This is a genomic window from Brachybacterium sp. J144 (assembly GCF_036321705.1).
In the GTDB taxonomy this organism is placed as follows: Bacteria; Actinomycetota; Actinomycetes; order Actinomycetales; family Dermabacteraceae; genus Brachybacterium.
In genome coordinates this window covers 1-56,909 of record NZ_JAZDCG010000006.1, presented here as the reverse complement: position 1 = coordinate 56,909, position 56,909 = coordinate 1, and the positions used below count along the sequence as shown (strand labels likewise).

Genomic DNA, 56,909 nt, shown 5'->3' with positions numbered 1-56,909 from the left:
TCGACCTCGTGGACTGCCGCGATCTGGACGACGGCGGCGATCTCGACACCCGAGCGGATCTCTCGCGCCTGGGCCTCCACACCACCCGTTGAGCGGCGCCTGCGCCTGCGTCTGCGCCCTGCACCGGTTCCGGACTCGGCCTCAGACCCGGCACCGCCGGTGCCCGACGAGCGCGGTGACGGCGCAGATCAGCCCGGCGAGCAGCAGCCCCGCCCCGACGTGCACCTGCAGCAGCAGCGCCCCGACGGCGGCGCCTGCGAGCATCAGCACCACCGCCAGCAGCCGTCGGGCCCACAGGTCACCGGCTCCCCCGGCCAGGCGCGAGTCCATCGCAAGCCCCGTGATGGTGGAGGTGATGACCACCGTGGTCACGTCCTTCACGGCGAGCGCGCGGGCGGCCGCGGCCTGCGCCCCCATCGCGAGGCCCAGCGCGCCGGTCACCCCCAGCAGCACCGGATGCGGGGCATCGTCCCAGAGCATCAGCAGGGCGCCGGTGGCGATCACCAGCGCGCCGACGCCGCAGAGCACCCCCGTGGTCGCCGTCGACCATGCCCCGCTGCGACCCCGCACGGCGCGACCGGCCAGGACGGCGCCCAGCACGAACCCTGCCAGGGCAAGCACCGGACCGGTCAGCGGGAGGTCATCCGCGCCGGTCAGCGCCATGCCGAGGATGACCACGTTGCCGGTCATGTTCGCGGTGAACACGCGGTCCAGCCCCAGATAGCCGACGGCGTCGACGATGCCGGTGGCGGCGGTGAGGGTGAGCATCAGGTGGAGCGTGGTGGGCCGCGGAGCCCGGGCCGGAGCGGCGGTGGGCTCGGGGGCGATGGGCTCGGCGACGGCGGGATCATCGGGGGCGGTCATGCGCCGGACGCTACGCACCGGGCGAAACCCGGACGGCACAGCCGTGTAACAGGCGCGTAAAACCCCGCCGCTAGCGTGACGAGCGACCTGAGGAGGAGCATGAGCACCGACATCCTGCGACCGGGCGGAGACCCGACGACCGGAGTGGCCCACCTCCCCGTGGAGGAGTCGACGAGCCTGTGGGGCCGGCTGCCCTGCGCCGCCGATGCGCCGGTGCTGCGTCTCGACCCCGGCGACGAGGTGGTCGTGGACACCCTCAGCCACGAGGGCATCCTCGAGGACCAGGGGCGCGATCCCGTCGCCTTCTTCGCCGCCCACGGCGTCGACCCCGAGCAGGTGCTGCCCGACGCCATCGCGCTCGCCGCCGGGCACCCGGGTCGTGATCCCCGCCGCGACGGACCCCACGTGGTCACCGGCCCGATCCACGTGGCCGGCGCCCGCCCCGGGGACCTGCTGCGGATCACGATCCTCGAGCACACGCCGCGCGTCCCCTACGGGGTGGTCTCCAACCGGCACGGCCGCGGCGCCCTGCCGGGGGAGTACCCGCGCGGCGAGGGCTCGGTGAGCATCTTCGCCGGCGTCGAGGAGACCGGGGACGGGCTGGTCGGCACCATGGCTCCGCGCGCCGGGGCCGAGCGCACCATCCGCTTCCCGCTGCGACCGTTCCTCGGGATCATGGGCGTGGCCGTGCCCGGTGCGGAGCGACCCCACTCGGTGCCTCCCGGTCCCCACGGCGGCAACATCGACCTGAACCTGCTCACGGCCGGATCGTCCCTCTACCTGCCGGTGCAGGTCGAGGGGGCGCTCGCCTATGTCGGCGACCCGCACTTCGCGCAGGGGGACGGGGAGGTGGCGCTGACCGCGATGGAGGCGAGCCTCCGCAGCCGGCTGCGGCTCGACGTGATCCCCCGCGAGGAGGCGGTCGAGCAGTTCGGCGAGGTCGTCGGCCCTCTTGCCGAGACCGCCGAGCATCTCGTCCCCACCGGCATGGACGAGGATCTCGACCGTGCCGTGCAGGACTGCGTGCGCCAGGCGATCGCCCTGCTCCAGGCGCGATGGGGGCTGGACCCGGAGCATGCCTACGCCTATCTCAGCGCCGCCACCGACTTCGACATCTCGCAGGTCGTCGACGTCGTCAAGGGCGTGCACGCCCGCATCCGCACGGCCGACCTCGCGGAGGTCCGCCGATGAGCACCCCGCTCGACGAGTCGCGGCCCGTTGCGCAGGGGCCGGAGATCCCGGGCCTGCTCGAGGCGTTCTGGGCCTACGAGACCGCGCTCATGGCCGACGACCTGGCGACGCTCGACGACCTGTTCGCGCCCGGACCCGACACCCTGCGCGGGGACGCCGGCGGGCTGCTGCGGGGCCACGAGGCGATCAGCACCTTCCGCGGCGCCCGGGGCGGGGCCCCGAGGCGGCGCATCGTCGCCCTCGACGTGCGCGCGCTCGGCGAGGAGCACGCCGCGGTCGTGGCGACCACGGAGCTGTTGCGCGGCGGCCGCGGCCTGCAGACCCAGGTGTGGCGCCGCGGCGAGGACGGCTGGAAGGTCGCCGTCGCCCACGTCGCCGTCGCCGCGCCCGCCCTGGACCGCCGCATCTGGCGGGTCGTCGGGGACCCCCTCGTGCCGTCCACCCGCCCGGCCGGCGCCGGACCGGGTCCGCTCGCCGGGGAGCGCGTCGCCGTCAAGGACGTCCTCGCCGTCCAGGGCCAGCGCGTCGGCGGCGGCAGCCCCTCCCTGCTCGCCGGCTCCCGCCCCGAGCCCCGTCACGCCGCCGCGGTGCAGGCCCTGCTCGACGCCGGCGCGGAGGTCACCGGCATCGCCGCCACCGATGAGCTCGCCTACAGCCTCGCCGGCACCAGCACCCACTACGGCACGCCGCCGAACCCGCGGGCGCCGCACCGCATCAGCGGCGGATCGACCTCGGGCCCGGCCACCGCCGTCTCTCTCGGGCACGCGAGCATCGGCCTCGGCACCGACACCGGCGGCTCGATCCGTGTCCCCGCCGCCTACCAGGGGCTGTGGGGGCTGCGGCCCACCCACGGCGCCGTCTCCCGCGAGGGTGTGCTCCCGCTCGCCCCGAGCTTCGACGCCGTCGGCCTCCTCACCCGCACGCCGAGCCTGCTCGCCCGGGCCGCAGCGACCCTCCTGCCCGATCACGGGCAGGTGCTCACGGACCCCGTGCTGCGCACCGTCCCCGGTCTCGAGCAGCAGCTGGACGCCGAGATCGCCCGCGCCCTCGAGGCGTCGCTCCGCCGCTGGTCGGAGATGACCCCCGTCGAGCCGGTCGCTCCGCTCGGGACGGAGGAGCTCGAGCGCTGGGCCGAGGCGTTCTCCGTCCTCCAGGCCCGTGAGGCCTGGGTGGCCCACGGTCCGTGGGTGCGCGCCCACCGCGAGGCGCTCGCCCCCGACGTCGGCGCCCGCCTCGACCGCGCCGCCGCCCTCACCGCCGCCGACGAGGACTCCGCCCGTGTCGAGCGCGCCCGCGCCGTGGAGGCGATCCACGCCCGGCTCGCCGACGGGGTGCTGGTGGTGCCCGCGACCTCGTCGGTCGCGCCGCTGCTGCACGAGGCCGCCGCCGGAGGCCCGGTCCTCGAGGCGCAGCGCGCCCGCACCCTGCGCCTGACCTGCCTCGCGGGACTCGCAGGGCTGCCCGCCGTCGCCGTCCCCCTGAGCGCCGACCCGCAGGGCGTGGGGGAGCGCCTGCCCACCGCCCTCACCCTCGTCGGCCCGCCGGGCAGCGACCTCGACCTGATCCGCCTCGCCGCACACCTCGAGGGAGAGCCCGCATGAGCCCCTGCACCGCCCTGGACCACCTCAACGGCGCCCCGACCGTCGAGCTCGCCGAACAGCTGCGCGGCTGCGCCCCGATCGAGAGCTGGGTGCGGCATCTCATCGCCTCCCGCCCCTATCCGAGCCGGGAGTCGCTGCTCGCCGAGGCCTCCGCCCGCGCCCGCACCTGGTCCACCGCCGAGGTGCTCGGGGCCCTCGCCCACCACCCGCGGATCGGCGAGCGGGCCGGTGATCGGGCCGTCGCGCTGAGCGCCGTCGAGGCGGAGCACTCCGCCGCCGAGCAGGCCGGGGTCGACGACCCGGACGCGTGGGTCCTCGCCAACTCTCGCTACGAGCGGCGCTTCGGCACCGTGTTCCTGATCCGCGCCGCGGGCCGCAGCCAGGCCGAGATGCTCGCCGAGCTCGAGCGCCGCCTCCTCCTGGACGACGAGGAGGAGCGGGCGGAGCGCGCCGAGCAGCTCCGCCAGATCGCCCTGCTCCGTCTCGACGCCCTGGTCGCGGACTGACCCGCATCGGTAACACCCCTGAAACGTTCGTTGCATTGACTGGGGTCATTCACCGGAACGGCCCCAGGACGGAACTCCCCATGAGCACAGCCCCGATCGACCCGCCGCAGCGGCTCCTGATGGGTCCGGGCCCCATCAGCGCCGATCCGCGCGTCCTGCGCGCGATGTCCGCCGCGCTCGTGGGCCAGTTCGACCCCGCGATGACCGCCTGGATGTCCGAGACCCAGACCCTCTACCGCGAGGTGTTCCGCACCGCGAACGAGGCGACGCTGCTGGTGGACGGCACCTCCCGCGCCGGCATCGAGGCGGTGATGGTCTCCCTGCTCGAGCCCGGCGACCGGGTGCTCGTGCCGATCTTCGGCCGCTTCGGCCACCTGCTCGTCGAGATCGCCGAGCGCTGCGGAGCGGAGGTTCACGTCCTGGAGGTCGAGTGGGGCCAGGTGGTCCCCGTCTCCCGGATCCGCGAGGCCGTGGCCCGAGTGCGCCCCAGGCTGCTCGCGGTGGTGCAGGGGGACACCTCCACCACCATGAACCAGCCCCTCGAGGAGCTCGGCGCGATCGCGGCGCACCATGGCGCCCTGCTGTACACCGATGCGACCGCCTCCCTGGGCGGCAACGAGCTGGCCGTGGACGCGTGGGCGATCGACGCCGCCACCGCCGGGCTGCAGAAGTGCCTGGCCGGACCCTCGGGCAGCTCCCCGCTGACTCTCTCGGAGCGGGCGCGCGAGATCATCTCCGCCCGGCGCCATGTCGAGGCCGGGATCGCCGACGGCAGCACGGGCCGCGGGCGGCGCATCGCCTCGAACTACTTCGACCTCTCGATGATCCTGGACTACTGGGGCGAGCAGCGGCTGAACCACCACACCGAGGCGACCAGCATGCTGTACGCCGCGCATGAATGCGCTCGGCTGCTAGTGGAGGAGGGGATCGACGAGGCCGTCGCCCGGCACCGACTGCACGGGGGAGCGATGGCCGCGGGGGTGCAGGGGCTCGGGCTCGAGCTGTTCGGCGATCAGGCCCACCGCATGCACAACGTGCTGGCCGTGCGGATCCCCGACGGGATCGACGGGGACGCCGCGCGCGCCGCGATGCTCGAGGACTACGGCATCGAGATCGGCACGAGCTTCGGGCCGCTCCACGGGACGGTGTGGCGCATCGGCACGATGGGCTACAACGCCCGTCGGGACGCGGTGCTGCTCACCCTCGCCGCGCTCGAGCAGGTGCTCCGCCGCGGCGGCGTGAGCGTGCGGGGCGGCGGAGGCGTCGGCGCGGCCCTCGAGCACTACGACGGAGCGACCCCTGAGAGCGCGGGAGGCGGGCGATGAGCGCCGACGCCCTCGAGGCCGCCCGCCGCATCATGGCCGACTGCGACCGGATCGCCGCCATCTCCGCGCGCGAGGACGGCATCGAGCGCACCTACCTCACTCCCGAGCACGCCCGGCACAACACCGTCGCCGCGGAGCTCATGACTGCGGCGGGCCTGCACACCTGGCAGGACGCCGCCGGGAACCAACGGGGTCGGCTCGAGGGCTCCCGGCCCGGGCTGCCCGCCCTCGTCCTCGCCTCCCATCTGGACACCGTGCCCGACGCCGGACGGTACGACGGGATCCTCGGGGTGCTGCTCGCGATCGAGACCGTCGCCCGGCTGCGGGAGCGGGCCGCGGAGCTGCCCTTCGCCCTCGAGGTCGTCGCCTTCGCCGACGAGGAGGGCACCCGCTTCGGCGTCACCCTGCTGGGCAGCCGAGCGCTGGCCGGCACCTGGGAGCCCGAGTGGTTCGACCTGCCCGACGCGGACGGCGTCACCATGGCCGAGGCCTTCGCCTCCTTCGGCCTGGACCCCGCCCGGATCGACGAGGCGGCGCTGCGCCGCGAGGACCTCGCCGGCTACCTCGAGGTGCACATCGAACAGGGCCCCTACCTCGAGGCCGCGGACCGGCCCCTCGGCGTGGTCACCTCCATCGCCGGTGCCCGCCGCTTCACCCTCACCGTCCACGGGGAGGCCCGGCATGCCGGCGGCACCCCCTACGAGCGGCGTCGCGACGCGCTGATCGGCGCGAGCCGTGCGGTGCTCGACATCGAGCGGATCGCCCGGGAGCACGGAGCGATCGCGACCGTCGGCCGCCTCGAGGCGTTCCCCGGCGGGGTCAACGTGGTGCCCGGACGGGTGGAGATGTCGCTGGACCTGCGCGCCGAGACGGACCGGCTGCGCGACGAGGTGCTCGAGCGGATCCTGGAGCGCGTACGCGGCGCCTGCGCTGAGCGGCGGCTCACGCTGGACGTGGAGCAGATCCACGCGGCCCCGGCCGTGCGCTGCGCGCCCCGTCTGATGGACGCGGTGCGTGCGGGGATCCGTGCGACGGGCGATGATGAGCCGATGGAGCTGTTCTCCCGAGCCGGTCACGATGCGATGGCGATGGCCGCCATCACCGACATCGGCATGCTGTTCGTCCGCTGCGCCGACGGCATCAGCCACCACCCCGACGAGTCCGTCACCGTCGAGGACGTGGCCGTCTCCCTGCAGGCCTTCGAGGAGGCCGTCCTGCACACCGCGGGCGCGGCATGAACGGTGCCCGCATCGACGCGCGGATCGACGGCAGGTATGCCGAGCTCACGCCCCAGGAGCGGCGAGTCTGCGACTTCCTGCTCGACCACCTCGGCGACCTGGCCGTGTTCAGCGCCGCGGACATCAGCCGCGAGACCGGAGTGTCCAAGGCGACGGTGAGCCGGCTGTTCCGCAAGCTGGACTTCGCGGACTACCGCGAGGTCAAGGAGCACACCCGGGCCATGCGCAGCGCCGGCACGCCGCTCGCGGCGCCCATCCGGACCGGCGTGCCGGGACTGGGGCCCGGTCTGGAAGCGCATCTGCGCGCGGAGCGAGAGAATCACGACCGTCTGCTCAGCGTGCTCACCGCCGGGGGGCTCGAGCAGGCCACCGCCCTGCTGAGCGGGGCGCGGCGGATCCTCGTCATCGGCCTGCGCAACAGCTATCCGGTCGCCCTGCATCTGCACCAGCAGCTGATCCAGGCCCGGGAGGACGTGCGGGTGGCGCCGCGGCCGGGCCAGGCGCTGGGGGAGGAGCTGGTCGGCATCGGCGCCGACGACCTGGTGGTGCTGGTCGGCTTCCGCCGACGTCCCGCCACCTTCCCCGCCCTCGCCGCGGCGATCTCCGACGGACCGGCCTCGTGCCTGCTGATCGGCGACGGCACCGCCCGCCCCTACGCCGCCGGGGCCGACTGCTGGCTCGAGTGCCCGATCGACTCCGACGGCGCCTTCGACTCCTACTCGACCGCGATGGCGCTGGTATCGGTGCTGTCCAACGGCGTGCTGAACCGGCTGGGGCCGAAGGGGTCCCGCCGCATCAGCCGCATCACCGCCGCCTACGACCTCCTCGGCGAGCTCGAGGACAGCTGAGCCGGAGCGGCAGACGGCCGCTCCCCGCGCGCACGGGAACGGGGGCGGACCCTGCGGTCCGCCCCCGTCGGCTCCCCCACGTCAGATCAGGTCAGGGTTCTCCGCGTAGACCTCCTCGAGCAGGCTGGTGTCGAAGTAGTCCTCCACGGTGAGGTCGTAGCCGGCCGCGACCAGCGCGTCCACGTTCTGCTGCATGAGCTCGTCGGACATGGTCAGCAGACCGTTCGCGTCGGTCTCGTCGGTGCTGACCAGCGCCACCTGCTCCTCGGCCTGCCGGGTCTCCTTCTCCATGTCCAGGCCGAGATCCTGGCCGAAGTCCTCGACCGCGAGGCGCGCGCTCTCCTCGGGCTCGGCGATCGCGTCCTTCCAGCCGCGGATGAGCGCCACCAACGCCGCCTTCAGCAGGTCGCGCTGGGTCTCGATGGACTCCTGTGTGACCACGATGCTCTCGGCCATGAACGGCAGGCCGTTGTCCGCCAGCGGCAGGTTCACCACGTCCTCGCCGGCGAGCTCCAGGGTCAGCGCCTCGTTGGTGAGGTAGCCGAAGAACCCGTCGACCTCGCCGTTCACGAGCGGCTGCGGGTCGTACTGCACCGGCACCTTCTCGAGCTGGGCCGCGTCGATCCCGTTGGCGGCGAGGAACCCGTCGAACAGGGTCTCGTTCACGCCGGTCTGCACGCCGATCTTCTTGCCGACGAGGTCCGCCGGGGTGGCGATCGGGGCGGCGTCGCCGAGGGAGATGATCGTGAAGGGGTTCTTCTGGTAGGTGGTGCCGATGATCTTCAGCGGCGCCTCCTCGTCCTGGATCAGCGGCGCCACGCCGAGCGGCGAGGTGGTGCCCATGATCGCCGAGCCCGAGAGGACCATCGTCTCGCTCGAGGTGCCGGACGGTCCGCCGGCGATGAGGTTCACCTCGGAGAACCCGGCCTCCTCGAAGTAGCCGCGGTCGATGGCCATGTACTCGCCGGCGAACTCCGCGTTCTTGATCCACGAGAGGTTGATGTCGAGCGTGCCGTAGTCGGCCGCGCCCTCCCCGCTGTCAGAGGAGCCGGCGGAGGCGGACTCGGCGTCGGCCCCGCCGCAGGCGGCCAGCGACAGGGCGCCGAGCGCGGCGAGGGACGTGCCGATCACGACGCGTCGGGTCGGGGTGGAGGCAGGGGTGCGAGGGGTCTTCATGGCGTTCGCCTTCTTCTCAAGGGGTGCAGCGCCTCGGGGCAGTGGCGGCGAGTCCGACGCTAGGGATCGTGTGTTTCAGCGGGCGTCTGGGCCTGTTTCGCGGCGGTTACATCTGCAGAGCAGACCCGCGAAACACATGTTTTACACGGGAGAAACGGTCCGGCCGTACCCGATTCCTAGCGTGGAGGAACCAGGGCGGGACCCGGCCGCGCAGCCTGTCGCAGGCGGCGCGCGGGACTCGCCGACCGCCGGAGGAAGGACGCCGTCATCAGCCACGTCACCACCCACGTGCTCGACACCGGCACCGGCCGACCCGCTGTCGGCGTCGCCGTGACTCTCCTGGATGTAGGCGGCTCCGAGGTCGCGACCGGGGTCACCGACGCCGACGGGCGCGTGCGCGACCTCGGCCCGATCGCGCTCGTGCCGGGCACCTACCGCCTCCGCTTCGCGACCGGCGCCTACTACGCCGAACGCCGTCAGGTCACGTTCTTCCCCGAGGTCGAGGTGGCCTTCTCCCTCGACGAGGGCCACGCCCATGTGCCGCTCCTGCTGAGCCCCTTCGCCCACTCCACCTACCGAGGCAGCTGACATGCTCGAGACCACCACCCCGCAGACCCCCGCCGGTCAGACCCCCGCCCCGTCGGCCGCCCCCGCGGGCTCCGCGCCCGCCGGCTCCGCCCCCTCCGCCGTGCTGGGCCGGAACCAGTACGGCAAGGCCGAGGTGCGGCTCGTCCACGTGGACCGCTCCACCCCGCGCCATGCGCTGACGGACCTGAACGTCACCTCGATGCTGCGCGGCGACTTCGAGGACTGCTACCGCACCGGCGACAACGCGCGCGTCATCGCCACGGACACGCAGAAGAACACCGTCTACGCCTTCGCGAAGCAGTACGGCGTCGCCGGACCCGAGCGGTTCCTGCTGCGCCTGGCCGAGCACTTCCTGGCCGAGGGCACGTGGCTGACCGGCGGGCGCTGGGAGGCCGAGCAGTTCGGCTGGGATCGCATCACCGCCGCAGGTGAGGGGCACGACCACTCCTTCGTGCGCACCGGACCCGAGGTCCGCACCGCCGCCGTCACCGTCCAGGACGGCGCCACCCACGTGATCGGCGGGATCAAGGACCTCGTGGTCCTGAAGTCGACCGGCAGCGAGTTCCACGGCTTCCCGCGGGACCGGTACACGACCCTGCCCGAGACCACCGACCGCATCCTCGCCACCGAGGTCACCGCCCGCTGGCGCTTCCGGGAGCCCATCACGGCCGACGGGACCTCCGGTGTCGACCCGGACGAGACCTTCGCGGCGGTGCGCGCGGTGCTGTTGGAGACCTTCGCGACCACGCACTCCCTGTCCCTGCAGCAGACCCTCTTCGCGATCGGCGAGGCCGTGCTCGCCGCCCGTCCGGAGCTGGCCGAGATCCGCATGGTCATGCCCAACAAGCACCATTACCTCGTGGACCTCAGCCCCTTCGAGCTCGGCAACGACAACGAGGTGTTCATCGCCGGGGACCGCCCCTACGGCCTCATGCAGGCGGCGGTCACGCGCCCCGGCGAGCCCGACCAGCCGGCCGCCTGGGAGTGGCTCGGCGGATTCTGCTGAGGCCCCGGACCATGCCAGGACCAGGGACGAGGGCCGCGACGAGAGCCGGGACGAGCTCCGGCGAGCTGCACACCGTCCGCGCCCACGAGATGCTGCTCGGGGACCGGCTCGTCGCGGCCGAGCTCGACATCGAGGACGGCCGGATCACCGCGATCCGCCCGCTCCCGGACGAGGCCCCGCGCCTGCCCGGCACCCTCGTCGTCCCCGACGGTCTGCAGGTGCTGCCCGGGAACGTGGACACCCACGTGCACATCAACGAGCCCGGCCGCACCGAATGGGAGGGTTTCGCGACCGCGACTCGCGCCGCCGCGCTCGGCGGGGTCACGACCCTCGTGGACATGCCGCTGAACTCCGTCCCGCCCACGATCGACGTGGCATCGCTGCGTGTGAAGCAGGCCGCCGCCCGCGACGCACTCGCGGTGGACCTCGGGTTCTGGGGCGGGATCGTCCCCGGCAACACCGCCCAGCTGCGCCCGCTGTGGGAGGCGGGCGTGATGGGCTTCAAGTGCTTCCTGCTGCCGTCGGGGGTGGACGAGTTCCCGCCGGTCGACGCCGCCCAGCTGCGCGCGGCGATGCATGAGGTCGCCACCTTCGACGGGCTCGTGATCGTCCACGCCGAGGACGCCTCCACCATCGACGCCGCACCGGCGGTGCCGTCCGCGAGGTACACGGACTTCGTCGCCTCCCGGCCCGAGTCCGCCGAGGTCACTGCGATCGCGGGGCTCATCGAGGCGGTGCGCGAGACCGGGGCCCGCACCCACCTGCTGCACCTCTCCAGCGCCCGCGCCCTGGACCTCATCCAGCAGGCCAAGGCGGAGGGTCTGCCACTCACGGTCGAGACCTGCCCGCACTACCTGTGCTTCGCCGCGGAGGCCGTGCCGGATGCGTCGCCGGAGTACAAGTGCTGCCCGCCGATCCGCGACGCCGGCAACCGCGACGCCCTCTGGCAGGGCCTCGAGGCCGGGCTCATCGACATGATCGTCACCGACCACTCGCCGTCCTCCCCGGCGGAGAAGCACCGTGGCGCCCCCGACCTCCAGCAGGCCTGGGGCGGGATCTCCGGACTCCAGGCCGGTTTCACGGCCGTCGCCGCCGAGGCCCGCACCCGCGGCATCGACATCGCCCAGGTGAGTCGCTGGATGGCGCGGGCGACCGCCGACCTCGTGGGCCTCGCCCACAAGGGCCGCCTCGAGGTGGGCGCCGACGCGGACCTGATCCTCTACGATCCGGCCCGCCCCCAGACCCTGCGCGCGGACCGCTTCGCCCACCGTCACCCGCTCTCCGCCTACGACGGCCTCGCGCTCCAGGGCGCGGTGGTCGATGCGGTGCTGCGCGGGCAGATCCTCGCGGCCGACGAGGACGCGTCCCCGCGCGGCCGGTTCCTCACGGGGCCCGGGGCGACGACGCCCGGCGTGGAGCAGGCGGGAGCGGGCGCATGAGCGACATCCTCGCCTCGCCGCTCCCGGGTGGCCTCGCCGCGGCCTGCACCCGCTGGCTCGAGGCCGGCAAGCCCCTCGCGCTCGCCACCATCGTCGCGACCGAGGGCTCCGCGCCCCGGCCGCTCGGCACCACGATGGTGATCGGGGAGGGCGGGCTGGTGCGCGGCTCCCTCTCCGGCGGCTGCGTCGAGTCCGACCTCATCGAGCAGGGCCTCGAGGTGCTCGCCACCGGCGTGCCCGAGCGCCGCACCTACGGCTACACCGACGCCGCCGCCTGGGAGGTGGGGCTCATGTGCGGCGGCAGCATCGACGTGCTCGTCCAGCCCCTCGCCGCCCCGGACCCCGCCGCCGGACTCGACGCGCTGCTGGACGGTGCACCGGGAGCGCTGCTGTGGAACCTCGACGAGCCGAGCCGACGCCTCGCCCTGCCCGTCCCGCTCGCCGACGACGCGGGGGAGTGGGAGGGCCCGCTCGCGGCACTGCTCGCCGGGGCCGACGGGCCCGGCGCGACCGGCGAGGCCGACGCGACCGGCGGAGCGAGCGAGCCCGTGCTCTTCGTCGACCCCGCGCTCGTGCGCCGCCTCGCCGCACAGCTCGCCGCCCGCACCGCCGCCGGCGAGACCGGCATCGTCTCCCTCCCCACCGGCTGCGGTCTGGCCGCCGAGGGCATCCCGGCCCTGCCCGCACCCGATGCCCCCGAGCTGTTCCTCCTCGTGAGGCGCCCCGCCCCGCGCCTCATCGTCAGCGGCACCACCGACCTCGCCGCGGCCCTGCTCGCCCAGGGCCGCACCCTCGGCTATGACACCACCGTCGTCGACCCGCGCAGCACCTTCCTCACCCGCGAGCGGTTCCCCGCCGCGGACCGGATCGTCGTCGCCCGCCCCGACCGCTACCTCCGCGAGGAGGACGAGGCCGGGCGGCTCGACCACCGCACCGTCATCGCGTGCCTGGGGCATGATCCGAAGATCGACGACCCCCTGGTCGAGACCGCGCTCTCCCTCCCGGTCGCCTACGTCGGCGCGATGGGCTCCCGCCGCACCCACGACGAGCGGATCCGCCGCCTCCTCGAACGGGGCGTGACCATCGCCCAGCTCGAGGCCCTGCACTCGCCGATCGGCATGGACCTCGGCGGCTCCACCCCCGCCGAGTTCGCGCTCTCCGTCATGGCGGAGGTCGTCGCCGAGCGCACCGGTCGCGCGGCCGCCGCCCCGCTCCGCACCACCACCGGACCCCTGCACGGGAGGATCCCCGCATGACCGGCACCCCGCAGACCTCCCGCCCCGCACCCCCGGTCGGAGCCCCCGTGATCGTCGACGGCACCCCCGCCGCGACCCCGCCCCGCCCCGGCCAGTGCCTGCGCACCTACCTGCGCGATCTCGGTCGCCTCGGGGTGAAGAAGGGCTGCGACGGAGGCGACTGCGGCGCCTGCACCGTCCACCTGGACGGCAAGCCCGTGCACAGCTGCGTGGTCCCCGCCGTCCGCGCGGCGGGCGCGAGCGTCACCACGATCAACGGCCTCGCCGCGACCATCGAGCCACCGGCCGCAGAGCCGTGCCCCGCGGACCCGCCCGAGCATCCCGTCCAGTGCGCGTTCCGCACGGCGCAGGGCTTCCAGTGCGGGTTCTGCACCCCCGGCATGATCATGACCGCCGCGGCGCTGACCGATGGGGACCGGGCCGACCTTCCCCGCTCCCTCAAGGGCAACCTCTGCCGCTGCACCGGCTACTCCGCGATCGAGGACGCGATCTCCGGCTGCGCCCACGTCGAGGAGGGGGCGGCCGCGGGTCGCAGCCTCGGCGCCCCCGCCGCCCGCCGCGTCGTCACCGGCACCGAGCCGTACACCCTCGACGTCGACCCCGCGACGCTGCCCGGGCTGCTGCACCTGAAGCTGCTGCGCTCCCCGCACGCCCACGCCCGCATCCGGGCGATCGACACCGCCTCCGCGCTCGCCGTCCCCGGCGTGCACAGCGTTCTCACCCACGAGGACGCCCCGGACGTCCTGTTCTCCACCGGCCAGCACGAGCACCTCGCCGACGACCCCCTGGACACCCGGGTGCTCGACGACACCGTCCGCTTCGTCGGGCAGCGCGTCGCGGCCGTGCTCGCCGACTCCGTCGCGGCGGCCGAGGCCGGGGTGCGCGCCCTGCAGGTCGACTACGAGCTCCTCGAGGCGAACACCGACCCCACCCGGGCCCGCACCGGTCCGGCCCTGCACCGAGAGAAGACCGAGGGCTCCGGCATCGCCGACGCGGCCACGAACCTCGTTGCCGCCCTGCACACCCGGGTCGGGGACCTCGAGGCCGGCCTCGCCCGCGCCGCCGTCGTGATCGACCGCGAGTTCGAGACCCAGCGCGTCCAGCACGTCAGCCTCGAGACCCACGCCTCGATCGCCTCCCTCGACCCCGACGGCACGCTCGTGGTCCGCTCGAGCACCCAGGTCCCCTACCTCGCCCGCCGAACCCTGGCGCGCCTGTTCGACCTGCCCGCCGAGCGGGTCCGCGTGATCGCCCCGCGCGTGGGCGGCGGCTTCGGCGGGAAGCAGGAGGTGTTCACCGAGGACCTGGTGGCGCTCGCGACCCTGCGCACCGGCCGGCCGGTGCAGCTCGAGCACACCCGCACCGAGCAGTTCACCTCCACCTCGGTGCGCCACCCCATGCGGCTGCGGGTCCGGGCCGGGGCCGACGCCGACGGTCGCCTCACCGCGATCCACCTCTCGCTGCTCTCGAACACCGGCGCCTACGGCAACCACGGCCCCGGCACCATGTTCCACGGCACCGGCGAATGCCTGGCCGTCTACAACGCGCCGGCCAAGGCGGTGGACGCCGAGGTCGTCTACACGAACACCGTCCCCTCCGGGGCGTTCCGCGGCTACGGGCTGAGCCAGACCGTCTTCGCGATCGAGTCCGTGATGGACGAGCTCGCCCGTGCCCTGGGCCTGGAGCCCTTCGCGTTCCGCCGCCGGAACGTGATCCGCGAGGGCGACCCCATGATCTCCACGTCGCCGACGCCCACGGCGGACGTCGAGTACGGCTCCTACGGCCTGGACCAGTGCCTGGACCTGGTCGAGGAGGCGCTCGCCGGCCCGGCGGAGGAGGCCGACGGCGGTGCCCGGGGGATCGCGGGGCTCGGCCCCGACTGGGCGATCGGCACCGGCATGGCGCTGTCGATGCTGGACACCGTGCCGCCGCGCGGCCACCACTCCCACAGCCGACTCGCCCTGCGGGGCGACGGGAGGATCGAGGTGCGGACGGGCACGGCCGAGTTCGGCAACGGCACCACCACCGTCCACGTCCAGCTCGCGGCGGCCGCGCTCGGCTGCGCCCCGGAGCGGATACGCATCCTGCAGTCGGATACCGCCCTGGTCGGCCACGACACCGGGGCGTACGGCTCGGCCGGCACCGTCGTCGCCGGCAAGGCGACCTTCCACGCCGCGCAGGCCCTCGGCCGCCGGCTCGCCGAGAGGGCGTCGGCGCTCCGCGGCACGACCACGGACCCGTCGGACTGGGCGGGGGAGGAGTCCGGTCTCCGCCACGGGGTGACCGGGGCCCTCGTCCCCTGGGAGGAGCTCGCCGCGAGCACGACCGGCCCGGACTCCCCGGGGCCGCTCGAGGCGGAGGCCCACTGGGACGGCTCGCCGCGCTCCGTCGCCTTCAACGTCCACGGGGTGCGGGTCGCCGTGCACCGCCGCACCGGCGAGCTGCGGATCCTGCGTAGCATCCAGGCGGCCGATGCCGGCTTCGTGGTCAATCCCCACCAGTGCCGCGGCCAGGTGCAGGGCGGCGCCGCGCAGGCCCTCGGCGCCGCCCTGTACGAGGAGGTGGTGGTCGAGGCGGAGGGGCGGGTGAGCACCGACATCCTGCGCCAGTACCACATCCCCACCTACGCCGACGTCCCCCGCACCGAGGTGCTCTTCGCGACCACGAGCGACCGGCTCGGCCCGCTGGGCGCGAAGTCCATGAGCGAGAGCCCGTACACGCCCGTCGCCCCGGCGCTCACCAACGCCGTCCGCGACGCCGTCGGGGTGAGGATGACGTCCCTGCCCATGAGCCGGGACCGCCTGTACCTCGCGATGAAGGCCGCCGGGGTGACGGGCTGACGGGACCTCAGCCCGCGTGCACCCCGGTGCCCCGCGCGTTGTACAGCGTCGCGGAGCCCGCGGAGACGAGGTCCCGGTAGCCGGCCAGCACCTCGACCGCCTCCTCGCGCAGCACGTCGGTCTCCACCTCGATGCCCCGCTCGCGGAACCGACCGATCCAGTCCTCCGGCATGGGGCCCTCGTCGAAGCCGGTGAGCTCCTCCACCTCGGGTCCGTCCACGGCGATGACCAGGCGCGTCACCCCCGACCACATGGTCGCGCCGTAGCACATGACGCATGGGCGCGCGTTGACCCACAGCTCGAGCGGGGCCGCGCCGGCGGCGCCCAGATCCCAGGCACCCCGCCGCCTCTGCGCGAGGGAGAGCGTCGTGACCTCGGCGTGCATCGAGGACAGCCCCGAGGCGAGCACCCGGTTCACGCCAGCCGCGACGATCTCCCCGCTCGCGCCGTCGCGCACCAGGGCGGCGAAGGGCCCGCCGCCGCCCTCGCGCACGTTCCGCTCCGCGAGCCGGTTCAGCAGCCGCATGAGCACGGTGCGCGTGGCCGGGGAGTCGCCGCTCGGGGCGGCGCCGAGCGCGGCCACCTCCTCCGCGACCCAGTCCGGCATGGTGACGCCGAAGGTCGAACGGGCGGTGGATGCGTGCTGGTCCATGGGCTGCCTCCCGGCGGTCTGATGACGGTGCGGACTCGCACCCTCCGGTCGCCGTCAGGCTAGGGGCGGGACGTGTCGACCATGTTTCCGCGGGTGCCGTCGTGCGGGGGTCCGGGTGCCTGTGGACCCGGGTTTACGCCGTCGAAACAGGAGCGCACCGCTGGCGAAACAGTCGTTCCATAGCGTGGCCGTCACCGGAAGACCTGGTGCGGTGACCGACCTCGGAGCACCGTGTGCGGCTCGCCGGACCGTCCTCCCAGAAAGGGGCTCCCGTGTCCTGTCTCCGACCCGCCCCCGCCGGCCCGAGCCGGCTCCGTCCCTCCCGTCGCCTGCTGCTGGGCGGGGCGCTCGCCGCCCCGGGCCTCGCTCTGACCGCGTGCTCCGCGGCCGACGGGTCGGGCGCCGACGCCGGGAGCCTCGGCGGGCTCGAGGTGAACCAGAACTGGATCCGCACCACCGAGTTCGCCGGCGAGTACTTCGCCGACTCCCGCGGCTACTACGCGGAGGCCGGCTTCGACGAGGTGACCCTCATCCCCGGCGGGCCCAGCGGCACCTCCTCCGAGGCGATGGTCCTCTCCGACTCCGCGCTCGTCGGTATGACCCCCCCGCTCGCCGCCGGATCGATGGTCGCGGGGGAGGAGGCGCCGCTCGTGCTGCTCGGGGCGAAGTTCCAGCGCAACCCCTTCACCATCTGCTCCACCTCCGCCTCCCCGATCACCACCCCCGCCGATCTCGTCGGCCGGCGGATCGGCGTCGCCACCGGCACCAACGAGGTGCTCTTCGACGCGCTCCTGGAGGTCAACGGGATCGACCCCGCCGACGTCGAGCGGGTGACCGTCCAGTTCGATCCGCAGCCGCTGATCAACGGGGAGGTCGACGGGCAGATCTGCACCCTCACCAACGAGGCGATCACCGTCGCCCTCGCGGGCCTGGAGGTCGTGAACCTGCCGCTCGCCGAGAACGGCCTGCCCTTCGTCTCCGGCGCCTTCGTCACGACCGCGGCGAACGTCCAGGAGCGGCGGGAGGAGCTCAAGGCCTTCCTGCTCGGCACGATCCGCGGCTGGCAGGACGCCCTCGCCGACCCGGCGGAGTCCGCCCGGCTCGCCTATGAGGAGTACGGCGCGGACCTCGGCCTGGATCCCGAGAAGGAGCAGCGCCAGGCCGAGGCCCAGAACCAGCTCGTCGTCAGCGAGGAGACCGCGGCGAACGGGCTGTTCACGATCTCCGAGGAGCTCGCCGCGACGAACGTCGAGCTGCTGGCGCTCGCCGGCCACGTGGTCGACCAGGGCTCCTTCTTCGACCCGACCCTGCTGCAGGAGGTTTACGAGGAGAACCCCGACCTCCTCGCCTCCTGACCCGTCCCCGATCCGAAGGGCACACCCATGACCGCGCAGCACGATCCCCGGCCCCGCGCCGAGATGCCCGAGGCCGGCGCCACCGGCATCGACCTCCGGGGCCTGAGCAAGACCTTCACCTCGGGCCGCCGCCCCGTGACCGCCTTCCAGGACACGCAGCTCGCCACCGACCGCGGCTCCTTCCTCTCGCTGCTCGGGCCCTCCGGATGCGGCAAGTCCACGATCCTGCGGATCCTCGCCGGACTCGAGGCGCCGACGACCGGCACCGCGCTCGTGGACGGGATGAGCCCCGAGCAGCTGCGCGCCAGCTCCCGTCTCGGGATCGCCTTCCAGGACTCCGCCCTGCTGCCCTGGCGCACCGTGCGCGGCAACATCCGTCTCGCCCTCGAGGTCGCCGGGAAGCTCGAGAACGAGCCCTACATCGACGACCTCCTGGACCTCGTGGGGCTGCGCGCCTTCGAGAACGCGAAGCCGGGCCAGCTCTCCGGCGGCATGCGCCAGCGCGTCTCGATCGCCCGCGCCCTCGTCGTCAAGCCGGAGGTGCTGCTGCTCGACGAGCCCTTCGGCGCGCTCGACGACATGACCCGTCAGCGCCTGAACCTCGAGCTGCTCCGCATCTGGACCGAGAAGCCCGCGACGACCCTGATGGTCACCCACGGCATCTCCGAGGCCGTGTTCCTCTCCGACCAGGTCGCCGTGATGAGCGCGCGGCCCGGCCGGATCGTCGAGGTGTTCGACGTGGACCTGCCGCGTCCCCGCACCCCGGAGATGATGCGCACGCCCGAGTTCCACGCCCTGTGCGACCACGCCTCCGAGGTGCTGTTCGGCGCCCCGGCCGGCGCCGCCGCGCTGTCCGAGAGCGCGTGAGCCCGCCGACACGGGAGAAGGAGGACCATGCCATGACCGCTGCCACCCCCACCACCGCCGTCGCGGACGACATCCCCGCCGCCCCCTCCCTGCCCGCCCGTCGGCCGCTGCCCCGCTGGGCGATCGGCGTGCTCGGCACCCTCGCCGTGATCGCCGGGTGGTGGATCCTCGCCGGCACGGTGCTCTCCGGGGTCGGGGCCGCCGAGGGCGGAGCGATCCCCACTCCCGGTGCGATCCTCGCCCAGTTCGCGGTCGATGGCTGGTCCTACTACGCCCGCAACGCCTCCGTCACCCTCGCCGAGGCGGGCCTCGGGTATCTCGCCGGGAACGCCCTCGCCCTGCTGCTCGCCGCCGTGGTGATGCTCGTGCCTGCGCTCGAACGGATCATCACCCAGCTCGGCGTCATCAGCTACTGCCTGCCTCTCGTCGCGATCGGCCCGATCATCTTCATCGTCCTCGGGCCGCCCGCCTCCGGCGCTCCCTCCGGGACCGCCGTCGTCCTTGCCGCGCTGTCGGTCTTCTTCACGACCCTGGTCGGCTCGATCCTGGGGCTGCGCAGCGCCGACCGGGCCGCTCTGGACGTCATCACCGTCTACGGCGGCACCCGCCTCACGCAGCTCCGCACCGTCCAGGTCATCTCCGCTCTGCCCAGCGTCCTGAGCTCCCTGAAGATCGCGGCGCCGGGCGCGCTGCTCGGTGCGGTGCTCGGCGAGTACGTGGGCGGCGTGGACCGGGGGCTCGGCCCCGCCATGGTCAACGCCCAGCAGTCCCTGGAGATCGAGCGGGTGTGGGGCGTCGCGATCGTGTGCGGTCTGCTCGCGGGCGGTGCCTTCGCGGTGCTCGCGCTCATCGCCCGTGTCGCGACTCCCTGGTCCGCCGGCACCGAAGGAGGCAGGTCCTGATGGTCCACGCCCTGAAGAACTTCTCCCGTTCCGCGCTCGGGGTGCTGATCTCCCTCGCCGTGGTCCTCGCGATCTGGGCCGGAGGCCTGCGCATCCTGGACGTTTCCAGCTTCATCGGCAAGGGCCCGCTGGACGTGCTCGGCCATCTCGCGCTGGACGAGGACGCCGTCGCGCACCGCGCCGCGGTGCTCGACAACCTCACGATCACCCTCGGCGACGCGGCGATCGGCTTCGTCGCCGGTCTGGCGCTGGCCCTGGTCGTCGCGGCCGCGTTCACCCTCGTCCGCGGTGTGGAGGACGCGCTGCTGCCGCTGGCCATGCTGCTGCGCTCGGTGCCGCTCGTGGCCATGGCCCCGATCCTCATCCTCGTCTTCGGCCGGGGCACCGGGACCGTCGCCGCTATGGGCGGGGTGGTGGTGCTGTTCCCGGCGCTCGTGACCATCGTGCTCGGGCTCCGCTCCGCCTCCCCGGCCATGGTCGACGTGGTCAGCGTGTTCGGCGGCAGCAAGCTCACCGCCTTCACCAAGGTGGCCCTGCCCGCCTCGCTGCCCGCTTTCTTCACGGCGCTGCGCATCTCGATCCCGGGTGCCCTGACCGGGGCGCTGCTCGCGGAGTGGCTCGCCACCGGCCAGGGCATCGGCTACCAGATCGTCTCGGACGTCTCCCGCGCCCGGTACGACTCGGTGTGGGCGTCGGTGGTGGTCGTGACCGCGGCGTCCCTGGTCCTCTACGGACTGGTCGCAGTCCTCGAGCGCCTGGTGCTGCGGCGCATGGGCACGGCGGTCTGAGCCGGTGGACCTCTCCACCGTCGAGGCGGTCCGCGCCACCGCCGACCCGGACGAGTTCCGCGAGGGCGACGCCTGGCTCGCCGGAGGCACCGTCCTGTTCTCCTACGGCAGCGACCGCCTGCGCCGCCTGCTCGACCTCCGCAGTGCCGGCTGGGAGCCGTGGACGGTGCGCGAGGACGGCCTGGAGATCGCCGCGACCTGCACCATCGCCGAGCTCTACGCCCTCCCCGGCACGGAGGCGCCCTACCGGATCCTCCGCCCGGGCGTCACCGAGCAGCGGCGGGCCATCGGACTTCCGAGCGTCGAGGAATGGCCCGCGACCGCGCTGATCCGTCCCTGCTGCGACGCCTTCGTCGCCTCCTTCAAGATCTGGAACACCTCGACCGTCGGCGGGAACGTGGCGACCGCCCTGCCCGCCGGGCCCATGATCTCGCTGCTCGCGGGGCTCGACGCCGAGGCGACGATCTGGGGCCCGGGCGGGGCACGTCGGCGGGTGTCCGTGGCCCGGCTCGTGCTCGGCGAGCGGCGCACGGGCCTCGCCCCCGAGGAGCTGATCCGCTCCTTCCACATCCCGCGGGCCGCGCTCGAGTCCCGGGCGGCGTTCCGACGGCTGTCCCTGTCGAACCTCGGCCGCTCCGGGGTCCTGCTGATCGGACGCGACCTCGGCGACGGGCGGATGCGTCTCACCGTCACCGCGGCGACGGTGCGTCCCGTGCAGCTGGACCTCCCGCTCGGAGTGGCGGAGTCCGAGGTCGCCCGGCGCGTCGAGGGGGCCCTGCCGTGGAGCCTCGTCCACGACGACATCCACGGCCTGCCTGAGTGGCGGCGCGACATGTCCGTGCTGCTCGCGCAGGAGATCCACGCGGAGCTCGGCGCCGCACCGGAGCCGGCGCACCCTGCCCTCCATCCGCTCGAGGCGCCGGGCGGGCACCTGCGCTGACCGGGGGCCTCGCCTCACTCCGCCGGCAGCGCCTCTCGGGTGCGGCGCCCGGGCGCGCACAGCCGCTGCACAGCCCCGTCCTGCGGCAGGCATATCCGCCGTCCCTACCGTCGGGGAAATGACCGCATCGCACAACCCTGTCCCGACCGCTCCGACCTCCCGCGCCCCGTGGCCTGACCTGCTCCGCCGGCCCTCGCGGCGCGGGGTGCTCGCCCTCGGCGGGCTGGGGGCGGTGCTGGGCGTCGCGGCCTGCACCTGGTCCGGCGCCGCGGACGGGGAAGGGGTCGACGGCACCGTCGTCACCGGCGCCGTCGAGGGCGACTTCTGGGACACCTCGAGCGTGCACACCCTGGCCGTCTCCGTGGACCAGGGCGCCTATGACGCGATGATCCAGACCTATCAGGACTCCGAGGAGAAGGAGTGGATCGAGGCCGACGTCGCGATCGACGGGAACGTCTTCGAGCGCGCTGGCCTCAAGCTCAAGGGCAACTCGAGCCTGCGCGGCCTCGCGAGCGGCGGCACGGCCGCGGGCGGGGGAGCCTCTGACGGCGGGGCCGCGTCCGACGGCGGGGGTGACGCCGCCGGGGGAGCGTCGGACGGCGCTGACGCCGACGCCACACCTGCCGCCTCGGACGGCGGCGGCGAGATGCAGACAGGCGGCGGCAGGATGGGTGGCATGGACGATGAGGGCGACGGGAGCCTGTCGGCCGACGAGCCGGAGGGTCTGCCCTGGGTGATCCGCCTGGACAAGTACGTGGACGGCCAGAGCTACGCGGGCCGCACCTACTTCGCCGTGCGCGGCAACAACACCCCCTCCTCCCTCAACGAGGCGATGGCGCTCGAGGTGCTCGCCGCCGCGGGCGTCCCCGCCGAGCAGTACAGCTATACCCGCTTCAGCGTGAACGACTCCGAGGAGCGGCTGCGCCTCGTGCTGGACCTGCCCGACGACGACCTGTGGAACGAGGGCCGGTACGACGGGGTCGGCGCGACCCTCAAGGCGCAGGCCGGCGGCGATTACTCCTACCGCGGCGAGACGGAGGCGGACTACGTCGACGTGTTCGACACGGAATGGGTGGGGGACGACCTCACCACGGAGCAGAGCTTCGCCGCGCTCGGCGAGTTCCTGCAGTTCCTCGAGGAGTCCGAGGACGACGAGTTCGCCTCCACGCTCATGGACCGCTTCGACGTGGACGGCTTCGCCGCCTATCTCGCCGCCCAGGAGATGGTCGCCAACACCGACGACATCGACGGACCCGGCAACAACTCCTACCTCCACTACGACTCCGACGCGGCGACCTGGGCCGTCGTGGCCTGGGACCACAACCTCGCCTTCGGCGGCATGGGCGGTGGCCGCGGGGGTTTCGCGGCCGACGGCGCGGCGAGCGACGGGGGAGGGGAGGCCGCCGCGGGTGCCGGCGGCGGGATGCCCGGCGGAGCCCTCCCCGAGGATGGCGAGCTGCCCGAGGGGTTCGAGCCCCCGGCCGACGGGGAGATGCCCGAGGGGGCGCTGTCCGACGGCGCCGGTGCCGGCGGCCGGGGCGGGGGGATGGGTGGAGGGATGGGCGGGAACGTCCTGTCCGAGCGCTTCCTCGCCGACTCGACCTTCGCCGCGCTCTACGAGTCCGCGCTCGCCGACCTCACCGAGTCCGTCTACACCTCCGGGCAGGCGGCCGCCCGCCTCCAGGAGCTGGTCGAGCTGCTCACCGCCGACGCCTCCGATTTCGTCAGCGCCGAGGACCTCGAGGCCGACGCCGCGACCATCACCGCCGTGCTCGAGGGCTGACCGCGCCGGGCGGGGCCGAGCCGACCGCGCTCAGCGCCGCAAGTGCTCACGCCCCGTCCCCGTCCCGGCCGCCGCTGCTGGAACTCCGCGCCCTGCGTGACCTGACGGGCTGTGGGGCGTTGAGGTCACGCCTGACGCGGTGTTTCAGCAGGTGGAGACGGGCGGGTAGCCCTGGGTCACCCCGCGGTGAGGATCTCCGTGACGGCGGCGAGGAGCTCCGGGGAGGGCCGGTCGTAGTCGCGGGTGATCGGGGCATGGCCTGTCGGCGCCGACCCGATCGCGCTCAGCTCCGCGAGCGCCCCCGCGCCCTCCCGCTGCACGGCCGCGAGGACCCGCTCCTTGAGCGCGAACCCGACCTGGGCGGCATGGAGGAGATCCTCGATCTGCGCCGTCCGGTCTGGTCCGCCGATCGTGGTGAAGCCCGCAGAGCGCAGCTCGATCTCCGCTCCCGCAGCAGGCGAGCCGAGGTCGAGGAGCGCGGCGGCGCCGTCGCGGCGCACCGACACCCCCGCCGCATCCCCGGAGAGATCCGCGAAGGCGTCGGTGTCGGCCCCGAGAACGCGCAGCACGAGACGCCGGCCGCCCAGCGCTCCGCCGCCGTCGCGGAGGCGGAGCACCCCGGCGGCGACGTCGACCTCCATCGGCAGGCTGGTCCAGATCCCCTCCTCCGGCTCCTCCCAGAGGGTGAAGGCGCCGTCCGCCCCCACCGCCACCAGGATCTCCAGATCTGGACGGGTGGAGTCCGACCAGGGGTCCTCCGTCTCCGCGGCCAGGGGCAGGAAGCCTCCGGCGCGCAGCAGCACGGGGATCGAGGAGAGATCGCGATGCATCCGCACCGTGCGATCGCCCCGGTAGCTGAGGCCGGTCGTGATGTCGGTCCAGCGGCCTGCGGGAAGGCGCACGTCCACACCCGCCCGGCCGGTGTCCGGCGCGGACGGGCAGGTGATCGGCGCGACCAGCAGCTCCGAGCCGAAGGAGTACTGGTCCAGCCGCTCGTACGCCTCCGGGGAGGGGTCCGTGAAGTAGCTCGGCTCTACGAGGGAGCGGCCCTCGAGATGCGCCCGACGGTTCATCGCATGCAGGTACGGCACGAGCCGGTGCCGCATGCGCAGATGCGCGGTCATGCTCGCCTCCGCCGCGGCGCCGAAGCGCCAGGGCTCCTTCCCCGCGAACGGGGAGTTGCTCGAGTGGAGGCGCGTGATCGGGGAGAACACCCCGAACTGGACCCAGCGGGCGGCGAGCTCGTCGTCGCGGTAGCCCTCCATGTGCCCGCCGATGTCATGGCTCCACCAGCCGTAGCCGATGTTCGCCCCGGCCGCCGTGAAGCGCGGCTGGAACGCGAGGGTCTCCCAGGTCGTCACCGAGTCCCCGGAGAATCCGACCGGGTAGCGATGCGAGCCGGGGCCGGCATATCGGGAGAAGGTCAGCGGTCGCCGCCCGTCCCGCCGGTTGTCCTCGAAGTGCCCATGGTTCAGGACCCACAGCGGATCCAGCCCCGCCCGGCGCGAATACGGGCCGGACTGCCAGTCGATCCACCAGAAGTCCGTGCCGAGCGCCTCGAGGCCGCGATGCAGCACCTCGAAGTAGGCGTCCATGAAGGCGGGGTCCGCGGCGTCGAAGAGGATCGGCTCGCCGTCGGCCTCACGCCCCAGCGCTGCGCACATCGCCGGATATGCCTCCTCGAAGGCGCGCACACCGTCGGCTGGATGGACGTTCAGCGTGACCGCGAGTCCGCGATCGTGCAGAGCCCGCTGGAACCGGGCCGGATCCGGGAACAGCTCCCGGTTCCAGGTGTAGCCGGTCCAGCCCGATCCGTACCGCGGATCCACGTCGGTGAGGTGCCAGTCCATGTCGATCACGGCGACCGACAGGGGGATCCGCTCATCCCGGAAGCGATCCATCAGGGCGAGATACGAGTCCTCGTCATAGCGGTGGAAGCGGCTCCACCAGGTACCGAGCGCGAAGCGCGGCAGGAGGGGCTGCGGTCCGCTCAGCGCGTGGAGGTCCGCGACGGCGCCGATGTGGTCGTGCCCGGCGGTGAAGACGTAGAGGTCCAGCGCCTCGGGCTCTGCGTCGCGGGGGACGAGGTGGCCGTCGGCGTCGAAGACCATCGAGCGGGAGTCGTCGATCACCGCGTAGCCGTGCCGGGAGTTCACGCCCGGCTCGAGGGGGATCGGACCGTCGGCCTCGTCGAGGGTCCGGGCGGCCCCGCCGAGGTTCCCGTCGAGCACGCGCACGCTCTCGCCGCGGCGTCGGCCCTCGTGATGCGCCGGCAGGGAGAGATCCTGGCCGTAGCGCCACACCGAGTGATACGCGGAGACCGCGCCGGTGACCTGGACCTGTAGGCCGTTCGTGCTGAACGGGCCCTCGTCGTACTCGAGCCGGTAGTGGTCCGAGACGACCACGAGGCGGCCGTCCTCCCGCGTGGCCCGGACGGGCTGCGAGGGCAGGTCCCGGCGGATCGCGAAGGTCGAGGGGCGGTCCTCGAAGCGACCTGTCGGGGACCATTCGAGGCGGACCACCCGCGGGGCCACCGGCGAGATGCGATAGGTGTCGCCGCGGATCGTGCCGTCCGCGGAGAGGAGGGAATCGGACATCGGTGGGGTCACCCCTTGACGGCTGCGCTCGCCGCACCGGCGATGAAGCGCTTCTGGAAGATCAGGTAGACAGCGAGGACCGGGACGATCGACAGCGTGGTCGCCGCGAACAGCCCGCCGTAGTCCGTCGAGTAGCGGCCGCTGAAGGTGGTGAGGCCGACGGCGAGCACCTGGAGGGAGTCGTCGTCGATCATCAGATAGGGCCACAGGTAGTCCTCCCACACCCAGAGGAACTGGAAGATCGCGAGCGCGCTGATCGAGTTGGTGCTCATCGGCAGCACGATCCGGTGGAAGATGTACAGCTCCGAGGCGCCGTCCATGCGGGCGGCCTCGAGGATCTCGTCGGGGATCGAGTCCATCGACTGCTTCATCATGAAGATGCCGAAGCCGCTGAACACCGCGGGGATGATGAGGGCGGCCCAGGTCCCCTTGAGGCCGACGTCGGCGAACATCGTGTAGCGCGGGATGATCGTCACCGCCCACGGGATCATCATCGTCGCGAGGATGAAGCCGAACAGCAGGCCCCGCCCGCGGAAGACGTACTTCCCGAGCACGTAGCCGGCGAGCACGCTGGTGTAGATCGAGATGGCCGTGATGGTGACGGCGAGGATCACCGAGTTCGAGAACAGCCGCAGGAAGTCGAAGTTCTCCTGGATGGTCAGGAAGTTCTCGAGGGTCCACTCGCGCGGCAGCAGCGACTGGTCCAGCGCACGGATCTCGCTGTTGGGCTTGAAGGCGCTCAGCAGCATCCAGACGAACGGGAACACGGTGATCACGCCGATGATCAGCAGCCCGGCGTGCAGCAGGAGCGAGGGCAGGCGTCGCATGTCAGGCCTCCGTCCGGACGGTGCGGGAGGAGCCGGGGCGGCGGATCCGCATCCCGGTCGCCGCGAAGGAGAGCAGGGTCAGCACGGCCGTCACCACGAACAGGGCGAAGGCGACCGCGGAGGCGTAGCCGAAGTTGTACTTCACGAACGCCTCGTCGTAGATCAGGTACGAGAGCAGGAACGTGGAGGAGCCGGGCCCGCCCTTGGTCAGCACGAGCACCTGGATGAACGCCTGCAGGTACGAGATCAGCGAGGTGATGACGACGAAGATCGTCATCGGCCGCAGCAGCGGGAAGGTGATGCGGCGGAAGCGCTGCCAGGCGTTCGCGCCGTCCATCTGCGCCGCCTCCATGACGTCCTCGGGGAGCGAGTACAGCCCGGCGAGGAAGAGGATCACGGCGTAGCCGAAGTCCTTCCAGATCGTCATCAGCATGATCGCGGGGAGGGCGAAGGAGGTGTCGAACAGCCAGTTGACGTCCAGCCCGAAGATCGTGTTGATCGCGCCGACCTGCGGGTCGTACATCATCTTCCACACGTAGGCGACGGCGACCAGCGGCGTCACCGTCGGCATGTAGAACAGGGCCCGGAAGAAGGTCTTGAAGCGCGTGGCCCGCGAGAAGATCGCGAGGGCGAGGGCCAGGCCGATGACCACGCGGGCCACGATCACGACCACGCCGAAGGCGGTGGTGTTGGTGATCGACTGCAGCAGGCGCGGGTCCTGGACCATGCGCACGTAGTTGTCGAGGCCGACGGGGTCGTAGACCCCGCTGAGCGGGTTCCAGTTGTGGAAGCTGCCGGCGAAGGCGATCCCGACGGGGATCACCAGCAGCAGGAGGTTGAACGCGATGAGCGCGAGGACCACGGTGTTGCGGATCGAGGCCTCGCCCTTGTAGACGATCCTCCTCCGGCGCCGGGTGCGCGGGGCGGGGGCGGTGGTGGTGTGCATGGCTCCTCCGCGGGGCCCGGCAGCTGTGCCGGGCCCCGCGTCCGATCAGTTCGAGGGCTGGTAGAAGGCGTACTTGTCCTCGACGGCGGTGAAGTCGAGGGACGCCAGATCGGTCTCGATCGTGGCCTGGGCGGTCGCGATCGCCTCGGCCGGGTCGACTCCGTTGTAGAGGACGTCCTCCCAGAGGGTGGTCGAGCTGGTCTCGAAGGTCGCGGGCATCGGGCCGGGCCAGATGTAGCGCTCGAGGCCGTCCGCGAGGGAGGACAGCTGCGGGTCCGCCATGACGTCCGCGTCCTCGGCGAGGGGGCCGTACATCGGGAACACGTGGTAGTTCAGGCACAGTTCCTTGAGGTTCTCCTGGCTGGTCAGGAAGAAGGCGAGGAAGTCCTGGGCGACGGCCTTGGCGGCGTCGTCGGCGCCCGCGTTGATGCCGATGGTGGACTCGCCGTTGTAGCGGTCCAGCGCGTACGGCTCGGCGGAGGCATCCGGGACCGGGGTCGGGAACGTCGCGTACTTCAGATCCGGGAAGTCCGCGGCGAGGGTGCCGCCGAGGTGGGTCCAGGAGTAGACCATCGCGGACTGGCCTTGGCCGAAGGAGTCGCCGGCCGCCGTGCCGAAGTCCTTGGAGCCGACGCGGTCGGTGTCGTAGAGGCTCTGGAAACGGGCGACGACCTCGGCCAGCGCCGCGGTGTCGAAGGTCGGGGTGACCTGGTCCTCGGCGAAGAGGTTCTGGCCCAGCTGGTACGGCATGCCCGGCGTGAACGCGCTGAACTGGCCGTTGAAGTTGAAGCCGGCCTGGGTGAAGGAGTCGCCCTCGGCGATGGTGAGCTTCTTCGCGACCTCGCGCAGCTCGTCCCAGGTGGCGGGGATGTCCGCGTCGGTGAGGCCCGCGGCCGCCCACATGTCGGTGTTGTAGTAGATGACCCCGGACATGAGCCCGTAATCGACGTAGTACACCTTGCCGTCGATCTCGTGAGCGTCGACCGCCTGGTAGTCCGCCTTGAGGGCGTCGAGGTCGACGCCGTAGGGCTCGAGATAGGGCAGCAGGTTCGCGTGGTAGCTGTTGTGGATGTTGAAGATCGCGGGTTTGCCGCTGTCCTTCAGCGCGAGGGGCAGCTTGGTCCAGTAGTCCTCCCACGGCTGCTTGACGATCGTGATCTCCACGTTGGTGTGGATCGCGGAGTACGCATCGGCGAACTTCCCGAAGATGTCGTCGCCGTCCCACAGCCACCACTCGAGCGAGATCGGCTCGCCGTCGTTGACGAGGTGATTCGGGTCGTAGGTGAGGGTCCGGCCCTGGACGGGATGGCCGCTGGGGGCGGCCTCGAGCTTCTCGGGGCCGCTCGAGGAGCAGGCCGAGAGGCCTGCGGCGCCGACGAGGCCGAGGGCCGCGGTCGACAGGAGGGAGCGTCGGCTGAACATGGTCCACCATCCTTGCTAGGTGTTCAGTGCGGGGGCATGCGGAAAACAGGTTCTGCGCCTGGCCTGCGACAATGGTTAGGTTTAGCGCTAAACTCCGGATAGAGTAGCGCAGGTGACCGGGGCCGGCAAGGGCCTTCGGGAGAACTGCCGAGACGGCAGTGGAGAGAACAGTCGAGAGACACGGGGAGAGGCGACATGACCACACTCGCGGACGTGGCCCGGGCGGCCGGGGTCAGCACGATGACGGTGTCGAACGTCCTCGCCGGGCGGACGCACAAGGTCAGCGCAGCCACGGCGCAGCGGGTGCGCGAGGCGGTCGAGACGACCGGCTACGTCCCCAGCGGTGCCGCCCGCGCGCTCTCGCGCCGGCGCTCGCGGATCGTCGCCCTCGTGGTCAACGGGGACGGCAGCGCGATGACGTCCACGCACGACGCCCGCTACGTCGGCGAGCTGTCACGCCTCCTCCAGGCGCGCGGCTACGTCTCGATGATGATCCCGGCCACCGATCTGCAGGCCACGGTCGCGAGCCTGCGCTCCTGGAACGTGGAGGGCGCGATCGTCATCAACACCCTCGGCACCCAGGTCGAGCGTCTGCTCGACGCCCACGCCGTACCGATGCTCTTCTCCGACAACTACGCCGAGATCGACGGGGCGCTGACCGTGCGCACCGCCGACGCCGAGGGCGGGCGCCTCGCGGCCGAGCACCTCCTGCACCGGGGGCATCGCTCGGCGATCTTCCTCGGGCCGCTCCGCGACGTGGTCAGCGTCGACGACGAGCGGTGGCGCGGCTTCCGCGAGGCCTTCGAGGTGGCGGGGGTCACGGCGTCGGCCCCCGTCGGCATCACTCAGACGACCGTCGCCTCCGGAGTCGCGGCGGCCGCCCGGATCGCGGCGCTCGACCCCCTACCCACCGCGGTGTTCTGCTCGGCCGATGATCTCGCCGCGGGCCTCCTGCGCGGGCTCACCGCGGCGGGGCTGCGCGTCCCGGAGGACGTGTCCGTGATCGGCTTCGACGGCTTCGACATCTCGCAGGTGACGACGCCCGTGCTCACCACGATCGGGCAGGACATGAGCGCCAAAGCCGAGCAGAGCGTCGCGCTGCTCCTCGCGGCCCTCGAGGACGGCGTGGAGGTCGCCGCCGCGAAGCACCCCGAGCCGGTCCCCGTGCGCCTCATCGAGGGGGAGTCGGTGGGGCCGCCGGCGGCGCGGTGATCTGGGGCGGACTTCACTCGGGTCCCGTCTGGTCTCGCCGCCCCGCCCCAGCTCGTCACGCCCGACCCGTCCGCCGGTCCTGGAACTCCGCGCCCTGCGTGACCTGAGGACCTGTAGGTCGTGGAGGTCACGCCTGGCACGGAGTTTCAGCAAGGGCGGGCCCGTCCGCCCCTCACCCCTCCGTCATGGCCCCTGTCGGCAGCCAGTCCGCGCCGAGCAGCTGGGCGACGTCCTCGAGCCCCTCGGTGTCGCCGCCCACGGTGTCGGAGGCCGCGGCGATCCGCTCCACCATCACCTTGCTGACCTGCTCCTCGACCGTGTCCTGGGCGTACGCGATGTACCAGGGGGAGACCTGGTGGTCGCGGTGGGTGCGGCCGGTGACCTGTCGGCCCGCGATGCCGGAGAACCGCGCCTGGTGGAAGATCCCGACGCGGGGCGCGGTGCTCGCGGTGCCACCCCCGGCGAGGCTCTCCCCGGCGTGCAGGCTGATCGAGGCGACGGTCGTGAACACGCACACGGACGCCTTCCCCGTCTGGAAGCGCAGCCGCTCGGCCTCCATGTCGAAGCGGCCCTGGCCGTAGATCGTGGCGACCTCGATCCCGGCATGGCGCAGCCGGTCGGTGATCGGGTCGGCGGCGGTGCCCACGAACTCGACCGAGCAGGCCACCTGCCGCTCCGCCTCGACCTGCTGCGCGATCCACTGCACCGTCGAGTCGACGCGCAGCAGCCCGGCCTTCTGCCGGAAGCGCAGCAGCGCGGCGCGGCCCTTCGCGGTGTTCCGTCCGCGTCTCGCGAGGTCCATCTCGCGGCAGAACTCGCCCCAGTCCGCCTCGTAGGCGTCCCGCTCCGCCGGGGTCAGCGCGACCGGCAGGCCCGAGATCGGCACGGGCCCCCAGGGCGCGGCGCGGTGCAGCATCGCGGGCGGCTCCGGGTCCGCGAGCCAGCCGCGCACACGCGCGAGATCCTCCGCCCGACGGGTCGCATCGCTCGTCCAGGTCGGCCCGTAGCGGCCCTTCTCGAGCGCGATCCCGTGCCGTTCGAGGGCGGTCGCGAAGTCTCCCGCGGGATCCTTCGCCGAGGTCCAGGCGGTCATCGGCTCGTCGTGCGCCTGCGCGTAGGCGGGCGCGAGATAAGGCAGCTCGAGCGGGGTGTGCCCGGGCGTCGCGGTGGTCGCGATGACGAACGGCGCCTGCTCGTGCGGGCGTCCGTGCCCGGAGATCCCCGCCCACAGCTTCCAGCGCTTCGTGGAGGTGCGACGCAGGGCATGGGCCTCGTCGGCGATGATCACGTCCCAGTCGTGGCCGGCGACCTTCTCGAGCCGGTCCCAGGTGATCACCACCCAGTCCAGGCCGCTGTCGCCGAGGGCGGTGATGGTGCGGCACCAGTGGCCGATGGTGATGGCGGCGGGCCGGTCGGCGACGACCAGCACCCGCTCGGCCCCGCGCAGGTCGCCGACGGCGCTCGCCCCCAGCACCGCCGAGATGGTCTTGCCGACGCCGGGCTCGTCGGCGAGCAGGAACAGGCGCCCGCCGGCCTCGGCGTGGGCGGCGATGGCGTCGGCCGCCTCGTACTGGAGCCGCCGCGGCTCGAGATCCTCGGCCGGGGGCGGGACCTTCGCGGGCGCACCGGGGTTGAGCTCGTTCTCGAGGAAGCGTCCCAGCGTGTGGGGCCCGGGGGAGTAGGGCGCGAGATGCGCGGGCAGCTCCCGGCCGACGTGCAGGTGCATCCGCACGGCCGGATGCCACGACGCCCCCTCGACCTGCGTCCCGTACGGCACGTCCAGCACGAACAGGCGCTCGCCGGGGCCGACGAACGGCAGCTCCCGCGGCGCGGAGCTCGAGCCGCGACGTCGCGAGGAGCTGCGGCGTCGACGGGTGCTGGAGCGGCGGGAGGTGGGCACTCGGCGACGATAGCCGGGGTCGACGACGATCGGTGCGAGCACGCGCGGTCGAGGAGTCGGCCGCCCGCGGTCACCGCCCCTGCCGACGGTACTCCCGCGGCGTCATCCCGCAGGCCGCGGTGACATGCTCGTAGAAGCTTGAGAGCGAGCCGAAACCCGCGGCGGACGCGATCTCCGCGGTGGTCATCGAGGTGGTCAGCAGCAGGCGCTGTGCCTCGGCGACCCGGCACATGGTCACGTACTCGCCGAGCGTCACCCCGACGGTGCGGCGGAACACCGTCATCGCGTGCGACGGCGTGAGATGCGCGGCAGCGGCGATGTCGGCGATGGTCAGGGGCTCGCGATGGTGCTCCCGCACGTGCTGCGCCATCGCGGAGACGTGGCGCAGTCGAGCCGTCGGCGCGGAGCCGACGGGGGAGCCGGTGCGAGGGCTGCCCTGGGCGCCGGCGTCGGGGCCGGCGGGGGCGCTGCCGATGGGGGCGCCGCCGACGGTCGGGTCCGCCGGATGCCCCGGCCGGATGCCCGCGCGGAGGATCCGTCGCACCGCCGCGCGGATCTCGAGCTCGGCGAGGTCCAGCGGGGCCGGGGCGAGCGCACCGCCCCCGGTGTCGTCGGGCGTCGTCGGCCCCGCGTAACCCGTCGGCCCTGCGGCCCCGGGCACCTCGTGCACCCACTGCTGCGCGAGCAGCGCCGTGCGCGCCGCGAGCTCCGGCGCGCGGACCACGAGCGGCCGCCCGCTCAGCAGCGGCGCGGTCTCCGCCTCCGGCAACCCCCAGGCGAGCACGGCCGCGAAGGGCACGTGTATCCACAGCGTGTCGCCGGGCCGCGAGTCGACCAGGCCATGGGGCTGCGCCGCCCAGAACACCGCGATCTCCCCTGCGCGCACCGTGAGCGGCCGGCCCGCGAGGAGGTACTGCAGTTGCCCATCGAGGACCACATTGATCTCGACGTCGTCGTGCCGGTGCATCGAGAGCATGCGCGGCGGGGAACCGCGGCGGATCCACAGCCCCGCTCGCTCCTCGTCGACCCGGGCGTCGAGCCCGAACCCCGGGATCACCGCCTCGCTCGTCATCCCCGCACCGTAGCGGGGGATCGCAGGATTCTGGAAGAGCGGGGGAGGAATCCGGGAGACCTCCGGCTCTGTGCGCCCCTAGCGTGACACCATGACGACGACGTTCCTCAAGAACCCCAAGATCACCCTCATCGGCGCCGGGGGCTTCGTGTTCCCGTTCCGGCTGATCGGCGACATACTCTCCTTCCCCGCGCTGCGCAAGGCGACCCTCACCCTCATGGACGTGAACCCCGACAAGCTCGGCCCGGTCGCCGCCGCGACCCGCGAGCTCGTGGCCCACCACGGCTTCGGCACCACCGTCGAGGAGACCACCGACCGCCGCGCGGCCCTCGACGGCGCCGACATCGTGATCATCACCTTCCAGGTGGGCGGGGTCGAGTCCTACCGCCACGACGTCGAGATCCCGCGGAAGTACGGGATCGACCAGACCGTCGGCGACACCGTCGGCCCCGGCGGCGTGTTCCGCTTCCTGCGCTCGGTCGCCGCCTACGACGAGATCGCCGCCGACGCCCTCGAAGTGTGCCCCGACGCGACCTTCATCAACTACGCCAACCCCATGGCGATGGCCACCGCGTACCTCAACGCCAAGGGCCTGCGCACCGTGGGTCTCTGCCACAGCGTCCAGGGCACCACCCGCATGCTCGCCCGCACCCTCGGCGTCCCCTACGAGGAGGTGTCCTACCGCTGCGCCGGCATCAACCACCAGGCCTGGATCCTCGAGTTCATGCACGGCCAGGAGGACCTCTACCCGCGGCTGCGCGAGGTCATGTCCGCCAAGCACCGGCGCGGGCGCGGGGCCGACGGGCTCGCCGGCGACGACGGCGACCACTCCGAGGCCGCGGAGGAGGCGAGCACCTACGAGGGCGGCAACGAGCAGGTCCGCACCGCGATCATGAACGCCTTCGGCTACTTCCAGACCGAGTCCAGCCACCACGCCTCCGAGTACCTGCCCTACTTCCGCAAGACCCCCGAGCTGGTCGAGGAGTACATCCCCGAGCGCTGGGACTACTACGAGATCTGCGCGGCCCACGACGACCAGGGCGACATCGACGCGCAGCTCGAGAAGCTCAAGGCCGAGCTGGCGCCCAGCGTCGAGTACGGGGCGAGCATCGTGAACTCGATCGTCACCGGCACGCCGAGCGTCGTGCACGGCAACGTCCCCAACGCCGGGGCGCTGATCCAGAACCTCCCGGCCGACGCCTGCGTGGAGGTGCCCTGCCTCGTCGACGCCCGCGGCGTGCAGCCCACCGCGATCGGCGAGCTGCCCCCGCAGCTCGCGGCCGTGAACCGCACCAACGTCAATGTGCAGACCCTCGCCGTGCGCGCCGCGCTCGAAGGGGAGCTCGAGAACGTCTTCCACGCCGTGGCTCTCGACCCCCTGACCGCCGCACTGCTCACCCTCGAGGATGCCCGCGCCATGACCGAGGAGCTCCTTGCCGCCCACGCCAACCGGCTGCCGGAGCGGCTGCGGGCGGGGTGAGCCGCGGGGCGTGAAGCCGCTCGCCCCCGACCTCGCCGTCTCGCCTCGCGAAACCTCCGCAGACTTGGGGGAATAGGGCGCGTATTCCCCCATGTCTGCGGGGCGATCGGGGCGCCGCGGGACGGCGGGGCGGGGGCGAGGCTCGTGGGGCGTCGCCGCCTACCCCGTCGCGCGATCGCGGTGCCAGGACTCCCAGAGCCGGGCGAAGGGACCGTTCGCGGCGAGCAGCGCAGCGGGGGTCCCGGTCTCGACCACCCGTCCGTCCTCCATCACCACGACGAGATCGGCCAGCTCGGCATGGCTGAGTCGGTGGGCGATGACGAGGGCGGTGCGGCCTGCGGTCACGGCGGCCACAGCGCGGTCCAGGGTGCCGTCGCTGCCTGCCTCGGCGGTGGCTTCGTCGAGGACGACCACTGCCGGGTCGGCGAGCAGGACCCGGGCCAGGGCGAGCTGCTGCAGCTGCGCCTCGTCGAGGTCCGACGGCGGAGGGGCGCCCAGCCTCTGCTGAGCTCCCGGTTCCCGCACCCAGCGCGCGCCGACGGCGTCGAGGCCCGCCAGCAGATCCTGGTCCGAGGCCCCGGGGAGGGCCAAGCGCAGGTTGTCCGCGATCGACCCGGTGAACAGGTGCGTCTCCTGAGTCACCAGCAGCACCGCCGGCCGATTCCCGCGGCGGGCGATGTGTGCAGGACGGCCACCGATCCGGACCGCCCCGGCCGAGGGGTCCAGCACCCCTGCGACGACCCGGGCCAGCGTCGACTTCCCCGAGCCGGAGGCGCCGACGACGACGGTCCTCGACCCCGCGGGGAGGTGCAGGGTCACCTGGTCCAGCGCGCGTCGTGCGGTCGCTGCGGGAGAGGCGCCGGCCGACGGGTAGGTGACGGCGATTTCCTCGATCTCCACCTCCGACCCGCGGCTCTCCTCGCCCGCAGCTGCCGGCTCGGACGCCTCGAGCACGCCGACCAGGCGCTCCAGGCCCGCCTGCGCCCTCTGCAGGTTGTCGATGCTGGTCAGCAGAGCGCCGATGGGGTCGAACAGGCGGTGGAAGAACAGGGCCGCCGCGGTCACGACGCCCACCGTGATCGCGCCGGTCTCGACGCGCCAGAACCCGAGGGCGAGCACCGCGGCGAGCCCCAGGAACTCCGCCGTGTTCAGCCCAGCATAGAAGCCGTTCCGCACGGTGACCTGGGCGAGGCCGGTACGGATCGCGGCGAGGCTGCGCTCGGCGATCAGTCCCAGACGGTCCTCCGCGCGGTCGTGGGCGACGACGGTCCGGGCCCCGGCCACGGTCTCGAGGATCGCCTGGCCCCGGGCTGCCTCCTCCTGCCGGACTCTCACGTACAGCGGGCGGGATCGGCGCAGGAAGCGGCGGGTGGTGAGCAGTTGGAGGGGCACCGCGAGCAGCGCTCCGGCCGCGAGCCAGGGGTCCAGGACTGCGAGACCCACCGCGGTCAGGCCGATCGTGAACACGGCACCGACCACGCGGGGCAGCACCCCCGAGACCGCCTCGGTGACCGCCTCGACGTCGCCCGTGACCCGCGAGACCACATCGGAGCTGCCGGCCTCCTCGACCGTTCCCGCATCGAGCCCGATCGCCGCCGCGAACACCTCCTCGCGGAGCTCGGCCAGGGCCTCCTGCAGGCACGTCACGAGGAGCCGACCTCCCCACCAGGTCGCTGTGGCGGCCAGGAAGCCCGCGAGCAGCACTGCGAGGCACACCACCAGCAGCGATCCGAGGCCGCTGCCCTGGACCACGAGATCCGCGATCCGGCCCAGGGCAGGCGGGATTACCAGCGCGGCGGCGGAGCCGACGAGCAGCGACAGCGTCGTGGCCAGCAGGGCGGCCCGTCGGCGGGCCAGCAGGCGCAGGGCCGTGCGGGCGGTGCGGCGTGCCCCGGCCACCGGGAGGGTGCGGTGCTCCGACGGGTCGGCGGCGCGGGACGGCGGCGCGGTCTGGGCGCTCATCGTGCGACCGCCTCGGCAGCCTGATCCTGTGCCGGGCCTGGAACGGTCCGGTCGTCGGCACCCGGGGCGGCGCCGGCCTCGCCACCGGGCGCGGGGCCACGGAGGTCCACCACCTCGTCGCAGGCCGCGAGGAGCGGCGGCTCCCCGGTGATGACCACGAGGGTGCGTCCCAGTCCGCGCAGCCCATGGGCGACCCGGTGCGCCGTGAGGGGGTCCAGGGCGGTGGTCGGCTCGTCCAGGACCACGAGGTCGCCGTCGTCATGGAGCGCGCGGGCCAGCAGCAGCCGCTGCCGCTGCCCTCCGGAGAGGCGGCGTCCGCCCTCGCCCACGGGAGCATCCGGTGAACCGACGTGGTCGATCACGTCCTCGAGCGCGGTCGCCGCGGTTACCTTCGCATCGAGCGGGCGGTCGTCGAGGACGACGTTCGCCCGCAGGGACCCCGTGAACACCGTGGCCTCGTGCGGAGGGGCCACGATCCGTCGGCGATAGGCGGCCGGGCCGAGCGCCGTCGCATCTCTCCCGTGCACCTGCAGCTCACCGTGCCGCAGCGGGGAGCGGAGGGCGAGGCGGTCGGCCACGGCGCGCGCCTGCGCGGCTCCCGAGATCCGCAGTCCGACCATCCGGCCCGCGTCGACTCGCACCTCCGGGCCGCGATCGGGCTGCCAGCGGAGCACCGGGCCGGCCGACCCGTCGGCGTCTGTGCCGCCCGTCCCGGCGGGGAGCACGAACGCTTCGGCCGCCAGTGCCCGGAGCCGGCGCGCGGACGCCCGCTTGTGCGCCCAGTTCGCCCCGAAGGTACCGATGTGGGCGAGCGTGCCTTGCAGGAACTGGGCAAGACCCACCACGGTCACCAGCTCGCCCGGCGTGATCGCGCCGCGCAGTGCCATCCATCCGGCGGCGAGGGTCAGCAGCGCCATCGACAGCACCGAGAGGATGCTGCTCACGGCCTGGTACGTCTGCAGTGAGCGTGCCGCGGCGACCGCGCGGTCGCGGGAGGTCCGGCTCGCCGCGCGGTAGCGCCGCGCCACCTCCTGCTGGGCGCCGAGCCCGTGGATGATCCTCAGCCCGGACATGGCGTCGGTGGCGACCTCGCTGGCCGAGGCCACCGAGACCTGCTCCTTCAGGCCCAGTTTCTCCAGGGGGCGCGCGAGCGACTGCATGCCCCACAGCACCGCCGCCGCACCGAGCAGCACCGCGAGGCCCAGTGGCACGGAGATCACCAGCAGGGCGACGGTGCTGGTCAGCAGCGCCGCCACGGTCGCCCCCTGCTGGGCGATGCTCCACGCCACCCCGGCCACCCGGTAGGTGTCCGAGGTGGTGATGGAAAGGACCTCGCCAGTCGGTCGGGCGAAGAGCAGGCGGGGATGCAGCACACGCTCGACCACCAGTTGGCGCAGATCGTGCTCGCCGTGGCCGTAGACCCGCACCATGCCGCGGGAGGCTCGCTGATAACTGAGCGAGAGCACGAGGAAGAGCGCGGCGAGGACTCCCAGCCAGAGCATGAGCGCCGCACGGTCCCTGGGCAGGACCGCCCGGTCGATGATCACGCCGATGAGCACGGGCACCGCCGCCTCGGCCGCCTGGTGGAGCATGAGCCCGGCGGTGCTGAGGGCGAGGAGGCGGCCGCGCCGGTCACGCGTGAGGGAACGACGGATGATCCCGCCGACGGTCAGCGCCGGCGGACGTTCGAGGAGGAGTCCCATACCTCGAGGCTAGGGATCCCGGGCCTGGGGCAGGGGACGACCGATGTCGCGCAGCGGACAGCGAATGGTTAGGGTGGCCTCACTCTGCCCCGTGCGTCGCGCCCGCGACGCACCGACTCTCTGGGAGCGCCTGTGGACCACCCGTCGGACCTCGCCGTGCGACCTCCCCAGGGGACCATGATCCCGGGCCCCGGATATCTGCTCACGACTCGCTTCCTGCGCTGGGTGTGCCTCGATGACGAGGAGTCCTCATGCGTGCCGGAGCCGCATGTGCATCGCGAGCACACCGTGTTCTGGGCGCGCCGCGGCGTCCATGCGGAGGTGGAGGTCGAGGGGGTGCGCCACGCCCTCGTCCCGGAGCGGGGGCTGTTCGTCCCCGGGGGCACCGCTCACGCGGCGAGCCGGGCGGCGACCACCCCGCTCGCGGCCACCTTCGTGCACCCCTGGGCCTGGCAGGAGGCTCCGGCGGAGGTGACGCCCGTGCTGGTCAACGAGGCGCTGCGGGCTCTGCTCACCCACCTCCACGACCGGGGAATGCCCAAGGGTCAGCGGATCCGTGCGCAGCGCGTCTGCCTCGAGATGATCAGCGTCGAACCGGCGCCGAACCTCGCCCTGGCCATCCCGCGCGACCCCCGCATCGCGCCGGTGGCCCGCGCGATCCTCTCCGATCCGGCGGACGACCGCTCGCTCGAGGACTGGGCCTATCTCACCTCCGTCAGCGGCCGCACGCTGGTGCGGGCCTTCCGGGCCGAGACCGGGATGACGTTCACCGAATGGCGGACCGCGGCGCGGATGTCGGCGGCGATCCGGCTGCTCGGCGAGGGTGTCCCTGTGGGCGGGGTGGCCCGACGAGTGGGGTATGCGACGACGAGCGCGTTCAGCGCCGCCTTCCATCGGATGTTCGGCCGCCCGCCGCACCAGTTCCTCCCCGCCGCGGACGCCGTGGCCTGACGACATTGCCAGACGATGTGGCCTGACGCCGCGGTGTGACGTACGGCATGGCGCGGTGGGCCCGTTTGTCCGCTGCGCGACACGGTCTGTCCTCTGGGCGGGGACCTCGTTCACTACCCTGAGTAAGGCTTGCCTCACCTCAGTGGGGCCGGCCGCCCCATCCTCCGGGCCCGACCCCGTTCGGGCAGCTGTCGAAAGGACCTCATGGCCACCCTGCGTCGATCCACCTTCCTCCTCGGCCTCGCCGCCGCCTCGCTGCTCGCCGCCTGCACCGCGGGCGAGGCGGAATCGGGTGCCGGCACCGGGAACTCCGACGCGGGCGGTGCCGCGGACACTGGCGCCTTCCCGGTGACCCTCGAGCACGTCTACGGCGAGACCGTCATCCCCGCGGCGCCCGCCCGCGTGGTCACCATCGGCTGGATGACCCATGACATCGTCGCCGCGCTCGGCCTTGCGCCGGTCGGAGTGAGCACCAGCTGGGGCGGGGACGAGGAGGGCTTTACCCCCTGGTTCCGCACCCAGGTCGAGGAGGTCCTCGGTGCCGACTTGCCGACGGTTCTCGCCGAGACGGAGGACGGTCCCGACTACGAGCAGATCCTCTCCCTCGCCCCGGATGCGATCCTCGCCCCGCACTCAGGCATCAGCGAGGTGCAGTACGAGCGGCTGTCCGAGATCGCGCCGACCCTCGCCTACCGGGAGGGGGCCTGGTCCTCCGGCACGTGGCAGGACCTGACCGGCATCGTCGCGACCGCGCTGGGCCGGGTCCCCGAGGGGGAGACCCTGATCGCCGACACCGCTCAGCTCATTGCCGACGAGGCCGCCGCGCATCCGAACCTCGACGGCGCGAGCTTCGTCTACACCGTCACCCTCTCCGGCGCCGACGGCGGCACCGAGATGGCCCTCTACGTGAGCGGCGACCCGCGCGTGGCCTTGCTGCGAGAGTTCGGCCTCGTCGACACCCCTGCCCTCGCCGACCTGAGCGCGGGGGTCGGTCCCGACGAGTTCTACACAGGGGTGAGTCTCGAGCAGCTCGACACCGTCGAGGCGGATGTGGTGGTCGCCTGGTCCAACTCCGCCGAGAACACCCAGTACTCCCTCGAGCATCCTCTGTTCTCGCGCTGGGACCCGATCGCGAACTCCCGCTACTACGTCACCGACGACTCGACCCTGGGGATGGCCACCTCGGGTCCGTCCGTGCTGAGCCTCCCGTGGGCGATCGAGCAGGGGTACATCGCGGGGATCTCCGCCGCGATCGACGGCACGCCGACGGTGAGGGAGGCAGCATGACGGCCGCTCCCACCGGGTATGCGCCGCGGATCCATGCCGCGGAGGTCACGGCCGTCCGACGGCTCGGTCCCGGCATGGTGCGCGTGACCCTCGGCGGGGAGGACATGCACGACTTCCCCAGCACCGGCATCGGCGACGAGTACGTGCGCCTGTTCTTCCCCGATCAGCCCGACGGCGACGTGCGCATGCCCTTCGTCACCGAGCGCGGCTGGGACTTCCCCGAGGGCGTCGAGCCGTCTGCGATGCGCACATACACGATCCGTGCGCACCGCGGAGGCGAGGTCGACATCGACTTCGTGGTCCATGAGGGCGGGCTCGCCGCGGACTGGGCGATGCAGGCCCGACCCGGTCAGAGGGTCGCCCTGAACCCGCCGCGCGAGCTGTACACCCGACCGGCCGAGGCGCGTCGGCAGCTGCTCGTCGCCGACGAGCCCGCTCTCCCCGCGGCGCTCCGCCTCGCCGAACTCACGGCCGACCAGGTCGAGACGACCCTGCTCGTCGAGATCCGCGGCCGAGGCTACGAGCTCGCGCCCGAGACCGAGGTCGCGGGACCCGCCACCTTCCGCTGGCTGCGCGGCACCGGCAACGGCGCGGCACCCAGCGAGCTGGTCTCCGCCCTGCGCCGCGAGGAACTCGCGGCGGACACCTACGTGTGGGTCGCAGCCGAGACGCGCCTCATCCGCCAGGCCCGCACCTACCTCCGTCACGAGCTCGGTCTGCCCGCCACCATGTACAAGTGCGTCGGCTACTGGACGGACAGGGCCGAGCAATGGCGCGCCCGTTACGCCGAGCTCGGCGCCCCCTTCCAGGAGCAGGTCGACGCCCTCTACGCGAGCGACCGTGACATCGAGGAGATCGTGGACGAGGTGCAGCGGCTGTTCCAGGAGGCGGGCCTGTGAGCATCGGGCCGTCCCTGCGGGCGGCCCCCGCCACGTCCGCTTCCCGCGAGGAGGCCGAGGTCTCCCAGGGCCTGGCGCGGACCGCGTCCCGCCGTACCCTCGGCCTGGTTCTCGCCCTGCTGGTCCTGCTCGGTCTCGTCATGGCCAGCATCGCCGTCGGCGCCCGCGCCATCCCGCTGTCCACCATCCTCGAGGCGCTCGTGGCGCCCGACCCCGCGATCGACGAGCACCTCATGATCCATGAGCTGCGGGTGCCGCGCACGGTGGTGGGCCTCGTCGTCGGCCCTGCCCTGGGGCTGTGCGGTGCGCTGATCCAGGCCTTCACCCGCAACCCCCTCGCGGACCCCGGCATCCTCGGCGTCAACGCGGGCTCGACCTTCGCCGTCACCGTCGCCGTGGGCATCCTCGGCATCGCCTCCCCACTCGGCTACATCTGGTTCGCGCTCGCCGGCGCGGGGGTCGTGACGGTGCTCGTGGCCCTGATCGGCTCGGTCGGCGGCGGCCGGGCCACTCCCGCCACCATGACCCTCGCCGGGGTGGCGCTGAGCGCCGTCCTCGGTGGTCTCACCAGCGCGATCGTCCTCGGGGATCGCGCCGCCTTCGACGACCTGCGGTTCTGGGGCGTCGGCTCGATCGGCGGCCGCGAGCTCGACGTGGTCCTCTCGTTCGCCCCGCTGACCCTTGTGGGCGTGCTGATCGCCCTCGCGGTCGCTCGGCCCCTGAACGCCCTCGCTCTCGGCGACGAGCTCGCCGCATCGCTCGGGATGCGGATCGGGCCCGTCCGGGCCCTGGTGATCGTGGCCGTGACGCTTCTGGCCGGGACGGCGACCGCCCTCGCCGGACCCATCGGCTTCCTGGGGCTGATGATCCCGCATGCGGTGCGCTGGATCGTCGGCCCCGATCAGCGCTGGATCCTCGCGTACACCCTGGTCGTGGCACCCGCGATGCTGCTCCTCGCCGACATCGTCGGCCGGTTGATCCTGCCCAGCGGCGAGCTGCGCGTCGGCCTCGTGACCGCCGTCGTTGGGGCGCCCGTGCTGATCCTCCTCGCACGACGGCGGACGGTGAGCGGGCTGTGAGCGTCCTGTCGCCCCGGTCCGCGCAGGGCCGGCTGGAGCACGGCTACCGCGCCCTGTCGCCGCGCCTCGGCCGCGTGTCCGCGCTGCTGCCGCTGCGCACCCTCGTCATCTGCGGGATCCTGGCCCTGGTCATCGCGATGCTGGGCCTGGTCTCCCTCGGCCTCGGCACCACCCCGCTGAGCGTGGCAGAGGTGATCGACGCGCTCCGGGGCCGGTCCGAGCCGCAGGTCCGGCTGCTGGTCGTGGGCTGGCGCCTGCCGCGGATGCTCGTCGCCGTGCTGTGCGGGACCGCGCTCGCGCTATCCGGGGCGATCTTCCAGTCCCTGACCCGCAACCCCCTCGGCTCGCCGGACGTCATCGGCTTCTCGTCCGGTTCCTACACCGGGGCCGTCGTGGTGATGCTGCTGCTCGGTTCGAGCCGCTACCTCGATGTGGCCGCCGGCGCGCTGCTGGGCGGATGCGCGACCGCCGCGGTGGTCTACGCACTCGCCGTGAGTCGAGGGGCGGTCGCCCCGTTCCGGCTGATCATCATGGGGATCGGCGTGGGCGCGCTGCTGACCTCCCTCAACTCCGGGCTGATGCTGATGGTGGATGTGGACACCGCCATGCTCGCCGCGGTCTGGGGCGCCGGCTCCCTCAACGCCCTCGGCCACGACCAGCTGCGGCCCCTGGCCGCGGTACTGGCGGTGATGCTGGTCCTGCTCGTCGCCGTCGCCGCCCCGCTGCGCCAGCTCGAGCTGGGCGATGACGCCGCCCGGTCGCTCGGCACCCGCCCCGGCCGGGTGCGGATGGGGGCGGTGGTGCTCGGCGTGGCGCTGACCGCGCTGGTCACCGCCGCGGCCGGACCGATCTCCTTCGTGGCGCTCGCCGCACCGCAGATTGCTCGGCGGCTGGTGCGCGGCTCGGGGATGCAGCTCGTACCGTCGGCTCTCGTCGGTGCGCTCGTGCTGCTCGCCTCGGACGTGCTCGCGCAGCGGCTCGGACTGCCCGTCGGCGTGGTGACCGTGTCCGTGGGAGGCGGCTATCTGGTGTGGCTGCTGGCAACCGAGTTCCGGGGACGACGATGAGCGAGCGGACGAAGGTGGCGCGGACGATGACGGTGGAGGGTGCCCGAGGGCGCGAGAGGAGGAGCGGCGTGCTGGAGTCCGTCGAGGGGTCGAAGACCGCGCTGGCGGCAGCAGGCCTGCGGATCGGCTACGAGCGCGCGGTGATCTGCGAGAGCGTGGATCTGCGGATCGAGCGCGGCTCGTACACCGCGATCATCGGGCCGAACGCCAGCGGGAAGTCGACTCTCCTGCGAGCCGTCGCGCGGGTCCTGCCCGCCCTGGCCGGCAGCGTCCTGCTGGACGACGAGGACATCCGCACGATCCCCACCAAGCAGCTCGCGACGCGTCTGGGGCTGCTGCCGCAAACCTCCCTCGCACCCGAGGGGATCCGGGCCGCCGACCTCGTGGCACGTGGCCGGTACCCGCATCAGGGGATGTTCGACCGCTGGTCGGCCCGGGACGAGGCGGCGGTGCTCGCGGCGCTGGAGGCGACCGGGACCGGGGACCTCGCCGGGCGCCTGGTCGACGAGCTCTCCGGCGGGCAGCGACAGCGGATCTGGGTGGCGATGGCCCTCGCCCAGGAGACCCCGCTGCTCCTCCTCGACGAGCCGACGACCTTCCTGGACATCACGCATCAGTACGGGCTCCTCGAGCTGTTCGAGCGGCTGCGCAGCGACCTGGACCGCACCATCGTGGTGGTGCTCCACGATCTCAACCAGGCCGCGCGATTCGCCGACCATCTCGTGGTGATGAAGGAGGGGGCCGTGGTCGCCGCGGGCCCGCCGCGCGAGGTGCTCACCGCGGAGCTCGTCGAGGAGGTCTACGACCTGCCCTGCCGCATCCTCGAGGATCCCGAGACCGGCGCCCCGATGGTCATCCCGCGGGCGGTGAACCGGGTGGGCGTGGGTGATCTCCCTGGCCGTGCCCCCGCGTGACACCCGCACACTGGGGCGATTCCGCGCCCGATTCCCCCGAGTCTGCTGTACGTGCGGGGCGGCGTGCCCCGGGCATGCGTCCCGCCCCGATCCCGCCGCCTCGCTTCGCGAAACTTCCACAGACTTGGGGGAAAGGAGCTCGTGTTCCCCCAAGTTTGCGAGGCTTACCCGGCCGCGCGAGGGGTGGCGCGAAACGGGGCACACGGGACATCGTGGTGGCCCGGAGGATGACCCGGTACCGTGCAAGGAGCCGGGCGCAGCCGCTCGGCGGCGGTGCGGGTCCGGCCCGCACGCGCACCTCGACCTCAGGGGGATCGTCACCGTGGAACTGATCACCGTCGCCGGCCATCCCGAGCCGGTCAAGGCCTCGCCCGTAGCCGCCCGCCTGCTGCACGAACGTCTCGACTCCGTGCGGGACAGCCGCGGGGACCAGGCCGCGGCGGCGCTCGAGCGGTTGGTGGGGGAGCGGATCGGCACGCTCCTCGCGGCAGGGACGCCGAGCATCGACGTGGCGACGATGCGGTCGATCGTCGACTACATCGAGCTGCCCTCCGAGGATGAGCCCGCGCCGACCGGCCTCGGCAAAACCATCCAGGGCATCAAGGACAAGCTCGCCCAGCGCGGCGGCCCGGTCGGCGGCTGAGTCGAGGCCGTCCCGCGGACGCCGTCCCGGCCTCCCCACAGGTCCGCCTGCGTCGGCTCAGAACCCGCGCTGGGTATCCGCTCGATAGTCGACCAGCACACCTCGCGCGCGCAGCTGCGCGATCCAGGCGTCGAGCTGCTGAACGTCCTCGGAGGTCCCGCAGGGCAATCCCGCGCGCCGGAGGCTCTCCCGCTCGAGCATGCGGTGGATGTAGGTGTCGCGATGCTCCTCGCGCACGTCCCAGGGAACGAGGGAGAGATCGATGGTGAGCTGCCTTTCCGGGCCGGATGTGCGGGGTGACGAGAGGCGTCCGTGCGTACTGCCGCTCCCGGGAGAGTAGGGCGGGGGTCCGACGCCCGAGTCCACGGCCCGGAGCCGGCGTGACCGAGGCACCGCGGTCTGTGTACGATCGTCCAAGCCGTCGGCCCCGACGCCGGCGCCGGCCCTCGTGGTCACCCCGCGCGCCCGCTGGGCCCCCTCTCGAAAGACGCCGCCACCCCGTGTACGCCCTCCTCCTCGCGATCATCTACATCGCCTTCATCAGCCTCGGCCTGCCCGACTCCCTGGTCGGCGCCGGCTGGCCCGTCATGCATCAGGACCTCGCCGTCCCCGTCGCCTTCGCGGGGATCCTCACGATGATCATCGCGAGCGGCACGATCGTCTCGAGCCTCGCCTCCGAGCGGGTCACGCGACGCTTCGGCGCCGGGACGGTCACCGCGGTCAGCGTCGGCATGACGGCGCTCGCCCTGCTCGGCTTCTCCTTCTCGCCCGCCTTCTGGATGCTGTGCCTGTGGGCGATCCCGTTCGGTCTGGGCGCGGGCGCGGTCGACGCGGCGCTGAACAACTACGTCGCCCTGCACTACGCGGCGCGGCACATGAACTGGCTGCACAGCTTCTGGGGCGTCGGTGCCTCGATCAGCCCGTTCCTCATGGGGTACGCGATCTCGGCGGGCCACGGCTGGTCCGCCGCCTACCTGTGGATCGGCCTGCTGCAGGCCGCGCTGATGCTCGCGCTTCTGGTCAGCATTCCGCTGTGGGGGAAGGTCGACCGCGAGCGAGCGCGGCCGACGGAATCCCCCGAACCCGACGCCGGCGCCGACCCTGGCGCCGACCCCGTCGGCCCCGTGCCGTTGCTGACCGCGCTGCGGATCCCCGGGGTGGCGCTGATCCTCGTGACCTTCTTCGCCTACTGTGCGCTCGAGTCGACGGGCCTGCTGTGGGCGGCGACGTACCTGGTCACCGAGCGGGGCGCCCCGCCCGCGGCCGCCGCGATGCTCGGGGCGCTGTTCATCCTCGGCATCACCGTCGGACGCTTCCTGGCCGGCTTCTTCGCCGATCGCATCGGGGATCGCGCCCTGATCCGCGGCGGCTTCGCGATGATCGGCGTCGGCGCGCTGCTGCTCGGCCTGCCGCTGCCCACTGACGTGGTCGGCTTCGTGGGGCTGCTGATCGCGGGCGTCGGCTGCGCGCCGATCTACCCCGCGATCATCCATTCGACCCCGGCGAGCTTCGGTGCCCGGAACTCGCAGGCGATCATCGGCATCCAGATGGCCGCGGCCTATACCGGCTCCACGATCGCCCCGCCGCTGTTCGGCGCGCTCTCCACCGTCACCGGGCTGTGGGTCCTGCCGCTGTTCCTGATCGTCCTGGTGGCGCTGGGCATCGTGATGTCGGAGCGGCTGAACCGGCTGGTGGCCGCCCGCGGCGCCTGACCCGTCGGCCGTACCCCGCCTCGCGGGACCCCTGCAGAGTGGGCGGACTGCGGCTCCAATTCGCCCCAGAGTGCAGGGGTTACGGCGCCCGCCGCGGCCCGGACCTCACCGTCCGGCGGGCGATCACCGTCCGGCGGCGCGCTCGTCACGCAGTCGGGCGAGGTTCGGCAGCGGGCACCAGGAGCCGATGCGCGGGTAGTCGACGGTCACGCCGGCGACGCCGTGCTGGCCGAAGGACATCGCCCAGTCCAGGCCGGCAGGCAGCGGCACGAGCATCAGCGGCACCGCATCGCCCTCGGTGATCAGCCCGTTCGCGATCGCCCCCTCCTTCGCGCGGGTGGCGCTGGTGTAGATCGCGAGCATGTTTCCGGGCGGGGCCGCGAGGAAGTACGGGCGCGGCTCCTCGGGGGTGCCGCGGTTGATGACCACCCAGTTGTCCAGGGCAGTCACCGCCCGCCACAGGGCGATCTGCGGCTCGATCTCGGTGGGGCGCGCGCTCGAGATCTCGTGGAGTCGGTCGATCTCGGCGAGCTGGTCGGGGTGCGGCTCGAGGGATCCGCGGGTGGGCTGGTCGTCCGGGCCGGGGGAGGGGCTGCTCATCGCCCCACCCTATGCGCCGCTCCCGGGCACGCCCTCGGCGACTACCTCCGCGACCCGCATGGCCGGATCGGCAGACCAGGGACGGGTCTCCGCCGGCGGGCATAGGCGCCTGACGGCGGGGGCGCGAACACCCCCTAGGCAGACTTCTTCGTCGAGCCGGACTTCTTCTTCGTCGTCCCGGACTTCTTCTTCGTCGTCCCGGACTTCTTCTTCGTCGTGCCGGATTTCTTCTGCGTCGTCGACGAGCGCTTCTCGGTCCCTGACGATTCATTCGTCGCCGACGACCTCGTCGACCCGGTCGTCGTCCTCCCCGAGGCCGACGACCCCGCGCTCCGCCTCTTCTGCACGCTGCGCTCGAGGGCGTCCATCAGGCTGATGACCTTGCCGTCGCCCGCGTCGTCGTCGGTGGAGGAGTCCTTGCCGAAGGTCGCCTCGGTGTCGATGGCATCGCCCTCCTCGAGCTTGGCATCGACCAGCTCGCGCAGCTGCTCCTGGTACTCGTCGGTGAACTGCTCCGGGTCGAAGTCCCCGCTGAACTGCTCGACGAGCGCGGCCGACATCTTCCGCTCCTTCGCGCTGATCGTCGTCCGCGACGGACCGAAGTCGACGTCCTGGAGATCGGTCGGCCAGCGCAGGGTCTGCAGGGCGAGCAGGTCCTCGTGCACCCGCAGCACCCCCAGACGGGTCTTGGAGCGAAGGGTGAAGGTGACCACGGCCGTGCGCTCGGTGTCCTCGAGGGTGCGGCGCAGCAGCACGTACGCCTTCGAGGAGCGGCCCACGGGCTCGAGGAAGTAGGAGGTCCCCAGCAGGATCGGGTCCACCTGATCCCCGGGGACGAACTGGACGACGTCGATCTCGTCGTTGTCCTCCGCCGGCAGGTCCGCGAGCTCCTCATCGGTGAGCACGACGGTCTTGTCTCCGTCGTCGTAGGCCTTGTCGATGTGCTCGTAGTCGATCTCGCGCCCGCACACCTCGCAGATGCGCTGGTACCGGATCCGTCCCTGGTCCTCGTCGTGGACCTGGTGGAAGGACAGGTCGTGCGACCGTGTCGCCCCGTAGAGCTTCACGGGGACGTTGACGAGCCCGAACGTGATCTCACCGCTCCATATCGCGCGCATGCCCCATGACAGCACAGTGCTCGCCGCCTGGCCAGGGTCAAGGCCCCGGGGCGCGGGGCCTCGGACCGATCGGTCGCCGGTCGGGGCTGCTCCGTGACGGATCGGCGGAACGGGGGCACAGTGGCTCCATGGCACACGGTGAGCAGAAGGTCGAGGTCGACGGCCGCACGCTGAGGGTCTCGCACCTCGAGAAGGTCTACTACCCCTCCACGGGCACCACCAAGGGCGAGGTGCTGGACTACTACCGCCGCGTGGCCGGGGTGATGGTCCCGCAAGCCGCACGCCGCCCCGCCACCCGCAAGCGCTGGGTCGACGGCGTGGGAACCGCCGAGCATCCCGGGAAGGTCTTCTTCCGCAAGGACCTCGAGGACCACGCCCCGGACTGGATCCCGCGGGCGGACATCGATCATCAGGACGGCACGTCGACCTACCCCCTGGTCGACGAGCCGGCCGTGCTCGTGTGGCTCGCCCAGCTGGCATCCCTCGAGATCCACACCCCGCAGTGGCGCTTCGACGCGAACCTCTCCCCGTCGAACCCCGACCGGCTCGTGCTGGACCTCGACCCCGGAGAGGGGGCGGGGCTGGCGGACTGCGCCCGCGTCGCCCACTGGTGCCGCGAGATCCTCGACGGCATGGGGATGGCGTCCTTCCCGGTCACCTCCGGCTCGAAGGGCATCCACCTGTACGCGCCCCTGGACGGCACCGCCACGGCCCAGGAGATCGCCCAGGTCGCCCACGAGCTCGCGCGGGCCCTCGAGGAGGACCACCCCGACGACGTCATCAGCGACATGAAGAGGTCACGGCGCGCGGGCAAGGTGCTCGTGGACTGGTCACAGAACAACGGCCACAAGACCACCGTCTGCCCGTACTCGCTGCGCGGTCGCTTGCGACCGACGGTCGCCGCGCCCCGCACCTGGGAGGAGATCGAGGATCCGCGGCTCGAGCAGCTGGAGCTCGGGGAGGTCCTGCGGCGGGTCGAGGACGGTGTCGATCCGATCGCTGACCTGGGGTTGAGCGGCGACGGTGAGCCGGCCAGCGGGCCCGAGGATCGCAGCACGCGGGACCGCTTGGAGGTCTACCGCTCCAAGCGCGACGCTGCCAGGACCCCCGAGCCCGTCCCCGAGCGCGTGCCGGCCACCGAGGCGGCGCAGCACGCGCTCGATGCGGACCAGCCCATGTTCGTGATCCAGGAGCATCACGCTTCGAGCCTGCACTGGGACGTCCGTCTCGAGCACGACGGTGTGCTGGTCTCGTGGGCCGTGCCCAAGGGGCCGCCGCTGGAGGTGGGCGTGAACCGCCTGGCCGTGCAGACGGAGGACCATCCGCTCGAGTACGGCACCTTCGAGGGCAGCATCCCGAAGGGAGAGTACGGCGGCGGCGACGTCACCATCTGGGACACCGGCACCGTCGAGATCGAGAAATGGCGCGAGGGGAAGGAGATCATCGCCGTCTGCCACGGTCGTGAGGACGGCGGGCTCGGCGGGGTGCCGCGCCGCTACGCGTTCGTGCACACCGGCGACTCGGGCGGGAAGCGGACGAGCCGGGCAGCGACGGAGAAGGCCCGTGCCCACTGGCTGCTGCACCTCATGAAGAACCAGCCCGAGGCCGGGCCCTCGCGCGCCGCGACGCCCGATGCGGCCTCCGACGCGGGGGCCGATGCGGCGACGATGGGGGAGCCGATCGCCCCGATGCTCGCCACGCTGGGCAGTCGCGAGGACATCCGCGACCAGGACGACTGGGCCTTCGAGATGAAGTGGGACGGCGTGCGCGTCATCGCGACCGTCACGGCCAGCGCCGTGCGCCTCACCAGCCGCACCGGCAAGGACCTGACCGCGACCTTCCCCGAGCTCGCCGAGCTGCAGGACGCCATCGACCCCGCTGTCCTCACGGCCGGTGAGACCGTGCTCGACGGGGAGATCGTCGCGCTCGACGATCGCGACCGGCCGTCCTTCTCCCGCCTCCAACAGCGGCTGGGGCTGACCCGTCCGCGGGACGTGGAGCGGGCCCGGCAGGACGTGGAGGTGCACGTGATGCTCTTCGACCTGCTCGTGCGCGGCGGGGACTCGCTGCTGCGCACCCCGTACCGCGAGCGTCGGGACGCCCTGTTCGACGTGGTCGCGCCGAGCGGGCACGTGCAGCTGCCGCACGCGGACCACGGCGACGTCGACCACGCGATCGCGCTCTCGAAGGAGCTGCAGCTCGAAGGCGTCATGGCGAAGACGGAGACGGGCGTGTACCGGCCCGGCAAGCGCAGCCGCACCTGGATCAAGATCAAGAACGCCCGGCACCAGGAGGTGGTCGTCATCGGCTGGCGGCACGGCAGGGGCGGTCGCTCCGGCGGCATCGGTTCCCTGCTGCTGGCCGTCCCCGACTCAGGCGGCGAGCTGCGCTACGCCGGCCGCGTCGGCACCGGATTCACCGATCGTGACCTGGAGCAGATCGCCGCCGCGCTCTCCTCCCGCACTCGGAAGACGCCCCCGGTCGATGACGTGCCCTCCGCGGACCGTCGTGACGCCGAGTGGGTGCGCGCGGACCTCGTCGGCGAGGTCCAGCACACCGAGCGCACGGCCGACGGCCGACTCCGCCACCCCGTCTGGCGCGGGTGGCGGAGAAACAAGGCGGCGGACGAGGTGCGATGGGAGGAGTGAGCGGGCACGGCCCTCGCCGCGGGCACCGGTGCCGGTTCCCCGATGATCGGCGAGCAGATCGAGGTGACCCTGCGCGGCAACGCCCTGCGGCTGTACGGCCTCGGGGGCTGAGGGATCGACGTCCTCGCCCGAACACGGCCTGGCGCCCGGACGCTCAGTCGGCGACCCCCTCGGCGACCCGCAGCGCGTTCGCGAGGATGGTCAGCACGGGGTTCACGCCGCCGTTGGTGACGTGCAGCGAGGCGTCGGCGACGAACAGGTTCTGATGTCCCCACACGTGCCCGTCGGGCGCGGTGGCGGAGCGCGCGGGGTCGGTGCCGAGGCGGAGCGTGCCCGCCTGGTGCTGGCCGGCACTGACCGGGGTGGGGAGCGACATCGGCCCCATCGGCACCACCCGCTCCGCGCCCGCCTCCTCGAGCCAGGCGGTCGCGCGCTCCACCAGTAGGGCGCGTCCGCGCAGGTCCTCGCGGTGCAGGCCGCCGGAGAGGTGCACGATCGCGCGCCCGAAGCGGTCCCGTCGGCCGCGATCGATGCGCACCCGCGAGTGGGCGGAGGTGACCTCCTGGATGGGTCCCATGACGCGGCCGAAGCGGAGCATCGCCCGCTCCGTCGCCGCGGAGCCCTGCGGGGTGTCCGCGGGGACGAGGCCCGTCTGCAGCAGCGAGCGCTGGGCGGTGGCGGGAGTGGGCACGAACTCGTCGGCGAGGATCCCGCCGCCCACGATCCCGGCGTTCCCGTGGCGGAGGTCGCCGGTGGAGATCGACGGGCCGGGGCCGCGCAGATCCACCACCTCGTCGGCGAAGAGGGCCGACGCCCCGCCGTAGGCATGCCCCTGGAGGTGCCGCCCCACCTGGTCGTGGGCGTTCCCGAGCCCCGCCGGGTGGGTGTCGGTCGCGCTGTCCAGCAGCAGCCGCGCCGACTCGATCGCGCCCGCGGAGAGCACCACGGCGCCCGCGGCGACCTCGCGCCGCCAGATCCGTCCGTCGGGCGTCTCACCCACCAGTTCCACGCCGCGCACCCGGCCCGAGTCGCCGGGGGCGAGGAGGATCCGGGCCACCTGCGTACCGGGCAGGATCGTCGCGTTCCCGCTGGCCGCGGCGCGGGGGAGGGTCGTGTTGTGGCTGCCGGCGCGGGCCGCGACCGGGCAGTCGAAGCCGATGCACTGGGAGCAGCGGATGCAGGCGGCGCGGCCGCCGTGGGGGCGGGAGGCGACCAGCAGCGGCACCGGCTGGGTGCCGAGCCCCAGGCGCTGTGCGGCCGACGCGAGCAGGGCGGTCAGCGGGGAGCCGCCGACGGCGGGCAGCGGCAGCTCAGCGGTGCGCGGTCCCGCCCACGGGTCGGTGAAGGGGCCGCCGCTCACGCCGAGCTGCTGCTCGACGCGGGTGTAGAACGGCTCGAGATCCTCATAGGTGAGCGGCCAGTCGGCGAGGGCGGAGCCGTCGGGGACGCCGTAGGTGCTCGCCATCTCGAAGTCGCGGGGTGCGAACCGCCAGGCCTGCGCGCCGAAGACGCGCGTGCCGCCGCCGAGGGTGAGGGCGTTGTCGTTCCAGCGCCAGTCCCGCGGCGGCACGGCCTCCGCGGAGCCGCCTCCGAGCGACACCTCGCGCTCCTCGCCGCGGACCCCGGGACCGGTGAGGGTGAGCATCCCGGTCGCGGCGCGGGGCGTGCGCAGATGCTCCCGGACCAGCGCCGAGGGGGCCGGGTAGGCGCCGCGCTCGACCACCAGGATCCGCATCCCCGCCTCGGCGAGGACCTGCGCGGCCATGCCACCGCCCGCGCCGGAACCGATCACGATCGCGTCGTAGCTGTCCTGGAGACGGTCGGGGGTGGCGAGGTCCTCCGGCCGCAGCAGCGCCTGGTGCGGGGTGACCTGCGCCGGGGGCGCCCAGTGCACCGCGTGCGGAGCGAGGGCGGAGCCGACGCGGTCCGGGGCGAGGCCGTGCGCGTACAGCAGGTCGCCCACGAGCGCCCGCTCGGCCGACGCGTCCTCCAGCGGCCCGGTAGCCCAGCCCATCCGGTCCGAGTCGTCGATACTGAGCAGCCGCGACGCCAGCTCCTCGACGAGGTCCGGGCGGGCGATCCCCGGATCCAGCGCCCGGGACACGCGCTCGCGGGCGGCGGGCAGGCGAGGATCGGCGGGGTGGACGACAGGGGTCACGGGATCCTCCGGGGGGCGGGGTGGGGTGCAGGGATGCGTGCAGAGCGGATGGGGTGAAGTGGTCTGGGAGCGCCCGGCGACCGTGGTGGATACGTCAATCCCTCAGTGCCTCCAGAGTGGCAAGCGCTGCCATCCGTCGGGTGCTCCGGTGTGGCTCATCGGAACGACGGCGATCCGGGGGAAGGTTCTCATCACCGCCGGCAGCATGGTCGGGTTCCCGATGCGGTAGGTGGTCAGAAGGTATTGGACGGTCGAGAGCTGACCGAACGCTCTGCTCATGGTGGGGCTGAGGCGCGTGATCTCGGACGAGCCTGTCCTCGGGAGGCGGGGAGTGAGGGCGAAGACCCGATTGAAGAGCCGTCCGTGATGGGCCGAGTAGTTGCGGAGGATGTTCAGGGACCTGAGCCAGGACTCGAGCTGCGGCCCCGTCAGTTCCACCTCGGCGGCGACGGCGTCACGGACCTGACGAGGGGACATCCCGAACAGTCTTGTCAGCTTTCCCCAATCGAGGATCTCCACGGCAGCCCAGATAGGGAGCTGGCCACGGTAGTGCCGCTTGTGGTGCGAGACGAAGTCCTCTCGTGACTGGCGAAGCTCACTGTCGTACTTCGATCTCCACGTCAGGTAGTTCTGCGAAGGCCGATGTGAGCCGCTCTCCCGCGCTGTCGGTCCCAGAAGTTCGGGTCGGCAGTGAACCAGAGGATCCACCTGTCCGAGCTCGTGGCCGAGGCGCGCTCGGATCGTCAGTTCGATATGGCTCAGCGAGGTGAAGGCGGCAGCACGGAGACGTGCGTCGAAATCGTGGAGCGCGACGACGTCCCGCAGATCAGTGTCTGGGAAGAAGCGATCGGACCGTCGTGTGCTGTCGCTCTGCAGCATGCGAAAGGGGTACCAGTAGCCGGACAGCCGGTAGTAGTTGACCGAGCGCAGACGGTCGACCGCCCATTCGCGGTCGTGCACCGTCATCCCGCGGGAGATGAGCAGGTCGACCTGTTCGTCGTACGACTTGAAGACCTTGGCGGGCATCTGCCTGTCGGTCATCGAGCGCACCGCGGAGAGACAGGTGTCGCGCGATCCGCGCAAAGAGAAGACCGGCCCTGGACCCTGATGGGCGGAACCGGTCGTGATGGATCAAGACTACCCGGGCTCCCGACGATCGTCACCCCGTGAACCATGTACGCCCCCTCACGATCGCTCTGCGCGTCCGGTCGATCCTATGGTCGGGGCCGACAGATGAGTCAGCTGGTGGTCCACTCGTACTCAGCGGTGAGGCCCTCGATCTGGGGATCGGCCACGATCTCCAGGTAGATCCAGGTCCCCTTGCCGTCGCCCTTGAGCTCGAGGGGCAGATCCTCGATGACCACCGGCTCTTCCGGGCTCAGCTCGTACTCGTGCCAGTAGTCCGCCCCCTCGAGCAGCAGCGTCCCGCTGCCGGACTCGATGGTGAAGGTGCCGCTGACCACGGCCTGCGAGTGCGTGCGGTTGGAGTCGAGCGTGGTGTACCACTTGCCGTCGGAGCTCTTGTAGGTGACGGTGCACGAGTGCTCGCCCCCTCTGCCGCTGCAGCGCTCCGATACCCGCTCCGTGCAGCCGGTGAGCGCGAGCGAGATGATCAGCAGTCCGATGGCGCCCCCGCGCCGGATGTTCCCCCACATGCCGGCGATCGTACTCGGGTGGGGAGGCCGGTCCGGTCGATCCATCAACGCAGAAGTCTGCTCTGGACCTCTGCAGGCGGAACCGGTCGTGATGTCCCCAGCGGCCCCGACCACCTTCGAGGACCGCGGCCCGGGCAAGTCCGGCGAGGCCTTCATGCAGTGGCGGGCCCTGATCGCCGAGCTGGTGCCGCGTCACTTCGTGGATCCCGATCCGCGGGGCCTCAGCCAGTCCTTCGGCAATCCGCCGCATTACGGCCCGCAGGCGGAGATCCTCGTCGGCTCCGAGGCGCTCGGTGACACGGCCCGCGTGCTCACGAAGCGGCCGGGCCGGTTGACGCGGCTTCACGAGTACACCCTGCAGGCGCAGGGGGAGGACTGGCTGATCGACACGATCGAGGACTACAACGGCGATCCCACCGAGCCCTTCGTCACGGCGGAGGCCGCCGCGGAGCTGCGCGCCGCGACCAGCCCCGATGCCGAGCTCCGCGATCTGCCGGAGGGGGAGCGGGGCCTGGACCATGTCCACAACTTCACCCCGCGAAGAACAACTACGCTCACTCCACCAACCCGGTGTTGCATCGACCGATTGAACCCTGAAGCGCCCTGGGTTTCGTTCCGTGGTTAGACAGTCGCGGGCGCGGTCGTCGTGGGGCGAGTGTAGGTCGCTTCGACCTCGGCCGGGGTGCGGTAGCCGAGAGCTTCGTGGATCCGGCGTGTGTTCCACCAGTGGACCCAGGCCATCGTCGCGATCTCTACGTCCGAGACTGAGCCCCAGGTGCACCTTGAGTAGATGAGCTCGGTCTTGTAGAGGCCATTCACGGTCTCGGCCAGCGCATTATCGTAGCTATCTCCCACGGTTCCGACAGACGCCTTCACACCAGCAGTCGTGAGAGCGTCGGAGTAGGCGAGAGAAACATATTGAACGCCACGGTCCGAGTGATGAATGAGTCCATCCCGCGCCCGATGAGCACCGGTGGAGATCAGCGCTTGCTCCAACGCGAGGAGCGGAAGCGATTCCGTATGCAGTCTGGATGCGACAGCCCAGCCCACGATTCTGCGCGTGCACGCGTCGGTGATGAACGCGGTGTAACAGAATCCCGTCGGAAGACGAACATAGGTGATGTCCGCGACCCACAACTGGTGCGGGCGCTTGGCCGCGAACTTCCGCTCCACGAGGTCCGGGCGATGGTCCGGCTCCCGCGACGGGCAGGTCGTGAGGGGCTTCCTGCCTCGTCGAACACCGTGCACTCCGGCGAGGTGCATGAGTCGGGCGACCTGGTCTCGGCCCACGTCCCAGCCGGCTCGGCGCATGGCATGCCACATCTTCCGGACCCCGTAGACACCGTAATTCTCCTGATGGATCCTTGTGATCTCGGTGAGCAGGGTGGCGTCTCTGAGATCGCGGGCTGAGGCGGGACGCGTTTTCGCTGCGCGGTAGCCGCGGGACGTGATGAACCCACATTCTGTCGCACCGAGGATGCGGCAGATGGCCTCGACCCCGAACTTCTCGCGATGCATGTCGATGAACGCGATCATTTCGTCGTGGGGCGGTCGAGTTCCGCTGCGAAAAACGCTGAGGCGGCCTTCAGGATCTCGTTCGCACGTCGCGCCTCGGCGAGCTCCCGCCGAAGCCGGCGGTTCTCCTCCTCGAGCGGCTCTCCAGAGCCGGCCGGCTCGGTGGGTCCGTAGCGGTTGCACCAGATCCGCAGCGTCTCCACGCCAACGCCGAGCTGTGGTGCGACGGCACGGATCGATGCTGCACGGGGGCCGCCCTCGCGGGCTTGGCGGTCGTAAACCATGCGCACGGCACGGTCACGCAGCTCTGGACTGAACTTCTTGGGCATGCTCCGATTCTCCTTGCTGAGACTCGGAACGGAACCCAGGGCGCTTCA

At 72.5% G+C, this 56,909-nt stretch carries 48 protein-coding genes and 1 other annotated feature (1 of these 49 running past the window's edge); of the genes, 30 read left to right on the top strand and 18 right to left on the bottom strand.

What is annotated here, in order from left to right:
• Positions 1 to 92: the 3' end of a nucleotidyltransferase family protein gene (locus V1260_RS04150; protein WP_329745531.1), read on the top strand. 577 nt of this gene lie to the left of the window's left edge; the window shows 92 of its 669 coding nt (coding positions 578-669); the start codon falls outside the window, past its left edge; the stop codon is at positions 90 to 92.
• A 49-nt stretch (positions 93 to 141) separates the two neighbouring features.
• On the opposite strand, the gene V1260_RS04145 is transcribed toward V1260_RS04150, so the two are convergent.
• The gene (locus tag V1260_RS04145; RefSeq protein WP_329745530.1) at positions 142 to 864 is read right to left on the bottom strand and encodes a YoaK family protein; all 723 of its coding nucleotides are present in this window, start codon (positions 862 to 864) and stop codon (positions 142 to 144) included.
• A gap of 99 nt (positions 865 to 963) precedes the next feature.
• Here V1260_RS04145 and V1260_RS04140 point away from each other — a divergent pair, with 99 nt between their 5' ends.
• From V1260_RS04140 to V1260_RS04115, 6 genes are all read left to right on the top strand, one after another.
• Positions 964 to 2,055: an acetamidase/formamidase family protein gene (locus V1260_RS04140; RefSeq protein WP_329745529.1), complete on the top strand. Its 1,092-nt coding sequence runs from the start codon at positions 964 to 966 to the stop codon at positions 2,053 to 2,055.
• A complete protein-coding gene (locus tag V1260_RS04135; RefSeq protein ID WP_329745528.1) occupies positions 2,052 to 3,656 on the top strand; it encodes an AtzH-like domain-containing protein in 1,605 nt (534 codons plus the stop codon). The genes V1260_RS04140 and V1260_RS04135 overlap by 4 nt, the downstream gene beginning before the upstream one ends.
• A complete protein-coding gene (gene uraD, locus V1260_RS04130; RefSeq protein WP_329745527.1) occupies positions 3,653 to 4,162 on the top strand; it encodes a 2-oxo-4-hydroxy-4-carboxy-5-ureidoimidazoline decarboxylase in 510 nt (169 codons plus the stop codon). Before V1260_RS04135 ends, uraD begins: the two co-directional genes overlap by 4 nt.
• Positions 4,163 to 4,242: 80 nt before the next feature.
• Positions 4,243 to 5,487, top strand: a complete 1,245-nt coding sequence (locus V1260_RS04125) for a pyridoxal-phosphate-dependent aminotransferase family protein (protein ID WP_329745526.1) — start codon at positions 4,243 to 4,245, stop codon at positions 5,485 to 5,487.
• Positions 5,484 to 6,725: an allantoate amidohydrolase gene (locus V1260_RS04120; protein WP_329745525.1), complete on the top strand. Its 1,242-nt coding sequence runs from the start codon at positions 5,484 to 5,486 to the stop codon at positions 6,723 to 6,725. The genes V1260_RS04125 and V1260_RS04120 overlap by 4 nt, the downstream gene beginning before the upstream one ends.
• A complete protein-coding gene (locus V1260_RS04115; protein WP_329745524.1) occupies positions 6,722 to 7,573 on the top strand; it encodes a MurR/RpiR family transcriptional regulator in 852 nt (283 codons plus the stop codon). The genes V1260_RS04120 and V1260_RS04115 overlap by 4 nt, the downstream gene beginning before the upstream one ends.
• A gap of 81 nt (positions 7,574 to 7,654) precedes the next feature.
• Here the strand turns inward: V1260_RS04115 and V1260_RS04110 are convergent, their stop codons facing one another.
• Positions 7,655 to 8,749, bottom strand: a complete 1,095-nt coding sequence (locus tag V1260_RS04110; RefSeq protein WP_329745523.1) for an ABC transporter substrate-binding protein — start codon at positions 8,747 to 8,749, stop codon at positions 7,655 to 7,657.
• 267 nt (positions 8,750 to 9,016) lie between these two features.
• Here V1260_RS04110 and uraH point away from each other — a divergent pair, with 267 nt between their 5' ends.
• From uraH to V1260_RS04085, 5 genes are read left to right on the top strand one after another with little or no spacing between them, the layout of a single operon-like run.
• Positions 9,017 to 9,337, top strand: a complete 321-nt coding sequence (gene uraH, locus V1260_RS04105; protein ID WP_329745551.1) for a hydroxyisourate hydrolase — start codon at positions 9,017 to 9,019, stop codon at positions 9,335 to 9,337.
• 1 nt (position 9,338) lies between these two features.
• Complete coding sequence (gene pucL, locus V1260_RS04100) at positions 9,339 to 10,343, top strand: factor-independent urate hydroxylase (protein WP_329745522.1); 1,005 nt, start codon at positions 9,339 to 9,341, stop codon at positions 10,341 to 10,343.
• Between the two features lie 11 nt (positions 10,344 to 10,354).
• Positions 10,355 to 11,782, top strand: a complete 1,428-nt coding sequence (allB, locus tag V1260_RS04095; RefSeq protein ID WP_329745521.1) for an allantoinase AllB — start codon at positions 10,355 to 10,357, stop codon at positions 11,780 to 11,782.
• The gene (locus V1260_RS04090) at positions 11,779 to 13,038 is read left to right on the top strand and encodes an XdhC family protein (RefSeq protein ID WP_329745520.1); all 1,260 of its coding nucleotides are present in this window, start codon (positions 11,779 to 11,781) and stop codon (positions 13,036 to 13,038) included. The genes allB and V1260_RS04090 overlap by 4 nt, the downstream gene beginning before the upstream one ends.
• Complete coding sequence (locus tag V1260_RS04085; protein ID WP_329745519.1) at positions 13,035 to 15,878, top strand: molybdopterin-dependent oxidoreductase; 2,844 nt, start codon at positions 13,035 to 13,037, stop codon at positions 15,876 to 15,878. The genes V1260_RS04090 and V1260_RS04085 overlap by 4 nt, the downstream gene beginning before the upstream one ends.
• 7 nt (positions 15,879 to 15,885) lie before the next feature.
• On the opposite strand, the gene V1260_RS04080 is transcribed toward V1260_RS04085, so the two are convergent.
• Positions 15,886 to 16,530: a nucleoside deaminase gene (locus V1260_RS04080; protein WP_329745518.1), complete on the bottom strand. Its 645-nt coding sequence runs from the start codon at positions 16,528 to 16,530 to the stop codon at positions 15,886 to 15,888.
• Between the two features lie 272 nt (positions 16,531 to 16,802).
• Between V1260_RS04080 and V1260_RS04075 the strand changes: the two genes are divergently transcribed.
• The 6 genes from V1260_RS04075 to V1260_RS04050 all read left to right on the top strand — a co-directional run bounded on the left by V1260_RS04075 (position 16,803) and on the right by V1260_RS04050 (position 23,165).
• Complete coding sequence (locus V1260_RS04075) at positions 16,803 to 17,885, top strand: ABC transporter substrate-binding protein (RefSeq protein ID WP_329745517.1); 1,083 nt, start codon at positions 16,803 to 16,805, stop codon at positions 17,883 to 17,885.
• A 27-nt stretch (positions 17,886 to 17,912) separates the two neighbouring features.
• Positions 17,913 to 18,752, top strand: coding sequence for an ABC transporter ATP-binding protein (locus V1260_RS04070; RefSeq protein ID WP_329745516.1), 840 nt, complete (start codon positions 17,913 to 17,915; stop codon positions 18,750 to 18,752).
• A gap of 32 nt (positions 18,753 to 18,784) precedes the next feature.
• On the top strand, positions 18,785 to 19,654 hold the full coding sequence (locus V1260_RS04065; protein ID WP_329745515.1) for an ABC transporter permease: 870 nt from the start codon (positions 18,785 to 18,787) through the stop codon (positions 19,652 to 19,654).
• Positions 19,654 to 20,442, top strand: coding sequence for an ABC transporter permease (locus tag V1260_RS04060; RefSeq protein ID WP_329745514.1), 789 nt, complete (start codon positions 19,654 to 19,656; stop codon positions 20,440 to 20,442). Before V1260_RS04065 ends, V1260_RS04060 begins: the two co-directional genes overlap by 1 nt.
• 4 nt (positions 20,443 to 20,446) lie before the next feature.
• A complete protein-coding gene (locus V1260_RS04055) occupies positions 20,447 to 21,382 on the top strand; it encodes an FAD binding domain-containing protein (protein WP_329745512.1) in 936 nt (311 codons plus the stop codon).
• Positions 21,383 to 21,500: 118 nt separating this feature from the next.
• Complete coding sequence (locus V1260_RS04050) at positions 21,501 to 23,165, top strand: CotH kinase family protein (RefSeq protein WP_329745511.1); 1,665 nt, start codon at positions 21,501 to 21,503, stop codon at positions 23,163 to 23,165.
• A 176-nt stretch (positions 23,166 to 23,341) separates the two neighbouring features.
• On the opposite strand, the gene V1260_RS04045 is transcribed toward V1260_RS04050, so the two are convergent.
• Genes V1260_RS04045 through V1260_RS04030 form a run of 4 tightly spaced genes read right to left on the bottom strand, consistent with a single transcriptional unit; the run spans position 23,342 to position 28,957 of the window.
• Entirely contained in the window at positions 23,342 to 25,762 is a 2,421-nt protein-coding gene (locus V1260_RS04045) for a TIM-barrel domain-containing protein (RefSeq protein WP_329745510.1), read from the bottom strand.
• Between the two features lie 8 nt (positions 25,763 to 25,770).
• Entirely contained in the window at positions 25,771 to 26,589 is an 819-nt protein-coding gene (locus V1260_RS04040; protein ID WP_329745509.1) for a carbohydrate ABC transporter permease, read from the bottom strand.
• Position 26,590: 1 nt separating this feature from the next.
• On the bottom strand, positions 26,591 to 27,535 hold the full coding sequence (locus V1260_RS04035; RefSeq protein WP_329745508.1) for a carbohydrate ABC transporter permease: 945 nt from the start codon (positions 27,533 to 27,535) through the stop codon (positions 26,591 to 26,593).
• 45 nt (positions 27,536 to 27,580) lie between these two features.
• The gene (locus V1260_RS04030) at positions 27,581 to 28,957 is read right to left on the bottom strand and encodes an ABC transporter substrate-binding protein (RefSeq protein WP_329745507.1); all 1,377 of its coding nucleotides are present in this window, start codon (positions 28,955 to 28,957) and stop codon (positions 27,581 to 27,583) included.
• 195 nt (positions 28,958 to 29,152) lie between these two features.
• Here V1260_RS04030 and V1260_RS04025 point away from each other — a divergent pair, with 195 nt between their 5' ends.
• A complete protein-coding gene (locus V1260_RS04025; protein ID WP_329745506.1) occupies positions 29,153 to 30,169 on the top strand; it encodes a LacI family DNA-binding transcriptional regulator in 1,017 nt (338 codons plus the stop codon).
• 172 nt (positions 30,170 to 30,341) lie between these two features.
• Here V1260_RS04025 and V1260_RS04020 read toward each other — a convergent pair whose 3' ends face one another.
• Entirely contained in the window at positions 30,342 to 32,069 is a 1,728-nt protein-coding gene (locus V1260_RS04020) for a helicase (RefSeq protein ID WP_329745505.1), read from the bottom strand.
• A gap of 70 nt (positions 32,070 to 32,139) precedes the next feature.
• Positions 32,140 to 33,141 carry a helix-turn-helix domain-containing protein gene (locus V1260_RS04015; RefSeq protein ID WP_329745504.1) on the bottom strand — a complete coding sequence of 334 codons (1,002 nt, stop codon included), beginning with the start codon at positions 33,139 to 33,141 and terminating at the stop codon, positions 32,140 to 32,142.
• A gap of 91 nt (positions 33,142 to 33,232) precedes the next feature.
• Here V1260_RS04015 and V1260_RS04010 point away from each other — a divergent pair, with 91 nt between their 5' ends.
• Positions 33,233 to 34,621, top strand: a complete 1,389-nt coding sequence (locus V1260_RS04010) for an alpha-glucosidase/alpha-galactosidase (protein ID WP_329745503.1) — start codon at positions 33,233 to 33,235, stop codon at positions 34,619 to 34,621.
• A 159-nt stretch (positions 34,622 to 34,780) separates the two neighbouring features.
• On the opposite strand, the gene V1260_RS04005 is transcribed toward V1260_RS04010, so the two are convergent.
• The gene (locus V1260_RS04005; RefSeq protein WP_329745502.1) at positions 34,781 to 36,583 is read right to left on the bottom strand and encodes an ABC transporter ATP-binding protein; all 1,803 of its coding nucleotides are present in this window, start codon (positions 36,581 to 36,583) and stop codon (positions 34,781 to 34,783) included.
• Positions 36,580 to 38,286, bottom strand: coding sequence for an ABC transporter ATP-binding protein (locus V1260_RS04000; RefSeq protein WP_329745501.1), 1,707 nt, complete (start codon positions 38,284 to 38,286; stop codon positions 36,580 to 36,582). Before V1260_RS04000 ends, V1260_RS04005 begins: the two co-directional genes overlap by 4 nt.
• Positions 38,287 to 38,541: 255 nt before the next feature.
• Between V1260_RS04000 and V1260_RS03995 the strand changes: the two genes are divergently transcribed.
• From V1260_RS03995 to V1260_RS03965, 7 genes are all read left to right on the top strand, one after another.
• A complete protein-coding gene (locus V1260_RS03995; RefSeq protein ID WP_329745500.1) occupies positions 38,542 to 39,237 on the top strand; it encodes a helix-turn-helix transcriptional regulator in 696 nt (231 codons plus the stop codon).
• 204 nt (positions 39,238 to 39,441) lie between these two features.
• The gene (locus V1260_RS03990; protein WP_329745499.1) at positions 39,442 to 40,524 is read left to right on the top strand and encodes an ABC transporter substrate-binding protein; all 1,083 of its coding nucleotides are present in this window, start codon (positions 39,442 to 39,444) and stop codon (positions 40,522 to 40,524) included.
• The gene (locus tag V1260_RS03985) at positions 40,521 to 41,423 is read left to right on the top strand and encodes a siderophore-interacting protein (protein ID WP_329745498.1); all 903 of its coding nucleotides are present in this window, start codon (positions 40,521 to 40,523) and stop codon (positions 41,421 to 41,423) included. Before V1260_RS03990 ends, V1260_RS03985 begins: the two co-directional genes overlap by 4 nt.
• Entirely contained in the window at positions 41,420 to 42,502 is a 1,083-nt protein-coding gene (locus tag V1260_RS03980) for a FecCD family ABC transporter permease (RefSeq protein WP_329745497.1), read from the top strand. The genes V1260_RS03985 and V1260_RS03980 overlap by 4 nt, the downstream gene beginning before the upstream one ends.
• Entirely contained in the window at positions 42,499 to 43,569 is a 1,071-nt protein-coding gene (locus tag V1260_RS03975) for a FecCD family ABC transporter permease (RefSeq protein ID WP_329745496.1), read from the top strand. The genes V1260_RS03980 and V1260_RS03975 overlap by 4 nt, the downstream gene beginning before the upstream one ends.
• A gap of 68 nt (positions 43,570 to 43,637) precedes the next feature.
• Entirely contained in the window at positions 43,638 to 44,483 is an 846-nt protein-coding gene (locus V1260_RS03970) for an ABC transporter ATP-binding protein (RefSeq protein WP_329745495.1), read from the top strand.
• Positions 44,484 to 44,805: 322 nt separating this feature from the next.
• The gene (locus V1260_RS03965) at positions 44,806 to 45,126 is read left to right on the top strand and encodes a hypothetical protein (protein WP_329745494.1); all 321 of its coding nucleotides are present in this window, start codon (positions 44,806 to 44,808) and stop codon (positions 45,124 to 45,126) included.
• Between the two features lie 57 nt (positions 45,127 to 45,183).
• Here the strand turns inward: V1260_RS03965 and V1260_RS03960 are convergent, their stop codons facing one another.
• A complete protein-coding gene (locus V1260_RS03960) occupies positions 45,184 to 45,363 on the bottom strand; it encodes a hypothetical protein (protein WP_329745493.1) in 180 nt (59 codons plus the stop codon).
• A 263-nt stretch (positions 45,364 to 45,626) separates the two neighbouring features.
• Here V1260_RS03960 and V1260_RS03955 point away from each other — a divergent pair, with 263 nt between their 5' ends.
• The gene (locus V1260_RS03955) at positions 45,627 to 46,838 is read left to right on the top strand and encodes an MFS transporter (protein WP_329745492.1); all 1,212 of its coding nucleotides are present in this window, start codon (positions 45,627 to 45,629) and stop codon (positions 46,836 to 46,838) included.
• A gap of 123 nt (positions 46,839 to 46,961) precedes the next feature.
• Here V1260_RS03955 and V1260_RS03950 read toward each other — a convergent pair whose 3' ends face one another.
• Positions 46,962 to 47,438: a hypothetical protein gene (locus tag V1260_RS03950; protein ID WP_329745491.1), complete on the bottom strand. Its 477-nt coding sequence runs from the start codon at positions 47,436 to 47,438 to the stop codon at positions 46,962 to 46,964.
• A gap of 134 nt (positions 47,439 to 47,572) precedes the next feature.
• Positions 47,573 to 48,556 (bottom strand): non-homologous end joining protein Ku, encoded by a 984-nt coding sequence (gene ku, locus V1260_RS03945; protein WP_329745490.1) that lies wholly within the window; start codon positions 48,554 to 48,556, stop codon positions 47,573 to 47,575.
• A gap of 128 nt (positions 48,557 to 48,684) precedes the next feature.
• On the opposite strand from ku, the gene V1260_RS03940 reads away from it, so the two are divergent.
• A complete protein-coding gene (locus tag V1260_RS03940) occupies positions 48,685 to 51,204 on the top strand; it encodes an ATP-dependent DNA ligase (protein WP_329745489.1) in 2,520 nt (839 codons plus the stop codon).
• 154 nt (positions 51,205 to 51,358) lie between these two features.
• Here V1260_RS03940 and V1260_RS03935 read toward each other — a convergent pair whose 3' ends face one another.
• The 3 genes from V1260_RS03935 to V1260_RS03925 form a co-directional block, all read right to left on the bottom strand.
• Positions 51,359 to 53,362 (bottom strand): GMC family oxidoreductase, encoded by a 2,004-nt coding sequence (locus tag V1260_RS03935; protein WP_329745488.1) that lies wholly within the window; start codon positions 53,360 to 53,362, stop codon positions 51,359 to 51,361.
• 102 nt (positions 53,363 to 53,464) lie between these two features.
• Entirely contained in the window at positions 53,465 to 54,403 is a 939-nt protein-coding gene (locus V1260_RS03930; protein WP_329745487.1) for an Abi family protein, read from the bottom strand.
• A gap of 197 nt (positions 54,404 to 54,600) precedes the next feature.
• On the bottom strand, positions 54,601 to 55,017 hold the full coding sequence (locus V1260_RS03925; protein ID WP_329745486.1) for a hypothetical protein: 417 nt from the start codon (positions 55,015 to 55,017) through the stop codon (positions 54,601 to 54,603).
• 91 nt (positions 55,018 to 55,108) lie between these two features.
• Here V1260_RS03925 and V1260_RS03920 point away from each other — a divergent pair, with 91 nt between their 5' ends.
• Positions 55,109 to 55,642, top strand: coding sequence for a hypothetical protein (locus V1260_RS03920; protein WP_329745485.1), 534 nt, complete (start codon positions 55,109 to 55,111; stop codon positions 55,640 to 55,642).
• On the opposite strand, the gene V1260_RS03915 is transcribed toward V1260_RS03920, so the two are convergent.
• Positions 55,639 to 56,861 (bottom strand): IS3 family transposase gene (locus V1260_RS03915; RefSeq protein WP_329745484.1). Its coding sequence is split into 2 segments (ribosomal slippage): positions 55,639 to 56,582 and positions 56,582 to 56,861, totalling 1,224 coding nucleotides; the frame shifts between segments, so codons are not numbered across the junction. The genes V1260_RS03920 and V1260_RS03915 overlap by 4 nt on opposite strands.
• Positions 56,490 to 56,592 (bottom strand) — a sequence feature (AL1L pseudoknot). (Overlaps the previous gene by 103 nt.)
• Positions 56,862 to 56,909: the final 48 nt, after the last annotated feature.

What these genes read in the sequence shown, in the direction of transcription:
- V1260_RS04145 (WP_329745530.1), bottom strand. Translation starts at nt 864, where the DNA reads ATGACCGCCCCCGATGATCCCGCCGTCGCCGAGCCCATCGCCCCCGAG.
- V1260_RS04140 (WP_329745529.1), top strand. Translation starts at nt 964, where the DNA reads ATGAGCACCGACATCCTGCGACCGGGCGGAGACCCGACGACCGGAGTG.
- V1260_RS04135 (WP_329745528.1), top strand. Translation starts at nt 2,052, where the DNA reads ATGAGCACCCCGCTCGACGAGTCGCGGCCCGTTGCGCAGGGGCCGGAG.
- uraD (WP_329745527.1), top strand. Translation starts at nt 3,653, where the DNA reads ATGAGCCCCTGCACCGCCCTGGACCACCTCAACGGCGCCCCGACCGTC.
- V1260_RS04125 (WP_329745526.1), top strand. Translation starts at nt 4,243, where the DNA reads ATGAGCACAGCCCCGATCGACCCGCCGCAGCGGCTCCTGATGGGTCCG.
- V1260_RS04120 (WP_329745525.1), top strand. Translation starts at nt 5,484, where the DNA reads ATGAGCGCCGACGCCCTCGAGGCCGCCCGCCGCATCATGGCCGACTGC.
- V1260_RS04115 (WP_329745524.1), top strand. Translation starts at nt 6,722, where the DNA reads ATGAACGGTGCCCGCATCGACGCGCGGATCGACGGCAGGTATGCCGAG.
- V1260_RS04110 (WP_329745523.1), bottom strand. Translation starts at nt 8,749, where the DNA reads ATGAAGACCCCTCGCACCCCTGCCTCCACCCCGACCCGACGCGTCGTG.
- pucL (WP_329745522.1), top strand. Translation starts at nt 9,339, where the DNA reads ATGCTCGAGACCACCACCCCGCAGACCCCCGCCGGTCAGACCCCCGCC.
- allB (WP_329745521.1), top strand. Translation starts at nt 10,355, where the DNA reads ATGCCAGGACCAGGGACGAGGGCCGCGACGAGAGCCGGGACGAGCTCC.
- V1260_RS04090 (WP_329745520.1), top strand. Translation starts at nt 11,779, where the DNA reads ATGAGCGACATCCTCGCCTCGCCGCTCCCGGGTGGCCTCGCCGCGGCC.
- V1260_RS04085 (WP_329745519.1), top strand. Translation starts at nt 13,035, where the DNA reads ATGACCGGCACCCCGCAGACCTCCCGCCCCGCACCCCCGGTCGGAGCC.
- V1260_RS04080 (WP_329745518.1), bottom strand. Translation starts at nt 16,530, where the DNA reads ATGGACCAGCACGCATCCACCGCCCGTTCGACCTTCGGCGTCACCATG.
- V1260_RS04070 (WP_329745516.1), top strand. Translation starts at nt 17,913, where the DNA reads ATGACCGCGCAGCACGATCCCCGGCCCCGCGCCGAGATGCCCGAGGCC.
- V1260_RS04065 (WP_329745515.1), top strand. Translation starts at nt 18,785, where the DNA reads ATGACCGCTGCCACCCCCACCACCGCCGTCGCGGACGACATCCCCGCC.
- V1260_RS04060 (WP_329745514.1), top strand. Translation starts at nt 19,654, where the DNA reads ATGGTCCACGCCCTGAAGAACTTCTCCCGTTCCGCGCTCGGGGTGCTG.
- V1260_RS04050 (WP_329745511.1), top strand. Translation starts at nt 21,501, where the DNA reads ATGACCGCATCGCACAACCCTGTCCCGACCGCTCCGACCTCCCGCGCC.
- V1260_RS04045 (WP_329745510.1), bottom strand. Translation starts at nt 25,762, where the DNA reads ATGTCCGATTCCCTCCTCTCCGCGGACGGCACGATCCGCGGCGACACC.
- V1260_RS04040 (WP_329745509.1), bottom strand. Translation starts at nt 26,589, where the DNA reads ATGCGACGCCTGCCCTCGCTCCTGCTGCACGCCGGGCTGCTGATCATC.
- V1260_RS04035 (WP_329745508.1), bottom strand. Translation starts at nt 27,535, where the DNA reads ATGCACACCACCACCGCCCCCGCCCCGCGCACCCGGCGCCGGAGGAGG.
- V1260_RS04030 (WP_329745507.1), bottom strand. Translation starts at nt 28,957, where the DNA reads ATGTTCAGCCGACGCTCCCTCCTGTCGACCGCGGCCCTCGGCCTCGTC.
- V1260_RS04025 (WP_329745506.1), top strand. Translation starts at nt 29,153, where the DNA reads ATGACCACACTCGCGGACGTGGCCCGGGCGGCCGGGGTCAGCACGATG.
- V1260_RS04015 (WP_329745504.1), bottom strand. Translation starts at nt 33,141, where the DNA reads ATGACGAGCGAGGCGGTGATCCCGGGGTTCGGGCTCGACGCCCGGGTC.
- V1260_RS04010 (WP_329745503.1), top strand. Translation starts at nt 33,233, where the DNA reads ATGACGACGACGTTCCTCAAGAACCCCAAGATCACCCTCATCGGCGCC.
- V1260_RS04005 (WP_329745502.1), bottom strand. Translation starts at nt 36,583, where the DNA reads ATGAGCGCCCAGACCGCGCCGCCGTCCCGCGCCGCCGACCCGTCGGAG.
- V1260_RS04000 (WP_329745501.1), bottom strand. Translation starts at nt 38,286, where the DNA reads ATGGGACTCCTCCTCGAACGTCCGCCGGCGCTGACCGTCGGCGGGATC.
- V1260_RS03990 (WP_329745499.1), top strand. Translation starts at nt 39,442, where the DNA reads ATGGCCACCCTGCGTCGATCCACCTTCCTCCTCGGCCTCGCCGCCGCC.
- V1260_RS03985 (WP_329745498.1), top strand. Translation starts at nt 40,521, where the DNA reads ATGACGGCCGCTCCCACCGGGTATGCGCCGCGGATCCATGCCGCGGAG.
- V1260_RS03950 (WP_329745491.1), bottom strand. Translation starts at nt 47,438, where the DNA reads ATGAGCAGCCCCTCCCCCGGCCCGGACGACCAGCCCACCCGCGGATCC.
- ku (WP_329745490.1), bottom strand. Translation starts at nt 48,556, where the DNA reads ATGCGCGCGATATGGAGCGGTGAGATCACGTTCGGGCTCGTCAACGTC.
- V1260_RS03940 (WP_329745489.1), top strand. Translation starts at nt 48,685, where the DNA reads ATGGCACACGGTGAGCAGAAGGTCGAGGTCGACGGCCGCACGCTGAGG.
- V1260_RS03930 (WP_329745487.1), bottom strand. Translation starts at nt 54,403, where the DNA reads ATGACCGACAGGCAGATGCCCGCCAAGGTCTTCAAGTCGTACGACGAA.
- V1260_RS03925 (WP_329745486.1), bottom strand. Translation starts at nt 55,017, where the DNA reads ATGTGGGGGAACATCCGGCGCGGGGGCGCCATCGGACTGCTGATCATC.
- V1260_RS03920 (WP_329745485.1), top strand. Translation starts at nt 55,109, where the DNA reads ATGTCCCCAGCGGCCCCGACCACCTTCGAGGACCGCGGCCCGGGCAAG.